Below are 57671 nucleotides of genomic sequence, written 5' to 3' on the forward strand. Positions count from 1 at the left end.
GCCGCGAGGGCGTCGGCCCGGTCGCCGACACCGCCGCGGGACGCTGGTTCGCGCCCGGCTTCACCGGCGCCGGACCGTACCTGGAGATGCTGCGCGGCACCGACCCCGAGGGGTACGCGAAGTGCTGCGACGCGCTCGCGCTGTTCGACGCGACCGCCCGGCTGGGCGGGGTGTCCGCGCCGACCCTGGTCATCGCCGGTTCGGAGGACCTGCCCACCCCGCCCGCCGGCCACGCCGACCGGCTGGCCGACGGCATCCCCGGCGCCGCGCTCACCGTCCTGGACGGCGCGGGCCATCTGGCCGTGGTGGAGCGTCCCGCCGAGGCCGCCCGAGCGATCAACGAGCATCTGGACCGTGCCTGGAAGGGGCCTCGATGAACGACGAGCAGCGGTACGCCGCCGGCATGAAGGTGCGCCGCGAGGTGCTCGGCGACGCCCACGTGGACCGCGCCCACGACCGCACCACCGAGTTCACCGCCGACTTCCAGGACCTGATCACCCGGTACGCCTGGGGCGAGATCTGGACCCGTCCGGGGCTGGACCGCCGGACCCGTAGCTGTATCACCCTCACCGCGCTGGTCGCCCGCGGCCACCTGGAGGAGCTGGCCATGCACGTCCGGGCCGCGCTGCGCAACGGGCTCACCCCGGACGAGATCAAGGAGGTCCTGCTGCAGACGGCCATCTATTGTGGAGTTCCCGCGGCCAACTCGGCCTTCGCCGTGGCGCAGCGGGCGCTCGCCGAGGAGGAGGACGGCCGGGACGCGGGGGAGCCGTAGCGGGACGAGACCGAGGGAACGATGCCTGAGCGCGGGCGTCCGCCGAGCGTGGCGGGCAAGGTGATGGCGATCCTGGACGCGTTCGCGCTCGGCGGGGTCCGTCTCAACCTGAGCGAGATCTGCCGGCGTGCCGGGCTGCCGCTGGCCACCGGGCACCGGCTGGTCGGCGAGCTGGTCGCGGGCGGCTTCCTGGAACGCGTGCCGGACGGCACGTACCGGATCGGCACCCGGCTGTGGCGGATCGGCAGCCAGGCCCCGGCGGTCACCGGGCTGCGCGAGCTGGCGCTGCCGCACATGGAGGACCTGTACGAGGCCACCCACGACAACGTGCAGCTCGCGGTGATGCGCGACGGGGAGGCGCTGTTCGTCGAGCGGCTGCGCGGCACCCGGTCGGTCCCGCTCCTCACCCAGGTCGGCAGCACCCTGCCGCTGCACACCACCGGGGTCGGGAAGGTGCTGCTGGCGTACGCGCCCGAGGAGGTCAGGGAGGCGATCCTGGCCCAGGGGCTGGAGCGGCACGCGCCCCGCACCATCACCGATCCCGGCGAGCTGCGCCGGTGCCTGGAGCGGGTGCGGAGCAACGGGTTCGCCCTCACCCGCGACGAGATGTCGATGGGGGCCGCGTCGGTCGGGGTGCCCGTGCGGGACGGCCGCGGCGTGGTGGTGGCCGCGCTGTCCCTGGTGACCCATACGCGCAGTGCCGACATCCGGCGGCTGCTGCCTCCGCTGACCACCGCGGCCCGCGCGCTGTCGCGGGATGTGGCCGCGCACTGGCGCAGCGGCCCGGTCGCGATCGCGGACGAGGCCGGCCCGGTACCCGAACCGCCTTCCACCGTGCGGAAGCTCAGCTCCTGAGCCCGCGGTGGAGCCCTCGAAGATCGCAGGAAGACGGGCCGAGGAGGAGGAACCATGCGGACCCAGGTCGCCATCGTGGGCGCCGGACCGGCCGGACTGCTGCTGTCGCATCTCCTGCACAGGCAGGGCATCGCCTCGGTGGTGCTGGAGAGCCGCGACCGGGAGTACGTGGAGCACCGGCAGCGCGCCGGGATGCTGGAGCAGGGCACCACCGACGTCCTGCGCGACAGCGGCGTGGGGGACCGGCTCGACCGCGAGGGCCTGGTGCATCACGGCCTTGAGCTGCGGTTCGGCGGCGCCGGGCACCGCATCCCGCTGTACGAGCTGACCGGCCGCACCGTGACGATCTACGCCCAGACCGAGATCGTCAAGGATCTGGTGGCGCGGCGGCTGGCCGACGGCGGCGACGTCCGCTTCGAGGCGCCGGTGCTGGAGGTGGATCCGTCCGGGCCTGGCGTCACCTTCCGGCAGGACGGCCGCACGCACGTGCTGGAGTGCGACTACATCGCCGGATGCGACGGATTCCACGGCGTGAGCAGGCCGGCGGTGCCGGGGCTGCGCACGTACTCGCGCGAGTACCCGTTCGCGTGGCTGGGCGTGCTGGCCGACGTCCCGCCGTCCACCGACGAGCTGATCTACGCCAACCACGACCGCGGCTTCGCCCTGCACAGCCTGCGCTCGCCCAAGGTCAGCCGGCTCTACCTCCAGGTCTCCCCGGACGAGGACCTCGCCGCCTGGCCGGACGAGCGGATCTGGTCCGAGCTGGCGGCGCGGTTCGCCACCGACGACGGCTGGACGCTGCGGGAGGGCCCGATCACCGACAAGGCGATCACCCCGATGCGCAGCTTCGTGGCCGAGCCGATGCGGCACGACCGGCTGTTCCTGGCCGGGGACGCCGCGCACATCGTCCCGCCGACCGGCGCCAAGGGCCTCAACCTCGCGGTCTCGGACGTGACGTTGCTGGCACGGGCGTTCGCCGAGCGGTACGCCTCGGGCTCGGAGTCGCTGCTGGACGACTACTCCCGGGCGTGCCTGAAGCGGGTCTGGCGGGCCGAGCACTTCTCGTACTGGATGACCACCCTGCTGCATGTCGACCCGCAGGCCGACGACTTCGCCCGCAGGTTGCAACGCTCGCACCTGGAGTACGTGACCTCGTCCCGGGCGGCCGCGGCGAGCCTGGCCGAGAACTACGTGGGCCTGCCGTTGACCGGCGCGAACGACCCCGCCGGCACCTGAGCGCGCCCGGACGGAACCCTGGCGATGTGATCGTCGTTTCCCGGGAAGAGGGATCAAACCAGGGCAAACCGTACAGCGGCGCCGGAGGTGACGAGTCATGGGCGGCCCGTCGCGCGGACGGCTGCGGGGCGGGGCGTGGAGCCGCCGGGGCAGGGGCCTGCGGCTGCTGGCCGGATTCATGATCACCGGTGTGACGATGGCCCTGGCGGTGGTGGCCCTGGTGTCCTGGCGGACCGGCACCTACGACCGCAACATCCAGCGCCTCCCCGACGCGCTGCCGACCGGCTCGCGGGAGCGTCCCGCCGAGGACCCCGGGCAGAACTGGCTGCTGGTCGGGTCGGACCTGCGCGGCGCCCCGGCCGCGGACAAGTGGCGCCCCGGCGGCGGCGCCCGCGCCGACACGATCATGCTGCTGCACATGCCGGAGGAGGGCGGCCGGGCCTACCTCATCTCCTTCCCGCGCGACCTGTGGGTGGACATCCCCGGCGGCGACGAGGGCAAGATCAACTCGGCGTTCGCGAAGGGCGGGGCGCGGCTGCTGACCGAGACGGTGGAGTCCATCAGCGGGGTGCGCGTCGACCATGTCGCCGCCCTCGACTTCACCGGCTTCAAGACCATGACCGACGCGCTCGGCGGCGTCGACATCCACCTCGACCAGCCGATCCACGATCCCAGCAACGGCTGGTCGTGGTCCGCGGGCCGCAACCACCTCGACGGCGAGGAGGCGCTGCGGTTCGTCCGCGAGCGCAAGGGCCTGTCGGGCAGCGACCTGGACCGGGTACGGCGCCAGCACGCGTTCCTGAAGGCGCTGGCGGACAAGGCCGTGGACTCGGGCCTGATGGCCAACCCGTGGCGGCTGGACGCGTTCCTGCGGGCCGCCAGCGGCTCCCTGGCCGTGGACTCGGAGACCGAGTTCGGGACGCTGCGGTCGCTCGCGCTGCGGCTGGCCCGGATCGGTCCCGACCGCGTCACGTTCGTGACGCTCCCGACCGGGTCGAGCGCCTGGATCGAGGACCAGAACGTGCTGCTGCCCGACGAGGAGGGCACCGGCGACCTCTTCGACGCGCTCCTCGACGGCGATCTGGAGGACCACCTGGACGAACACGACCTGGAGACCGACCTCGACCTGGACGGATGAAGGACGCGGCCCGGCGGCGTGGTCTATGCGATCCTTGGTAGGTGAGTCGGGTTCAGAGAGCCACGGCCGAGGACCCGGACGGCCGCGCGTTGGGGCCGGAGCAGGCGATCGTGGTGGCGACCGCGCACTACCTGGACGGCGACCCGATCGACATGTCCGCGCTGGCCGCCGAGCTGGGCGTGGGCCGCGCCACCCTCTACCGCTGGGTCGGCAGCCGTGAACAGCTGCTGGCCACCATCCTGGCGGAGATGACCGAACGCACCTTCCGGGTCGCGCTGCGCGGGGCGCGCGGCACCGGCGCGGACAGGCTGCTGGACGTCCTGGAACGGTTCATGCGGGCCGTCGTGGACGCCGCGCCGCTCAAGGCGTTCACCGAGCGCGAGCCGCGGCTGTTCGTACGGCTGGCCACCACGCCCGGCCCGATAGAGGAACGCGCCACGGCGCTGCTCGGCAGGGAGATCCAGCGTGAGATCGACCGCGGCGCGCTGGACGTGCCGCTGCCCACCCGCACGCTCGCCCAGGCGATCGTGCGGATCTCCGACTCGTTCCTGTACGCGCACCACCTCGGCGGCAGCCGGCCGGAGATCGACACGGCGCTGGAGGTCATCGAGCTGCTGCTGCGCCCCGCCGGAAGGGACGGCGGCGGGGACGCCTGAGTCCCCTCCCCGGTGGGGGAATCTTCCTTCACCGCGGATCGCTGTGCATGAAAGGCTGCGATCACCGGATCCGGTGACCCACCCCCACCGAGCGGTCTGTCGATAACAAGGGACGGTCGGCCGTGAGTGACATCCCCCGCCGCGCGGTCACGCGAAGCGCCAAACTGGCGAGCCTCCCCCTGGGCTTCGCCGGGAGGACGGCGCTGGGCCTCGGCAAGCGCACCTTCGGCCGCCCCGCCGAGGCGGTGGCGCTGGAAGTGCAGCGGCGCACCGCCGACCAGCTCTTCCGGGTGCTGGGCGAGCTCAAGGGCGGCGCGATGAAGGTCGGCCAGCTCCTGTCGGTCTTCGAGGCCGGCCTGCCCGAGGAGGTCGCCGGCCCGTTCCGCGCCAGCCTCACCCGGCTGCAGGAGGCCGCGCCGCCGATGCCGGTCGCCACGACGCACCGGGTCCTGGCGGAGAACCTGGGCGAGGACTGGCGCGACCGCTTCCTGGAGTTCGACGACGACCCCGCCGCGGCCGCGTCCATCGGACAGGTGCACAAGGCGGTCTGGCACGACGGCCGCGCCGTCGCCGTCAAGGTGCAGTACCCCGGCGCCGGGAAGGCGCTGATGAGCGACTTCAACCAGATCTCCAGGCTCAGCCGCCTGATCACCCCGCTGTTCCCCGGTGTCGAGGTCAGGCCGGTCGTGGCCGACCTGAAGCGGCGGCTGGAGAAGGAGCTGGACTACGACGACGAGGCCCGTGCCCAGTCGGCGTTCCACGCCGCCTACGACGGCGACCCCGACTTCGTCGTCCCCGCCGTGGTCGCTCAGTCCGGCCACGTGCTGGTCACCGAGTGGCTGGACGGCACCCCGATGTCCAAGGTGATCGCCGAGGGGCCGCAGGAGCTGCGCGACCGGGCCGGCCTCCTGCTGTTCCGGTTCCTGCTGTCGGGCCCCGCCCGCTGCGAGCTGATCCACATCGACCCGCATCCCGGCAACTTCCGGATGCTGGACGACGGCCGCCTGGGCGTCCTGGACTTCGGCGGCGCCGCCCGCGTCCCGGCCGAGCTGCAATGGTCGATCGGCCGGCTGCTGCGGATCGGCACGCTGGGCAGCCCCGAGGAGATGGTGCAGGCCGCCCGTGAGGAGGGCTTCCTGGCCCCGGACGGGGAGGTGAACGCCGAAGAGTGGGCGGCGGTGGTGTCCGCGCACTCCTACCCGTTCACCACCGAGACGTTCCGCTACACCCGCGAGTGGATGCGCCAGGAGACCACCCGCGGCTTCACCATCGCCACCGACATGCGCCCCGGCGGCCTGGCCAGGCAACTGCGGCTGCCCCCGCAGTACATGGCCGTCGCCCGAGCCTTGACAAGCTGCGGCGGCGTCCTGTGCCAACTGGAAGCCGAAGGCCCCTTCCAAGCCGAAGCCGACCGCTGGCTGTGACATATGTGGGGGGCGACCCCCCACACCCCCCGGTGCGGGGCCAGCGATCCCCGCCGCTCGCCTTGGCGGCTCGCGGCGGTGACCGCTGACCCCGGGTAGGGGCTCCGCCCCTACGACCCCGGCAGGGGGCTCCGCCCCCTGCACCCCCGTTGGGGCTGTGACACATGTGGGGGGTCCCCCCCACATGTGTCACTAATTCCAGACTTCTTGGGCTGTTTCTACGATCAGTTCCAGCTTCCGCATCTGGTCGTCGCGGGTGAGTTCGTTGCCCTCCTCCGTGGAGGAGAACCCGCACTGCGGCGACAGGCACAGCTGGTCGACGTCGACGTACTGGGCGGCCTCGTCGATGCGGCGCTTGAGGTCGTCCTTGCTCTCCAGTTCGCCGGTCTTGGTGGTGACGAGGCCGAGCACGACGTGCTTGCCCTTGGGGACGAACCGCAGGGGCTCGAAGCCTCCGGAGCGTTCGTCATCCCACTCGCAGAAGAACCCGTCCACTTCGAGTTCGCCGAACAGCGCCTCGGCCACGAAGTCGTAGCCGCCCGCCGCGGTCCAGGCGGATTGGAAGTTGCCGCGGCACATGTGGGTGGTGACCGACATTCCGGCCGGGCGGTTCTTGAGCGCGCCGTTGATCTGCTTGATGTAGCGCAGGTGGAGGTGGTCGGGGTCGTCGCCGCGCTCCTTGAGCATGGCGCGCTGGTCGGGGTCGTTGAGGTAGGCCAGGCTGGTGTCGTCGAACTGGAGGTACGTGCAGCCGAGTTCGCCCAGCCGGGCGACCTCGTCGGCGTACACGGCGGCCAGGTCGGACCAGAACTCCTCGATGTCGGGGTAGACGTCGGGGGAGATCGAGGCGGGCCCGCCGCGGTAGTGGACCATGTTCGGCGACGGGATGGTCAGCTTGGGGGTCATGCCCGTCCCGGCGGCCTTCTCCTTGAGGAAGGTGAAGTGGTCCCCGAAGATCGTCTCCTTGAGGTGGAGCTTCTCGGTGACCTTGAGCGCGGCCACGTTGAACTCGATGTCGCCGTTGGCGCGGTGGAACTTCACCTGGAGCCGCTCGTCGGCGTTCGAGCCGATGCCGCCGATCTGGTAGATGAAGTCCATGTGCCAGAAGGCGCGGCGGAACTCGCCGTCGGTGACGGTGCGCAGCCCGGCGGTGCGCTGCATCTCGATGGCCTCGGTGATCGCCGCGTCCTCGATCTCACGCAGCCGCTCGTCCGTGATCCGCCCCGCCTTGTGGTCTTCGCGCGCGCTGCGCAGCTCCGGGGGCCGCAGCAGGCTGCCGACGTGGTCGGCGCGGAAGGGCGGTGTGTCTCGGAGGGCCATGGGACTCCCTTTCACCTGGTTATCTCGCCTCCCGTTTCCCGGGAGGGCGCTTTCACGTGCGCGCCGTCCGCCGGCGCCGGTGCGTTCCGGCGGCGGACGAGGCGTTCCCGCGCGGCCGGTACGAGGCCGCCGGGGAGGAACAGCACGGCCGCGATCAGGAGGACCGAGTAGACCGCGTAGGACAGCACGCTCGGCGCGTAGCTGGGCATGCCTTCCATCGTTCCGATGTTGTTGAGCAGCTGGATCAGCAGGGTGATCGCGGTGGCGCCGACGAGCGCGCCCCAGATGGTGCCGAGGCCGCCGACGACCGCCATCACCACGTACTCGATGGACAGCAGGATGGGGAACGAGCCGGGCGCGATGTAGCCGAAGTAGAAGGCGTATATTCCGCCCGCCAGCCCGGCGAACGCCGCCGACAGGGCGAACACCACCAGCTTGGACCGTCCCACCGCGACGCCCGCCGACTCGGCGGCGACCTCGCTGGTGGCCAGGGCGCGCAGCGCCCGGCCCTGCCGGGACTCGATCACGTTGCGGGCCACGAGGACCACCACGGCCACGGCGGCCCACACCAGGAACGCGTAGCCGCGGTCGTCCTCCAGCTCGAACCCGCCGAAGTTGAAGCGCGGGATGCCCTGGAGGCCGATGCTGCCGCCGAGGAACGCCAGCTCGCCGGCGAGCGACAGCAGAATCAGCTGGGTCGCCAGTGTCGCGAACGCCAGGTGGTGCCCGCGCAGCCGCAGCAGCGGGATCCCGATGACCACGGCGAACACGGCGGCGGTGACCGGGGCGAGGGCCAGCCCCAGCAGGGGCGGCAGCCCGTGCACGCTCAGCAGCCCGGCCGTGTACCCGCCGACCGCGTAGAAGGCGGCCTGGCCGAGCGACACCTGCCCGGCGTACCCCATGAGCAGGGACACGCCGACGGTGACCATCGCCGCCAGGCCGAGCAGGATGAACACCGAGAGCTGTGCCTCGCCGAGCACCGCGGCCAGCACCATCGTGACCACCAGCAGCCCGGCCAGGTGCGGCAGCCGGATCCCGGCCTCTTCGCCGCGCCCGCGCAGCCGCGCCAGCAGCGAGGCGACGCTCGTCCCCTGGGCCTGCGCGGTCATGCCGTCTCCTCGTGCAGTGCGGGGGTGCGGGCGGCCTGCCAGATCATCAGGGCGAGCATCAGGCCCAGCGCCACCTCGATCTGGTACGAGCCCAGCCCGTACCCGGCGATCATGGCCTCGGCGACGCCCAGCACCAGCCCGCCGGCCAGCGCGGCGCCGGGTCGTTGCAGGCCGCCGAAGATGGCCGCCGCGAAGCCGTTGACGATCAGCGTGACGTCGGAGTCGAACGAGATCGGCTGCAGCGGTGTCACGAGCACCCCGGCGATGCCGCCGAGGGCGCCGCCGAGCCCGAAGGCCAGCAGCCCCATCCGCCGTACGTCGATGCCGACGACGCGGGCCGCGTACGGGTTGGACGCGCACGCGGTCAGGCCCTTGCCCGCGTAGGTGCGGCCGAAGAACAGCGCGAGCGCCGTGAACGTGAGGGCGGTGACCGCGACGATCAGCAGGTACTGCTTCTGGACGGTGACGCCCGCGACCGTGAACGACCCGCGCAGCCCGGCGAACGAGCGGGGCTGGTCGCCCCAGACCACGATCTCCACCGCGTACGCGAAGATGCCGATGCCCAGCGTGACGATCAGCGCCGACAGCGGCGAGGTGCCGGGCCTGCCGATCGCCAGCACGCCGACCACCAGCCCGGCGGCGGCCGCGACCAGCACCGCCGCGATCTCCGCCGCCCCGTGGGGGAGCCCGGCGGACAGGAAGGAGGCGGCGCTGAGCCCGGCGACGACGGCGAACATCGCCTGCGCGAAGTTGACGACCCGGGTGACCCGGTGGATGGCGACGAGGCCGCTGCCGATCAGCGCGAACCCGCAGCCCACCGCCAGCCCGTTGATCAGGTAGCTCAGAAAATCACTCATGTGCTCTCCCTGGGGCGTTCCCCCGGACCCCCTGAACGGCTCCGCCGCTTGTCATGAGCTCTCCTGGATGGGCCCGCCCAGGTAGGCCCCCTCGACCTCGGTGCTGCCGGCCAGCTCGGCGGACGGGCCCTCGGCGACGATCCGCCCGGCCTCCAGCACGTACGCGCGCGAGCACAGCTCGAACGCCAGCCGGGCGTTCTGCTCGATCAGCAGCACCGCGGTGCCGCGCTCGGCGTTCAGCTCGCGCAGGTGCCGGGCCAGGTCGTCGATCACCATGGGCGCCAGGCCGAGCGACAGCTCGTCCACGGCGATGACCTGCGGTTCGGCCATCAGCGCCCGGCCGACGGCGACCATCTGCTGCTCGCCGCCCGACAGCGTCCCGGCGCGGCGTCCGCGCAGCCGGTCCAGCCCGGGGAGCAGGTCGTACACGGGGGTGGTGTCGCGGTTCCTGACGCGCCAGGCGCCCAGCCGCAGGTTGTCCTCGACGGTCATGTCGGGGAACAGCTGGCGGCCCTCGGGGACGTGCGCGAACCTGCCGGTGACGCGGACCGTTCCCGACGCCGCCGGGACGATCCCCGACAGCGTGTTCACCAGCGTGGACTTCCCGGCGCCGTTGGGTCCCACCAGCGCCACCATCTCGCCTTCGCCGACCGTCAGCGACACCCGGTCCAGGGCGGTGGCGGACCCGTACCGGACGGTGAGCTCCGCGACCTCGATCATGACCGGACCTCTTCGCCGAGGTAGGCGGCGATGACCCGGGGGTCGGAGCGGACCTCGTCGGGCGTGCCGTCGGCGATCACCCGGCCCAGGTCCAGCACCGTGATCCGGTCGGCCAGCCGGGTCACCATCGCCACGTCGTGCTCCACCAGCATGATCGTCAGCCCGGTGGCGCGCAGCTCGCCGATCAGGTCGGCCAGCGCGGCGCGCTCGGCCGCGCGCAGCCCGGACGCGGGCTCGTCCAGGAGCAGCAGCTCGGGGTCCGCGCACAGCGCCCGCGCGAGCTGCAGCGAGCGCTGCTGGCCGAGCGGCAGCGCCTCGGCGGGCCGGTCGGCCCAGTCGGCGAGGCCGACCCGGGCCAGCGCCGCGTCGGCCTTGGTCCGGATCAGCCGTTCCTCGCGGGCGTGCGCGGGCAGCCGCAGCGCGGCCGTCAGGAAGCCCGCCCGCGTGCCGGCGTGCGCGCCGACCATGACGTTCTCCCGGACGGACATGCCGCGGAACACCCGCGCCGCCTGGAACACGATCGCGATGCCCAGCGCGGCGCGGCGGTGCGCGGCCAGCCGGCCCAGGGGGCGCCCGCGGAACGCGATCGTCCCCTCGTCCGGCCTCAGATGCCCGGCGATCAGGTTGAACAGCGTCGACTTGCCCGCGCCGTTGGGCCCGATGACGCCGCGCAGCTCGCGCTCTTCGACGGTCAGGTCCACGTCGCGCACCGCGTAGACGCCGCCGAAGTGCTTGGACACCCCTTCGATGCGGAGCAAGCCCGTCACCCTCCGGAGACCGTCTTGGTGAGCTGGTCCTTGGCCCACGGGGTCGGGACGAACTGCCCGTTCTTGACGGTGTTGACCGAGATGTAGTCGGGGCTGAGCCCGGAGTGGTCGGTCGGGGAGTAGCGGAACCGGCCGTTGGGCGTGATCAGGTCCATCCTCTCCAGCGCCTGCTGGATCTTCTCGCCGTCGGTGCTGTTCGCCTTCCTGATCGCCTCGAACAGCAGCAGCGCCGCGCTGTAGCCGTCCTGGGCGAACTGCGGCGGGTAGTAGCCGTACTTCTGCTGGTACGGCTTGGCGAGCTGGTCGATGACCTGCTTCTGCGGGCCGGGCGGCAGGTGGTCGCCGACCACGCCGATGGCGCTCTGCACGGTGACGCCCTCGGCGGCCTGGCCGACGGGCCTGGTCCACAGGGTGCTGGCCTGGGAGCCGGTCAGCATCAGCGGGATGTCGATGCCGGACGCGACGTACTGCTTGGTCATCGTGACGCCGGGCGCGCCGCTGCCCCAGAACAGGAACGCCTGCGCGCCGGAGTCCTTGATCCTGGTGAAGATCGGGCTGAAGTCGCTGGCGGTGGTCTCGTACGTCTCGTCCCTGACGATCTGCACCCCGTACTTGCCGGCCAGCTCGACCACCGTCCTGCGGCCCGCGACGGAGTAGCTGGCGGTGCGGTCGTGCGCCACCGCCACCTTGGTGATCTTCTGGCTCTGGAAGTACTGGAGGTAGCGCTCCGCGTACATGGCCGACAGCGCGGGGGTCACGAAGATGTACTTCTTGATCGGCTGGACCTGCTCCGTCACGGGCGCCAGCGACAGGTAGGGGATCTTCTCCCGTTCGGCGATCGGCTCGACCGCCAGTGCGCAGTTGGAGAACACCGGCCCGATCATCGCGTCGATATCGCGCTTGATCGCGTTGAAGCCGAGCACGGCCTGGTCGGGCTGGGTCTTGTCGTCGCGGAAGACGATCTCGACCTTGCGGCCCAGCAGCCCGCCCTTGGCGTTGACCTGCTCGACGGCCAGCTCGACCGCCTTCTTGTCCTCGCTGCCCAGCGGGGTGTAGTTGCCGGTGACGGAGACGATCAGGCCGACCTTGATGGGGTCGCCGGAGCCGCCACCCTCCGAGTCGCCGCACGCGGTGGTGAGGGGGGCCAGCAGGGTGAGCGCGGCCAGCGCGGCCGTCCTTGCTCTGGTGAGGGTTCTGCCCACGGTGCTCTGCACCTTCTCTCGGTCGCTCCGGACGGGGGGTCGTCGTGGAATCCGGTAGTCGCCTCTGGCCGGGGGATCAGGGGCCGCCGCCATGGCCGGCACACGGTGGGGGTCTCAGCGGTGTCCCGGCGATGCCGTGGGGCCTCAGGCTCGGAGCGTCGAGTGCGGACGCCGCGCCCGGCGACCCGGGTCCCTCGTCGTGCATCGGCGCTCCTCGATCGCTGGGGCGGGCGGTCGATCGCTGGGGTGGGGCCGGCTGGAGCCGTGTGTGCCGGAGGCGGGTGCGGGCCGGGCGGCCAGCGGGTAACGCGAACATAGGCGTATATGTTGTGGCAGTCAATATTCTGCCCAACATAGGAGCGGAGCGATCGGAGCACGACCCTTGGACCGTCCATACCCGTCTCTGCGGCCCCAGTCCCTCATGTTGACCTTCCTCGGCAACTACGTGCTGAGGCGCGAGATCGCCGTGTTCTCCGGCAGCTTCATCGAGGTGTTCGGACGGCTCGGGGTGGGCGAGCACGCGATCCGCTCCACCCTCACCCGGATGGCGCGCCACGGCATGCTGGCCCGGCACCGCAGGGGCCGCCGGATGCATTTCGGCCTCACCGCGCGGTCGGAGCGGATCCTGCTGGACGGCGAGGCGCGGGTGCTGCGGCGCGGCGCGGTCAACGCCCACTGGGACGGCGGCTGGACCGTGCTGTCCTTCTCGATGCCCGAGTCGTGGCAGCGCCAGCGGCACGACCTGCGCTCCCGCCTGGTGTGGGCCGGGTTCGGCCCGCTGGGCAACGGCACCTGGATCGCCCCCGCCCGGGTGGACGTCACCGAAGTGATCGCCCCCGGCGGGGCGGACCTGGGCCTGGCCGGACGGGTCAAGGTCTTCCACGGCACGGCCGAGGAGCCGACCGACGTGGGCGCGATGATCCGGGACGCGTTCGACCTGGAGGGCCTGGCCGCCGGGTACCGGTCGTTCCTGGAGCGCTGGGACCGCCCGGAGCCCGTCCCCGGCGCGCCCGACGACCTGGTCAGGTTCCTGTGGCTGATGACCCAGTGGCTCGGCCTGGTCCGGGTGGACCCGGGCCTGCCGGTGCAGCACCTGCCGCCCGACTGGCCCGCGCTGCGCGCCCAGGAGGTCCTGCACGACCTCCGCGGCCGGTACGAGGACAGCGCCCGCGCCATCGCGGACGAGATCATCGAGTACATCCCCGTGGCCTGCCCCGCCACCGCCGGCGCCGGACGAGACGCGGCGGCGGATCGCTGATGGGAGGCCAACGGCCATGGGGGCGCGCTACTCCTGCGGTCGGCTGGGGCGGTGAACCTCGCTGCCCCGACCTTTGCCAATGCCGCGCAGGTCAGGCTATGGGACTTCCGTCCAACGGAAACCCTCTGCGGGACGGTCCCGAGGCGGGCCGCGTGACCGGGCCCGATGACCGCGCCTCCAGACGGTGGCCGTGCACGGCCGACACCGGCTGCCGGGCCGCGCGCGGCGATCCCAGCGCCCGCGAGATCCCGCGCGCCGCGGCCCGCACCGCGGGTGCCAGCACCCGCCAGTCGTAGCCCTCCGACGGCACCACGATCGACACCGCGGCCTCCACCCTGTCGTCCCGTCCGAAGATCGGGGCCGCCACCGACAACGCGATCAGCTCCACCTGCCCGTCGCTGACCGCCAGCCCGGTCCTGCGCACCTCCGCCAGAGCGCGGCGCAACTCGGCGCCCGTGGAGATCGTCTTCTCGGTGAAGCGGGGCAGCGGGCCCTCGATCGCGCGTTCCTGCACCTCCGGGTCGGAGTGGGCGAGGATCGCCAAGCCCACACCGGTCGCGTGCGCCGGGAAACGCCCCCCGACCCGGGTGAACACGTGCACCGCGTCCCGTCCGGCGATCCGCTCCAGGTACAGCACCTCCAGGCCGTCCAGCACGGCGAGCTGCACGTTCTGGTGCGTGGCCTCGTACAGGTCCTCCAGGAACGGCATCGCGATCTCGCGCAGCCCCAGCCCGCGCGGCGCCAGGGCCGCGACCTCCCACAGGCGCAGGCCGATCCGGTAGATGCCCTGCTCGTCGCGTTCCAGCGCACCCCACCTGGTCAGCTCGCCCACCAGCCGGTGGGCGGTCGCGGGCGGCAGGCCGGTGCGCCGGCTGATGTCCGACAGCGACAGCGCGGGGCTGGACGGGGTGAACGCCTCCAGGATCCCGAGCACCCGCGCGGTCACGGACGGACGCGATGTGCCGGACGCCATCAGCGCAGCGTGTCGAAGCGGTGACCGGCCCAGAGCCGGCGGGACGCGGCCTCGGCGCCGGGAACGTCCGCCGTCTCCACGTCGAAGACGCGGGTGAGATCGCGGCCGTCGGGCTCGTGCGCCGGCCAGCCGGGATCGCCGGTGGAGGCGAACGCGGTCCACGCCGTGCGGAACCGCCGCGACAGCGCCTCCGCCTCCGGCGGCGCCCCGTCGCCGAAGACGATCATGGCGATCCAGCCGTCCAGCGTCCCGAAGGTCAGCGGGACGTCCAGCCCGTGGCAGGACTTGAGCAGCCCGCCCATGGCGGGGCTCGGCCAGGTCAGCTCGTAGGCGTGGACGGTGCCTCCCGCCCTGGCGTGCGCGGCGGCCAGGTGCGCCGTGGGCATCCGGAACAGCCAGTCGGAGACGACCAGGGAGTACAGCTCGTCCAGGTCGGCGTCCGGATGGCCGGAGCGGTAGACGCTCTCGGCGCCGGCCGGGGCCAGCGTCTCCATCGTCCACGCCAGCCGTTCCTCGGTGATCGTCCCGAACTGCTCGCGCAAGGCCATGAACAGGCGGTACTCGTCGCGGTTGTACCCGGCGATCAGCGGCACCCCGCGGGTCGCGCCGCGCTCGGCCGCCGCCCACGGGGACTCGGGCAGCACCTCCCCGTCGACGACCGGGCCGAACGGGATGGCCGACGGGGCCGGTGATCCCCAGGGCGCGCGGTCGTTCAGCGCCCGCGCCATGGCCGCGTCGGTGGCGCGCAGGAGGTCCTCTGGCGCGACCCCGGCCAGGTCGTCCAGGGTGGGGCGCCTGCCGAGCCCGCCGACGATGGTCTCGGCGGCGCGCCGCGCGAAGGAGGGGGTGAAGAACGGCCCCGGAAGGCTCTGGATGATCGCGCGGCCGAACAGGCCCCGGGCGGACGGCATCGCCAGCAGCGCGGCGACCGAGCCCGCGCCCGCGGACTCCCCGAACACCGTCACGGCCGCCGGGTCGCCGCCGAACGCGGCGATGTTGTCGCGCACCCAGCGCAGGGCGGCGACCTGGTCGAGCAGGGCGCGGTTGGGGGGCGCGCCCTCCACCAGCCCGAATCCCTCCATGCCGAGGCGGTAGTTGAAGGTCACCACCACGACGCCCTCGGCGGCCAGCAGGGCGCCGTCGTAGTCGGGCTGGTCGGACGACCCGATCATGTAGGCGCCGCCGTACAGGTACACCATCACCGGCAGGCCGGAGCCGCCCGCGTCGGGCGTCCACACGTTGACGGTCAGGCAGTCCAGCCCGTCGGCGGACGACCAGGAGGAGGGGACCATGCCCAGGCTGCCCTGCGGCGGGCGGGGCCCGAACGCGGTGGCGTCGCGCGTCCCGTCCCAGGGGTCGGGCGGCCGGGGAGCCAGGAACCGGTCGGCTCCGAACGGCGCGGCCGCGAACGGGATGCCCTTGAAGGCCGTCACCGAACCGCCGGCGGGGCCGGCCGCGTGGCCCCTCACCCTGCCCGTGGCGATCTTTACGGTCGGCTCGGTGACGCTCACGACTCGGCCTCCTCGCGGCCCGGGGGTGCGGGCTCTCGTCAGGACACGCGCATCCTGGCCACGGTCTGCCCGGCCAGGCCGCTCGCCATGTAATCACCGTTCGTCCCGGGCCACCAGTGCAGGCCGTGGCCCTGGTCGAACGGCGTCGCCTGTAGCAGGTCACACGACCGGACCGGTACGTTCGGTTCACCGCGGCGAGGCGCCGACGGCCCGTTCAGTCGCGCATCTGGGGAAGGAAAACGACGCTATGCCCGTGCTCAACGACCTGCTCGCCGCGCTCGCCGACGGCTCGGTCGAGGTGGTGGACCTGACCGCGCCGCTGTCGGAGTCCACGCCGATCCTGCACCTGCCCGAGCCGTTCGCCAACACCGTGCCGTTCTCGCTGACCGAGATCAGCCGGTACGACGACCGCGGGCCCGCCTGGTACTGGAACGACATCCGCACCGGCGAGCACGTCGGGACGCACTTCGACGCGCCCGTGCACTGGGTGACCGGGCGGGAGCGCGAGGACGTGGCGCAGGTCCCGCCGCGCCGCCTGGTCGCGCCCGCCGTGGTGCTGGACGCCTCCGCGCACGCGGCGGCCGACCCCGACTTCCTGCTGGAGATCGACCACGTCCGGGACTGGGAGAAGAGCAACGGGCCGCTGCCCGAGGGCGGCTGGCTCCTGTACCGCACCGGCTGGGACGCCCGCTCAGGGGATAGCGACGCCTTCCTCAACGCCGACGAGACCGGGTCGCACACCCCCGGCATCTCCGCCGAATGCGCGCGGTGGCTGGCCGAGGAGACCTCGCTCCAGGGGCTCGGGGTGGAGACCGTGGGCACCGACGCGGGCGCGGCGCACTCGTTCGACCCGCCCTTCCCCTGCCACTCCTACTTCCTGGGCGCCGGCAAGTACGGCCTCACCCAGTTGCAGAACGTGGAGCGGCTGCCCGTCCGCGGCGCGGTGCTGGTCGCGACGCCGCTGCCCATCGTCGGCGGCTCCGGCAGCCCGGCGCGCGTGCTGGCCCTGGTCGAGCGATGACCCAGCCGGGCATCACGGTCGCCGAGGCGGTGGGCGGCGCGATCGCGCGCCTGGGCGCCCGCACCGTCTTCGGCGTGGTCGGCAGCGGCAACTTCCACGTCACCAACGCGCTGGTCGCCGGGGGCGCCCGGTTCGTGGCGGCACGGCACGAGGGCGGCGCCGCCACGATGGCCGACGCGTACGCGCGGGTGTCCGGCGGCCTCGGCGTCCTGTCGGTGCACCAGGGCCCGGGGCTGACCAACGCGCTCACCGGCATCACCGAGGCCGCCAAGAGCCGCACCCCGCTGCTGGTGCTGACCGGGGAGGTGGCCTCCGGCGCGGTGCGCTCCAACTTCCGCATCGACCAGGCCGCCCTGGCCGCCGCGGTCGGCGCCGTCCCCGAGCGGGTGCACTCGCCGCGGACCGCGCTGGCCGACGCGGCCCGCGCCTGCCGCACGGCGGTGGCCGAGCGCCGCACGGTGATCCTCGGCCTGCCGCTGGACGTCCAGGCCGCCGAGTACACCGGGCCCGAGCTGATGAGCCGTCCCGTGGCGCCGCCCGGCCAGGCCGCGGCGGCGTTCGCCGGGCCGGGCCAGGTGCCGTTCCTGCCCGTGCCGCCGCCCGCGGCCATCGCCCGGCTCGCCTCGGCGCTGGAGTCCGCCGAGCGGCCGGTGTTCATCGCCGGGCGCGGCGCCCGGCTCAGCGGGGCGCGCGGCCCGCTGCGGGAGCTGGCCGCACGCTGCGGCGCGCTGCTGGCGACCTCGGCGGTGGCGCGCGGCCTGTTCAAGGGCGACCCCTACGACCTGGACGTCAGCGGCGGGTTCGCCACCCCCACCGCCGCCGAGCTGATCGCCGGCGCCGACCTGCTGGTGGGCTGGGGCGCCTCGCTGAACATGTGGACGATGCGGCACGGAACGCTGGTCGGGAAGAACGCCACCCTGATCCAGGTCGATCTGGACCCCGCGTCGCTGGGCGCGCATCAGCCCGCCGACCTGAGCCTGACCGGCGACGTGGCCGAGACCGCGCGGGCCGTCCTGGCGGAGCTGGACGCGCGCGGCCGGACGGGCGGCGGGCCGGGGCCGGGCTACCGGTTACCGGAGGTGGCCGAACGGCTGGCGCGCGAGCGGCGCTGGCGCGACCACCCCTATGACGACGAGTCCGACGGGTCCCGCATCGACCCGCGGACCCTGTCGATCGCCCTGGACGACCTGCTGCCCGCCGAGCGCACCCTCGCCGTCGACTCCGGCAACTTCATGGGCTACCCCGCGATGTACCTGGACGTCCCGGACGGCGACGGCCTGGTGTTCACCCAGGCGTTCCAGTCGGTGGGGCTGGGCCTGGCCACCGCCGTCGGCGCGGCGCTGGCACGCCCCGACCGGCTCACCGTCGCGGCGCTGGGCGACGGCGGCGCGCTGATGTCGATCTCCGAGCTGGAGACCGCGGTGCGGCTCGGGCTCGGCCTGCTGGTGGTGGTGTACGACGACGAGGCGTACGGCGCCGAGGTGCACCACTTCGGCCCGGACGGGCATCCGCTGGACACGGTGACCTTCCCGCCCGCCGACCTGGCGGCCATCGGGCGGGGCTTCGGCTGCGACGCGGTCACCGTCACCCGGCGCGAGGACCTGGCCGACGTGGCGGACTGGCTGGCCGGGCCGCGCGACCGTCCGATGGTCGTCCACGCCAAGGTGACGAGGAACGCCCCGTCCTGGTGGCTGGAGGACGCCTTCCGCGGCCACTAGGCGCGCTCGCCGCGCGAGCGTGTCCCGGCGGGCTCCCGGCGGCCGGGCGGGCGCCGGCCCGGCGCGGCCGCTCCGGCCAGCGCCGCCGCCAGCGCCGCCACGGCCAGGATCAGCAGCCCGATGAGGTAGGAGTCGGTGAGGACCCGGGTGGCGCCCATCAGCACCGCCATGACCAGTCCGGTCAGCACGGCCGCCGCGGTGGCCAAGCCGATGGTCACGCCCAGGTCCCGCGGCTCGACCAACTGGGTCGTCAGCGTGAACGCCGCCCCCGCCGCCAGCCCGAGCGCGAACGCCAGCAGGACGAACGTCACGACCGCGGCGGCGCCCCCGTCCGTGTCCAGCGCCGCGACCAGCGTGAGGCCGGCCGCCGCCCCGAACCCGGCGATCAGCACCGGGCGAGGGCCGAACCGGTCGCCCAGGTACCCGCCGAGCGGGCGCGCGGCCACCGCGGCGACCGCGAAGGCCCCGGCCTGCACGACGGCGTCCCGCGGCGCGGTGCCGTGGACGTTGCGCAGATAGGCGGGCAGGTAGATCACCATGGCCAGGAAGCCGCCGAACGCCAGCGCGTACGGGGGCCACACGCGGCGGGTCGCCTCCCGCTCGCGGGCATGACGCACCCGTTCCCACACCACCTCGTCGGTGGTGTCCAGACCCGGGGCGTCCCGGCTGTACAGCAGCGTCACCACCCCGGTGACCAGCAGGAGGGCCGCCAGGAACAGGAAGGTGGCGGTGCGGCCGATCGCGCCCACCAGCGGCGGCGTCGCCAGCGCCGACAGCGCGACCCCGCCCGTGGCCGCGCCCACGATCCCGGTGACCAGCCCGCGGCGGGCCGGCTCGAACCAGGCGGCCACGGCCGGGACCGCCACCGCGAGCGCCGTGCCCGCCGCGCCCAGCACCAGCGCGCCCGCCACCATGAACGTGAACGAGTCGTCCATGAACGCCAGATACAGGGTGGGGAAGAACGCCAGGAAGCTGACCACGGGGAACATCGTCTGGCCGCCGTGCCTGTCGGTCATGGCGCCGATCGGCACCGCCCCGAACGCCCCGGTCAGCAGCGGCACCGCCACCAGGACGGTCCGCTCGGCCCCGGTCAGTTCGATGTCGGAGATCTCCGCCGGTCCCAGCGGGGCGATCATGGTCCACGCCCAGGAGTTGATCAGGACGGCCCAGCAGGCGAGAAGCAGGCGCCCCCACCGGCCACGCGCCGAAATCCCGGCCTCCGTGGCCCCGTGTGCGGTCGTCGCCGCCATGACCCACCCCCAAAGATTCCATACCCGCAGCAGCGGTTCTCTCGGCCATGAATCGCCCGTGGCTGGGCAGACTGTCGATCGTGGCTCGGCGCCACGGGGGACGTGCCCGCCACGCACGCCCAAGTACCCGGATCGGCGTCCGTGATGCGCACGGACCGTGACAGCGCCGTGACGGGAGATTGTCGCGACTCGCTGATTGACCGGATTTGTCCCATCTACTTACGTTCGCGGCAGTTGTGTCTCATGTCACACCGCCCCGAGGAGGAGAGATGGCGGAACGACTGAGATTTCCTCCGCTGGCCAAGGAGATGGCCGCGGAGTTCGCCGGCACCATGATCCTGATCCTCTTCGGGGTGGGGGTGGTGGCGCAGGTCATCGCGGGCTCCGGCCTGACCGACGGCGCGCTCGGCGACCACGACAGCATCACCTGGGGCTGGGGCATCGGCGTGACGCTCGGCGTGTACGTCGCCGCGCGGATGACCGGCGGCCACATCAACCCCGCCGTCACCGTCGCCCTGGCGTTGTTCAAACGGTTCTCCTGGAACAAGGTGGCGCCGTACGTCCTGGCGCAGACGGCCGGCGCCTTCGTGGCGGCCCTGATCGTCCGGTGGAACTACACCGAAGTGCTGGACGCGTTCGACCCCGGCCACACGATCAAGAGCCAGCTCGTCTTCAGCACCCTGCCGGGCAACGGCACGCTGCCGGTCGGCATGTGGGGCGGCTTCCGCGACCAGGTCATCGGCACCGCGATCCTGCTCTTCCTGGTCATGGCGCTGACCGACCTGCGCAACAACCCGCCGCTCGCCAACCTCACCCCGTTCGTCATCGGGCTGCTGGTGGTGGGCATCGGCATGGCGTGGGGCACCGACGCCGGGTACGCGATCAACCCCGCCCGTGACCTCGGGCCGAGGCTGGCGCAGTACCTCACCGGATACGGCGGGGCGTGGCGCGACCAGCACGGCGACCTGTACTTCTGGGTGCCGATCGCCGGACCGCTGATCGGCGGTGCCATCGGCGCCGGGTTGTACCTGTTCCTGATCGGCCGCAACCTGCCGCCGCCGGAGGAGACGCCGGAGGAGGAAGAGGAGACCAAGCCCGAGTACAAGCCGTGACCCGCCCCGCGGCGTGAACCGTCCCGGCCGGCGCCCGGCCCGGCGCCGGCCGACCACGGCAGGAAGGGAGTGCCGCATGGCCGACTTCGTCGGAGCGATCGATCAGGGCACCACCAGCACCCGGTTCATGATCTTCGATCATGGCGGTAACGAGGTGGCCCGCCACCAGCTGGAACACGAGCAGATCCTGCCCCAGGCCGGCTGGGTGGAGCACAACCCCACCGAGATCTGGGAGCGCACCCGCGCGGTGACCGAGACCGCGATGAACAGGGCGGGACTGCACCATACCGACCTGGCCGCCCTCGGCATCACCAACCAGCGGGAGACCGCGGTCGTGTGGAACCGCCGCACCGGCCGCCCGTACTACAACGCGATCGTGTGGCAGGACACCCGCACCGACCGCATCGCCTCGGCGCTGGAGCGCGACGGCCGCGGCGACACCATCCGGCGGCGCGCCGGGCTGCCCCCGGCGACCTACTTCTCCGCCGGGAAGGTCCAGTGGATCCTGGAGAACGTCGACGGCGTCCGCGAGGACGCCGAGCGCGGCGAGGCGCTCTTCGGCAACATCGACACCTGGCTGCTGTGGAACCTCACCGGAGGCCGTGAGGGCGGCGTGCACGTCACCGACGTCACCAACGCCAGCCGCACGATGCTGATGGACCTGGAGACCCTGGACTGGGACGACGAGCTGCTGTCGTTCTTCGGCATCCCGCGCGCCATGCTGCCGGAGATCAGGCCGTCGTCCGCGCCCGACCCGTACGGCGTGACCCTGGCCACCGGGCCGCTGCACGGCGAGGTGCCGCTGACCGGGGCCCTCGGAGACCAGCAGGCCGCCACCGTCGGCCAGGTGTGCTTCGCCGTCGGGGAGGCGAAGAACACCTACGGGACGGGCAACTTCCTGCTGCTCAACACCGGCAACGAGCTGGTCAGGTCCAAGGCCGGGATGCTCACCACCGTCTGCTACCGCTTCGGCGACGCCGCGCCGGTGTACGCGCTGGAAGGATCGATCGCGGTGACCGGGTCGGCGGTGCAGTGGCTGCGCGACCAGCTCGGCATCATCTCCACGGCGGCGCAGAGCGAAGCGCTGGCCTCGCAGGTGGAGGACAACGGCGGGGTGTACTTCGTGCCCGCGTTCTCGGGGCTGTTCGCCCCGTACTGGCGTTCGGACGCGCGCGGCGCCATCGTCGGGCTGTCCCGCTTCAACACCAACGCCCATCTCGCCAGGGCCACCTTAGAGGCGATCGCCTACCAGTCCCGCGACGTCGCGGAGGCGATGCGGGAGGACTCGGGCGTCTCGCTGCCCGTCCTCAAGGTCGACGGCGGTGTCACCGCCAACGACCTGGCCATGCAGATCCAGGCGGACGTGCTGGGCGTCCCGGTGTCCAAGCCGGTCGTCGCCGAGACCACGGCGCTCGGCTCCGCCTACGCCGCGGGCCTGGCGGTCGGGTTCTGGTCCAACACCGACGAGCTCCGCCAGAACTGGAACGAGGACCGCCGCTGGGAACCCCAGTGGTCGGAGGAACAGAGGGAGGAGGCATACGCCGGCTGGAAGAAGGCCGTCGAGCGCACCTTCCGCTGGCTGGAGGTGGACTGAACGGGCCGTGTCATGTGAACGGGCCGCGTGTCATGTGAACGAGGCGGCGACCTTGTCGATCACTTCGAGGACGGCGACCGACTCGGCGAGCGGCAGCCGCGGCGACTCGGTGAGGCCCTGGCGCAGGCAGCGTGCCACCTCCTCGGCCTGGTAGGTGAAGCCGTTCCCCTCCAGCTCGACGGTGAAGGTCTCGGGGTCGCGTCCCTCGCGGGTGAGCGTCATGGCGGAGGGCTTGTAGAACGGCGACGCCAGCTCGATGCGGCCCTTGGTGCCGACCACGGCGGCGGTGTGCGGTGAGAACCCCATCAGCCCGCAGTGCAGCAGCGCCACGGCGCCCGACTCGTAGCCCAGCAGCATCCCGGTGTTGGCGTCGACGCCGGTGGGCGCGGGCGCGGACACCGCCTGCACCGTGCTGGGCGGGCCCAGTAGCGGCCAGGTGATCGACAGGACGTAGCAGCCCAGGTCGAGCAGCGCGCCCCCGGCCAGCTCCGGCGCCCACATGCGGTGGGCCGGGTCGTACGGCGGCGCGATGGAGAAGTCGGCGTAGATGGCCGAGACCTCACCGATCGCGCCGTCGGCGACCAGCCCGTTCATGCGCCGCACCAGCGGGCTGAACCGCGTCCACATGCCCTCCATCATGAACAGGCCGCGGGCGCGCGCCACCTCCGCCAGCCGCCGCGCCTCGTCCGCGGAGACCGTGAGCGGCTTCTCCACCAGGACGGCCCGTCCCGCCTCCAAGCACAGTTGTGCCGCGTCGGCGTGCGCCGGATGCGGGGTGGCGATGTAGACGACGTCCACGTCCCGGTCGGCGGCCAGCTCGGCGTAGGAGCCGTGCGCCCGCCCGATGCCGTGCCGCCGGGCGAACGCGGCCGCGGTCTCCGGCGCGCGGGACCCCACGGCGGCGACCTCGTGGCCGTCCAGGCGCAGCAGGTCGGCGGTGAAGACCTCGGCGATCGCGCCCGTGCCCAGGATTCCCCAGCGAATCGGCCCATCGGTCATAGCGGACATCGTAGGACCGCTTGCCGAACGGGGTGGTGTGGTTGCGTCTCATGCCATGTGACGGCATGATGACGCTGCGGATTGGATCGGCTCCGCAGCGTAGCCGACGCCTTGTGCTTCACGCCGGGGAGGACACTCATGGCCGGACGCTTGGCCGCCGCGACGCTCGCCTGCACCGTGGGCGCCGTCCCGCTCATGACGTCCGGTACGGCTACGGCCGCCGTGCCGGTGGTGAGCGGTCCCTTCGCCGGGACGGTCGCGCTCAGCAACTGCTCGGGCTCCCTGGTGCGCGGCCCGTGGACACGGGACGCCGACAGGGCGCTGGTGCTGACCAACGGGCACTGCCTGGAGACCGGGATGCCCGCGGCCGGAGAGGTGATCGTCGACCGCCCCTCGTCCCGGGCCTTCCGGCTGCTGGCCCCCGGCGGCGACCACGACCTGGGCACGCTCACCGCCACCAGGATCGAGTACGCCACCATGACCGACACCGACGTGACCGTCTACCGCGTCCGCTCCACCTACGCCCAGATCCGCCGCAAGTACGGGATCTCCGCGCTGCGGCTCTCCGACACCCGCCCCCGGGCCGGGACGCGGATCCGGGTGGTGTCCGGCTACTGGAGGAAGATCTACTCCTGCGGGCTCGACGGTTTCGTGTACCGCATGCGTGAGGCGGGCTGGACCTGGAAGGACTCCCTGCGCTACACGCCCGAGTGCGCCACCATCGCGGGCACCTCGGGATCGCCCGTCCTGGACGCCCGCACCCGCCAGGTCATCGGCGTCAACAACACCGGCAACGAGGACGGCGAGCGCTGCACCCTCAACAACCCGTGCGAGGTCGCCCGGGACGGCACCGTCACCATCCGGAAGGGCATCGGCTACGGCCAGCAGACGTACCTGCTGGCCCGCTGCCTGGGACGTGGCGGCGACGTCGTCCTCGGCGGCTCGTGCCGCCTGCCCCGTCCCGCGTCCCGGTAGCCGGGCCGTTCGGTGTTATTGGTCGCATTCCTTCCCCTATGTCGGGTAGGGGCCGGGCATGGACCAACATGAGCTGCGCGAACTCGGGCAGAGGCTGCGCGTGGACGCCGTCCGCGCGTCCGGCGCCGCCGGGTCGGGGCACCCCACCTCGTCGATGTCGGCGGCGGACCTGATGGCGGTCCTGCTCGCCCACCACCTGCGCTCGGACTTCGCGGCCCCGTCCAACCCCGCCAACGACCGGCTGATCTTCTCCAAGGGGCACGCCTCGCCCCTGCTGTACGCCCTGCACGCGGCGGCCGGGGCGATCAGCGACGAGGAACTGCTGACGTTCCGGAGGCTGGGCAGCCGCCTGGAGGGCCATCCCACGCCGCGGCTGCCGGGAGTGGACGTGGCCACCGGGTCGCTGGGCCAGGGACTACCCGTCGGCGTGGGCATGGCTCTGACGGGCAAGCACCTCGACCAGCTCCCGTACAGGGTGTACGTGCTGTGCGGTGACAGCGAGATGGCCGAGGGATCGGTCTGGGAGGCCGCCGAGCACGCCGGGTTCGAGAACCTGGACAACCTCTGCGCGATCATCGACGTGAACCGGCTGGGGCAGCGCGGCCCCACCCGGCACGGCTGGGACACCGGCGCCTACGCCGCCCGCTTCGGCGCGTTCGGCTGGCACACGATCGAGATCGACGGCCATGACGTGGACACGATCGACGCCGCGTACGCGGAGGCCGCGGCGACCGGGGGACGCCCCACCGCGATCATCGCCCGTACCGAGAAGGGGCACGGCGTGGCCGCGGTCGCCGACCAGGAAGGCCAGCACGGCAAGCCGCTGCCGGACACCGAGGACGCGGTCGCCGAGCTCGGCGGGCGCCGCCACATCACGGCCGAACCGCGGCACCCCGAGTCCGCGCCCTGCTCCCGTCCGCTGGACCACGGCACCTTCCACCCTCCCCTGTACGAGAAGGGCGAAGAGGTCGCCACGCGCAACGCCTACGGCGAGGCGCTGGCCGCCCTGGGCGACGCGCGCGGGGACGTGGTCGCGCTGGACGGCGAGGTCAGCGACTCCACCCGGTCCGCGATGTTCGCCAAGGCGCACCCGGAACGGTTCTTCGAGATCTATATCGCCGAGCAGCTGATGGTCGCGACGGCCGTGGGGATGCAGGCACGCGGCTGGATGCCGTACGTGTCCACCTTCGCCGCGTTCCTGACCCGGGCCTACGACTTCATCCGGATGGCGGCGGTCAGCCGCGCCGACCTCAACCTGTCCGGCTCCCACGCGGGCGTCGCGATCGGGCAGGACGGCCCGTCCCAGATGGGCCTGGAGGACCTGGCGGCGCTCCGCGCGGTGCACGGCAGCACCGTCCTGTACCCGTGCGACGCCAACCAGACCGCACGGCTGGTCGGCGAGATGGCCGGGGCGTCCGGCATCCGGTACATACGCACCACCCGGGGCAAGACCCCGGTGATCTACGGACCGGACGAGAGCTTCCACATCGGTGGCAGCAAGGTCCTGTGCGCCACCGAGAACGACGAGGTCACCCTGGTCGGGGCCGGGGTGACCGTGCACGAGGCGCTGAAGGCCGCCGCCCGCCTGGACGTGGCCGGCATCGCCGCCCGGGTGATCGACCTGTACTCGGTCAAGCCGGTGGACGTGGACACGCTGCGGGAGGCCGCCGAGGTCACCGGCCACATGGTGGTCGTCGAGGACCACTGGCCCGAGGGCGGCCTGGGCGACGCCGTGATGAGCGCGTTCGCCGACGGCTGGGCCCCGCCCCGGGTGATCCGCCTGGGCGTACGGGACATGCCCGGTTCGGCCACCCCGGAGGAGCAGATGGCGGTGGCGGGCATCGACGCCGACGCGATCGTCGCGGCGGCGCACGACATGGTCGACCTGGCCGCCCTTCCCTGATCGGCGGTGCCCGGCCAGGGCGGCGATGCTCGGTCAGGGCGGCGGGCGGTGCACGGTCGGGGCGGCGCCGGTCCTGGGAGCGGGCAGGGTCGGTCCTCGGGCAGGGCGGCGCCGGGCTCAGACGCGGAAGCGCCGGGCGATCACGATCAGGTCGGTCAGCGCGATCAGGGCGAGCACGGCGCAGATCCCCGCGGCGACCGCGGCGCCCGTGCTGTCGTCCCGGGCCGACACCAGGGCGAACAGGACCGCCGCCACCACGCCCGACACCAGGGCGACCGACGACATCACGGCGCGCAGCCGCAGGGGGCTGCGCGCCGTGAGCGGTTCCGTCCCGGGCGGCTGGCGGTGATGCGGCGGCCCCTCCGCCCGTTGCGGCTCCCCATGGGGGCGCGGTCGCTCAGGTGGGCCTGGCCTGGGCTCGGGGTCCTGCGAGGGGCCGGTCATGCGTCACCGTCCGTAGAGGCCGACGAGCGTGCCGGTCGCCACGACGGTGCCGTCCTCGGCGTCCCTGAGGTCCTCGATGGAGAATCCCTCTTCGAGATTCGTCGGCTCCGACAGCCCGTAAAGATGGAAGATGTAACGGTGCGGCTCGTCCCCCTTCGGCGGGTGCGGGCCACCGTACCCGGGCGTCCCGTAGTCGTTGCGTCCGACCACGGCCTCTGTGGGTGTGTCGCCCTCCTCGATCTCGGTGGTGTCCGGCGGGATCCCGGCCAGGAGCCAGTGGACGAAGGTGCCGCTCGGCGCGTCCGGGTCCTCGCACACCAGCGCGAGCTCCACCACGTCCTCGGGCGGTTCGGACCATTCCAGCGGCGGCGAGAGGTCCCCGTTGGCGTGCGAGTACTCGGCCGGGATCACGGCATGGTCGTTGAAGGCCGGACTACGCAGCGTCATGTGCTCCATGGTGTTCCCGTGCCCGCTCAGCCCACGGGAATGCAGCCGCGTCCCGGATGACCGCATCGAGGACGGACCGCAGGTGATCGCGGTCTTCACAAAGAACCCCGCCGGGACCTGTCATCTCTGCGACGCATGATTCGGCGGGATCGGTGAAAGGCTGGACCCTGGACGCCCGGCCGGCGCGACCGGGGCCGGGCGGCGTGCGAGCGAGGCCGGACGAGGAGGTCCCTGTGGTCGTGTTGCGCAGCTTCGTGTCGGGTTCCTGGGAGCTCCCGGTGGGGGAGGGGACGCCGCTGCCGGACGCGGTGACGGGGGAGGAGGTCGCCCGGGTCTCCGCGGCGGGCATCGACCGCGGGGCGGCCCTGGAGTACGGCCGCAAGGTCGGGGGTCCCGCGCTCCGCGAGCTGACCTTCCATCAGCGGGCGGCGTTGCTGAAGGCGCTCGCCTCCCACCTGCGCGAGCATCGGGACGAGTTGTACGCGTTGTCGTCCCGTACGGGCGCGACGCTGGGCGACTCGAAGTTCGACGTGGACGGGGGCATCGCGGTCCTGTCCGCGTACGCGAGCAAAGCGAGGCGCGAACTTCCCAACGACACCGTGTTCGTGGAGGGCGACGTCGAACCGCTCGGTAAGGGCGGCACGTTCGTGGGTCAGCACCTGTGCACGCCGCTGCCGGGGGTGTCCGTCCAGATCAACGCGTTCAACTTCCCTGTCTGGGGACCTTGGAGAAGCTCGCGCCCGCGTTCGTCGCCGGAATGCCGAGCCTGATCAAGCCCGCGAGCCAGACCGCCTACCTGACCGCCCGGCTGGTCGAGCTGATCGTCGAGTCCGAACTGCTCCCCGAGGGGTCGGTGCAACTGCTCTGCGGGGACGCGGGCGACCTGCTCGACCACCTCACCGAGCAGGACGCGGTCTCGTTCACCGGCTCGGCCGACACCGCGCGCAGGCTCCGCGCCCATCCCGCCATCGTGGGCCGTTCCGTCCGGTTCAACGCCGAGGCCGACTCGCTGAACTGCTCCATCCTCGGCCCGGACGCCGCGCCCGGTACGGCCGAGTTCGACCTGTACGTCAAGCAGCTCGTCGCGGAGATGACGGTGAAGGCGGGACAGAAGTGCACCGCCATCCGCCGCGCCTTCGTCCCCGAGTCCCTGGTGGACGAGGTCGCCGAGGCCGTGCGGGCACGGCTGGCCAAGGTCGCCGTCGGGAACCCCGCCAACCCGGACGTGCGGATGGGCGCGCTGGCGAGCCTGGGCCAGCGCGAGGAGGTGCGCCGGTCGCTGAAGCCGCTCCTGGACGCGGGCCGCCTGCTTTTCGGCGACCCCGACCGGGTGGAGGTGGTGGACGCCGACGCCGAGCGCGGCGCGTTCATCTCGCCGATCCTGATCCGTGCCGACGACGCGGAACGGGCCGAACCACACGAGGTGGAGGCGTTCGGCCCGGTGAGCACGCTGCTGCCGTACCGTGACGTGGCCCAGGTGGTGGAGCTGGCGGCGCGCGGCCGTGGCAGCCTTGCCGGTTCGGTGGTCACGGCCGACACCGGCTTCGCCCGCGAGGTCGTCCTGGGCCTGGCCCCCTGGCACGGGCGTGTGCTCGTACTCAACGAGGAGGACGCCAAGGAGTCCACTGGGCACGGATCGCCTCTGCCGCCCCTGATCCACGGTGGCCCTGGGCGCGCCGGTGGCGGGGAGGAGATGGGCGGCATCCGGGGGATCGTCCATCACATGCAGCGCACCGCCGTTCAGGCCGGGCCGGGCATGCTGACCGCCCTGACCGGACGCTGGGTGCCTGGGGCCGAGCGTACGGTCACTGACGTGCACCCGTTCCGTAAGCACCTCGAAGAGCTGCGCGTGGGCGACACCGTCGTCGCCGGTCCCCGTACGGTGACCCTTGAGGACGTGGAGCGGTTCGCCGAATTCACAGGGGACACTTTCTACGCCCACATGGACGACGAGGCGGCCAAGGCCAACCCGTTCTTCGGCGGTCGGGTAGCGCACGGCTACCTTGTGGTGTCCTTCGCCGCAGGACTGTTCGTCTCGCCCGAGCCCGGACCCGTCCTGGCCAACTACGGCTTGGAGAACCTGCGGTTCCTCACCCCCGTCTACCCGGGAGACGAACTGACGGTCACCTTGACCGCCAAGCAGATCTCACCGCGTGATGGCGCGGATTACGGTGAGGTGCGGTGGGACACCGACGTCACCAACCAGGACGGCAAGTCCGTGGCCAAATACGACGTCCTCACCCTTGTGGCCAAGCGCCCCGCAGGATGACGTGTGCGTCGTCTAGCCGTCCTTAGGTTGTACCCTCGTTCGGTATAGCGAACATCACCCGGGCCTGGGATGCCCCAAGGGAACGAGGAGGGACGCATGGTGGACAACGCCGGCCCGGACGCAGGCGGCGAGGACGCCGGTCCGGAGCCGCGCCCCGGGTCGGTGCGCGACATGCTGGCCGCCAACCTGCGGCGCGCCCGTACCGAACGGGGCCTGTCCCTGTCGGAGCTGTCCCGCCGCTCCAGGATCGGGAAGGCGACGCTCTCCCAGTTGGAGTCCGGGTCGGGCAACCCCACCATCGAGACGGTGTTCAGCCTGTCCAGAGCCCTGGAAGTGGCGATCTCCGACCTGCTGGACCATGGCCGCCCGTCCGGCCCGACCGTGGTGCGCGCCGCCGACGTCGAGGTGCTGCGCGGCGCCGGCGTCGACCTGCGCCCGCTGCGCGGCATCGAGGCGGGTGACGCGATCTTCGAGGTGTACGACCAGGTGGTGCGGGCCGGTGCCCGTCAGGACTCGCTCGGCCATGCCGGCACCGAGCACACCATCGTGCAGGCGGGACGGCTCGGCGTTCGGGTGGACGACCGCTATTTGGAGCTGGGGCCCGGGGACTATGTCGGTTTCGACGCCGCGCGGCCGCACTCGTATACCGCTCTGGACGGCCAGGTACGCTCGGTCCTGCTCCTGCAATACCGCTCTGACCAGCGACTTCGCTCCTCGACCTCGGGTGCGGCCTGCCTGGCGGGCACGGCCGGGCGGGAGCGCTGAGCGGGCGCGTTGACAGGACGCGAGCGGGCGCCTACTCTCGAAGCCGTTCGGTAAACCGAACGATCGATGACTGGGAGGGGGCGAGGTGCGGGCGACACGGATCGTGGTGCTGGGGGCCGGGATCATCGGCGCCGCCTGCGCCCGCGAGCTGGCCCTGGCCGGATGCGAGGTCATCGTCGTCGACCGGGGCGGCCCCGCCGCGGCGACCACCGCGCACGGCGAGGGCAACGTCCTGGTCTCCGACAAGGGACCGGGCCCCGAGCTGGAGCTGGCCCGCCTCTCCCGGCGGCTGTGGCCGGAGGTCCTCGCCGAAGGGGGCCGCCCCGCCGAATGGGAACCCAAGGGCGGCATCGTCGTCGCCACCACCGAAGCGGGCGCCGAAGACCTGCGGGGCTTCGCCGCCTCCCAGCGCGAGGCGGGCGTCCGCGCCGAGCCGCTGAGCGCCGCCGAGCTGGCCGCCGCCGAGCCCCACCTGGCCCGCGACGTCACCGCCGCCTTCGCCTACCCCGAGGACGCCCAGGTCCAGCCGTCCGGCGCCGCGAGCGTACTGCTGGGCGCGGCCCTGCGGGCGGGCGCCGTCCTCCGCACCGGATGCGAGGTGCTGGGCCCGGTGAGCCGGGGCGGGCGCATCACCGGTGTGCGCACCACGCTGGGCCTGATCGAGGGCGACGCCTTCGTCAACGCCGCCGGGCCGTGGGCCGGCGAGCTGTCGGCCCGCCTCGGCGCCCCCGTCGACGTCCGTCCCCGCCGCGGCGAGGTGCTGGTGACCGCCCCCATGCCCCCGACCGTGTTCCACAAGGTCTACGACGCCGACTATGTGGGCGCCGTGGGTAGCGGCTCCGGCGACCTCCAGACTTCGGCGGTCGTGGAGTCCACCCGCGCCGGCACGATCCTGCTCGGCTCGTCCCGCCGCCGCGTCGGATTCGACGACCGCCTCCACCCCGGCGTGCTGTCCCGGATCGCGGCGAAGGCCCTCCGGCTGTTCCCCTGCCTGTCCGGCGCCGCCGTGATGCGCGCCTACGGTGGCTTCCGGCCTTACGTGCCCGACCACCTTCCGCTGATCGGCCCCGACCCCCGCCTCTCCGGCCTCTGGCACGCCACCGGCCACGAGGGCGCCGGCATCGGCCTGTCCGTGGGCACCGCCAGGCTCCTGGCCGACGGCCTGCTCTCCCGCGAGCCGGAAATGGACATCACCCCGTTCCGGGTCGACCGCCCCCTCGCCCTGGCAGAGCCCGGCTCACCCCCTGCCGCCGGACGGGCGGTCCCCGGCGGTGAGCAGCCATGACCCCGCGCCCGGCCCCCGGCCCCCGCCCCGGCCCACCGCTGCGCATCACGGTCGACGGCGAGCCCTTCGAAGGCGTCCAGGGCCAGACCATCGCAGGCATCCTGCTGTCCGCCGGCCGCCTCTCATGGCGCCGCGGCCCCTCCGGCGCGCCACGCGGGGTCTTCTGCGGCATCGGAGCCTGCTTCGACTGCCTGCTCACCGTCAACGGCATCCCCGACGTCCGCGCCTGCCGCCGCCGCGCCACCAACGGCGACACCATCACCACCCAATCCCGCCTCCCCAACCAACCCGTCAAGCCCCCCGAACCAAGCCCACCCACTATGCCAATCCCTGCCCCCGAGCCGAGCATTGGTAATGCGCCGGGCACGGCTGGCGAGCCGGGCGGGTGCGCAGATCCAGGGACACCCGTTTCCTCGAGCGTTGGCCGCGAGGCGAGCGTCGGCGGCGCGCTGGACACGCCAGGAAAGCCGGGCGAGTCTGCGGGTCGAGGGACACCCGTTGCCCCGAGCGTCGGCGGCGACTCGAGCGTCGGCGGCGCGCTGGACCCGCCCGGAGAGGGCGGTGCGCGGGGCACGGTTGGCGAGCCGGGCGGGTGCGCAGATCCAGGGACACCCGTTTCCCCGAGCGTTGGCCGCGAGGCGAGCGTCGGCGGCGCGCTGGACACGCCCGGAGAGCCGCGCGGGTCTGCGGGTCGAGGGACACCCGTTGCCCCGAGCGTCGGCGGTGCGCTGGACGGGGTTGGGGAGCCGGGCGGGTCTGTGGGTGTGAACGCTCCCGTTGCGCCGGGCGCTGGCAGTGAGCTGGGGACGTCTGGGCCGGGCGGGGCGGGCGAGTCTGCGGAGTCCATCTCGTCCGGGGAGGACGGGCGGGTCCGCGTCGCGGAGCGTGCTCAGGGAGCGAGCGAGCGCGAAGAGCCGAGCCGATCGGGTAAAGCGGGCGACTCCCGAGAGCCGGGAAAGTCGTTGGAGTCGGCCGGGTCCGGGGAGCCGGACGAAGCGGGGGAGGCGCGATGAGCGGGCTTCGCCGGCGGGTGGCGGTCATCGGGGCGGGTCCGGCCGGGCTGGCGGCCGCGGCGGCGGCGCTGCGCGCCGGGGCCGAGGTCACCCTGATCGAGGCGGCCGACCGGCCTGGAGGCCAGTACCACCGGATGCCCTACGACGCCGATGACCTCGGCGGGGCGGGCGGCGTCCACCGCGACTTCGAGCGGATGCGCCGCCACGTACTGGATCATCCGCGCTGCGCGTGGTGGCCCGAGAGCACGGTCTGGTCCCTGGAACGCGGCGACCCGACCGTCCCGCGTCCGCCCAGGGTGCATGTGCTGCGCGGCCCGGCCGACGGCGCGGGACGGGAAGCTCACGTGCTCGACCCCGACGCGCTCGTCCTGGCGCCCGGAGCGCACGACAGGGTGCTGCCCTTCCCCGGGTGGGACCTGCCCGGTGTCTTCACCGCCGGCGCGGCACAGGCACTGGCCAAGGGCGAACGGCTCGCCGTGGGGGACGAGGTGGTGGTGGCCGGTGCCGGGCCGTTCCTGCTGCCCGTCGCCGCCTCCCTACTGCACGCGGGCTCGCACGTCCGGGAGGTCCTGGAGGCGGGGCGGCCCGCCGCAGTCCTGCGTGGGTGGACGCGCCGCCCCTGGGAACTGGCCGCCCAGCGTGCCAAGGCCGCCGAGCTCGCCTCCTACACGTCCCTGCTGGCCCGGCACCGCGTCCCGTACCGGATGGGACGGGCGGTGATCGAGGCGAGGGGCGACGGCCGGGTCGAAGAGGTCGTCACGGCCGAGCTGCGTCCCGACTGGTCGGTGATCCCGGGCACCGAACGCAGCCGGCCCGTCGACGCCGTCTGCGTCTCCCACGGCTTCACGCCCCACCTGGAGCTGCCCGTCGCCGCGGGCTGCGCCCTGCGGCAGGTCTCCGCGGCCGAGGTCTACGTACGGGTCGACGACGATCAGCTCACCAGCGTCCCCCGGGTGTACGCGGCAGGGGAGATCACCGGAATCGCGGGCGCCCCGGCGGCTCGCGCCGAGGGCCTGCTGGCGGGATGGCTGGCGGCGGGCGGCTCGCCCGCAGCTCCCGAAAGCCATCTCGCGCGTCGCCGGCGCGACCAGGGCCGCGCGTTCGCGGCCCGGCTCGCCGCCGCCCACCCGATCGGCGACGGCTGGCCGGGGTGGCTGCGTCCCGGCACGGTCGTGTGCCGCTGCGAGGGGACCACGTACGGCGCCCTCTGCGAAGCGGCAGGCGACCCGGCGGGCGCCGCGGCCCGCCCGGTCAAGCTGAGCACGCGCGCGGGTCTGGGCCCCTGCCAAGCCCGCGTCTGCGGCCCCACGGTCGCCGAACTCCTCGCCCGCAGGGCCGCCGGTGGCCCCGGCCGCCCGGAGACGGGCCTGCCCCCGGCGACGCCGCACCGCCGGCCCATCGCCCAGCCCATCCGCCTCGGAGAACTGGCGGCGCTCGACCCCGAAGACGCCGGTGCGAACGGCCGTGCCTCCAAGGCGGTCCCGCGGCGGGAAGGGCAGCCGGCGGCGCGCTCCGACACCCGTGATCCGCAATCCGACGATGAGAGGTGGACGCCCGATGAGCGGCGATAAGAAGGTCGAGACGCTGGGCGGAGTCATCGTGGCGACGGCCCTGCCGTACCGCGAGGACCCCTCCGCGCCCGCCGGGCTCGCGGTCGACTACGACCGGTACGCCGAGCACTGCCGGTGGCTGGTCGACAACGGCTGCCGGGGCGTCGGGCCCAACGGCTCGCTGGGGGAGTACTCCTCCCTCACCGACGAGGAACGCCGCCGGGTCGCCCGCACCGCGGTCGAGACCGTGGGCGGCGACGGCGTCGTGGTCATCGGGGTGCACGGCCCCGGCTCCCACCAGGCCAAGCACTGGGCCGAACTGGCCGCCGAGGACGGCGCGGACGGCGTCCTATGCCTGCCGCCCACCATGTACCGCGCCAACCACGGCGAGGTCATCGCCCATTTCGAGGCCGTGGCCTCGGTAGGACTGCCGGTCATGGTCTACAACAACCCGATCGACACCAAGGTGGACCTCACCCCGGGCCTGCTCGCCGAGATCGCCCAGATCGACGGGGTCGTCGCGGTCAAGGAGTTCTCCGGCGACGTCCGCCGCGTACTGGAGATCAAGGAGCGGGCCCCGGGTCTGGAGGTGGTGGCCGGAGCCGACGACGTGACGCTCGAGGCGCTGCTGATGGGCGCCACCGGGTGGTTCGCCGGGTTCCCGAACGTGTTCCCCGCCGAGTCGGCCGAGCTGTTCGAGCTGGCCACGGCGGGCAAGCTGGAGGAGGCGAAGGCGCTCTACGAGCCGCTGGTCGCCGCGTTCCGGTGGGACTCGCGCACCGAGTTCGTCCAGGCCATCAAGCTCGGCATGGACATGGTCGGCCGGTACGGCGGCCCGTGCAGGCCACCGCGCGGCCCCCTCGTCCCGGCGCACCGGGAGGCCGTCACCGCCGACATGACCCGCGCGATCGACGCACTCCAGCGGCGGGCGGGCTGATGCGGTCCGTCCGTACGATCCACGCGGTCGACTCCCACACCGAGGGCATGCCGACCCGGGTGGTGACCGGCGGCGTGGCGCCGATCCCCGGTGCCACCATGGCCGAACGCCGGCGCTACGCGGTCGAGCACCTCGACGGCCTGCGCCGCTTCCTGGTGGACGAGCCGCGCGGGCACCCGGCGATGAGCGGCGCGATCCTGCAGCCGCCCCTCCACCCGGACGCGGACTGGGGCGTGGTCTACATCGAGGTCAGCGGCTTCCTGCCGATGTGCGGGCATGGCACCATCGGCGTCGCCACCGTCCTCGTCGAGACCGGGATGGTCGAGGTCACCGAGCCGGAGACCATCGTCCGCCTGGACACCCCCGCTGGTCTCGTCGAGGCCCGGGTCGCCGTCCGCGACGGCGTCGCCGAGAACGTCACCCTGCGCAACATCCCTTCGTTCTCCCTCACCCTGGACGCCGTCGTCCCCGTCCCCGGGCTGGGAGAGGTCCGCTACGACATGGCGTACGGCGGCAACTTCTACGCCATCACCGAACTGGAACCCCTCGGGCTTCCCTTCGACCGCGCCCGCAAGGACGACATCCTCCGAGCGGGCCTGGACATCATGGCGGCCATCAACGAGCACGCCCCGCCCCACCACCCCGTCGACCCGGCCATCAGCGGCTGCAAGCACGTCCAGTTCTTGGCACTCGGATCGGACGCCAATCACTCCCGCAACGCCATGGCCATCCACCCCGGCTGGTTCGACCGCTCACCCTGCGGCACGGGCACCTCCGCCCGCATGGCGCAGCTTCACGCCCGCGGCGACCTGCCCCTTCACACCGAGTTCGTCAACGAGTCCTTCATCGGCACCCGCTTCACCGGCCGCCTGATCGCCGAAACCACGATCGGCGACCTCCCCGCCGTCATCCCCGAGTTCACCGGCCGGGCCTGGATCACCGGCACCGCCGACTACCTCCTGGACCCCACCGACCCCTTCCCAGAAGGCTTCGTCCTATGAACACCAAGCCACCCCACCCACCAGCCCCGCACCGATGACCCGACCATCACCACCACAGGTCACAGCCCCTTCCCTTCCGTAACCCAGCCACAATCCCACACCCCGAGCCCTTCCCCGATGAGTCCATCGATGCCGCCACCGACCTGCTCACGACGACCAACGAGTACTCCGCCGGTGGGACCCGTGTGCACACCCTCACGCCGACCACACGGTGAGGCTCAGCGTCGCGTGTGCCACCGTCCAGCAGCGTGACGGCCAGTCGCCGTACACCAGAGTCACCGCGCCGGCGGACCGCCCAACGCTGCGCCCCTCTCAATCGCCTGGCGACGTGTACCGCGGTGGGAGCACAGCCTGTGGATCGCCGCCGAGGCGGGTATTGCGGCCCTCGGTATCGTGGCGCCGATGATCAGCGTGGACGTGCGATCACCGGACGGACGGCATCGGACGAAGGGGCAAGGACTTGACGACGTCGCAAGGATCGCGATGAGGCCGTGCCTTCGGACGGCGGTCGTGCCCACCACGGTGCGGTCAGCCCGGGGACCGATCGAGAGGAGCAGCGCATGAGCACGCCGGATCAGGCGGTGTCCGCCGCGATGGCGGCGGCCGAGGAATGGGCGGCGACGCCCCCCGAGGCCAGGGCGCGGGCGTTGAACGCCGTCGCCGAGGCGTTGGAGGCGGCGCGCTCCGAACTGGTGCCCCTGGCCGACGCCGAGTCCCACCTGGGTGAGACGCCCCGGCTGAACGGGGAACTGACCCGGACGGTCTTCCAGCTCAAGCTGTTCGCCGAAGAGGCCGCCTCGGGCCGGTCCTACGATGCGCGGATCGACCGCGCCGACCCGGACTGGCCCACCGGCCCCCGTCCCGACCTGCGCCGCTACCGGACGGCGGTGGGGCCCGTGCTGGTCTTCGCGGCGAGCAACTTCCCGTTCGCGTTCAGCGTCGCGGGCGGTGACACGGCCTCGGCGCTCGCCGCGGGCTGCCCCGTCGTGGTCAAGGCGCACCCGGGCCACCCCGGGCTCTCGCGGCGCACCGCCGAGATCGTCACCGCCGCGCTGTCGGACGCCGGAGTGCCGGAGGGGACGTTCGCCCTGATCGAAGGCGAACGGGAAGGAGTCGAGGCCCTGCGCCACCCGGGGATCGCGGCGGCCGCGTTCACCGGCTCCGAACGTGGCGGGCTGGCCCTGGCGAAGATCGCCGCCGAGCGTCCCGAGCCCATTCCCTTCTACGCCGAGATGGGCAGCATCAACCCGGTCGTGGTCACCGCCGCGGCGGCCAAGAACCGCGGCGAGGAGATCGCCAAGGGCTATGTCGGCTCGGTGACCATGGGCGCGGGCCAGTTCTGCACCAACCCCGGGCTGATGTTCGTCCCCGCCGGGGACGCCATCGTGGATCGCATCGCGGGCCTCCTGTCCGAGGTCGGGGCGGCCCCGATGCTGAACGACCGGATCGAGTCGGGCTTCCTCGACACCGCCCGGCGGCTCGGCGAGCGCCCCGGCGTCCGCCGGGTCCTCTGGCCCGACGACGACACCTCGACGGCGCCCCGCCTGCTCACCATGGACCTGGCCGCGTTCGCCGCCGACAGCGAGGCCGCCTCCCAGGAGTGCTTCGGCCCGCTCGGCCTGGTGGTCACCTACCAGGACCTCCGGGACGTCGCCGTGGTCCTGGCGAAGCTGCCCGGCCAGCTCACCACGTCCCTGCACGCCGAACCCGACGAGACCGCCGAGCTGTCAGGTCTGGCGGGCGTCCTGGCAGACCGCAGCGGCCGCGTCCTCTGGAACCAGTGGCCCACCGGCGTCTCCGTCACCCACGCCATGCAACACGGCGGCCCCTTCCCCGCCACCACCACGCCGTCCACCACATCCGTCGGAACGGCCGCCATCGAGCGTTTCCTCCGTCCCGTCACCTACCAGAACTGGCCGCAGGACCTCCTCCCACCACCCCTCCGCGACAGCAACCCCTGGAACGTCCCCCAGCAAATCCACTGAACCTTCGCACCCGCGACCACACCACCAGAACACACCCCAAATCAACCAGGGCCACGCCGTTCCAACGGCGCCACCTGCGCTCGTCGGCCGATCGCGCCTTCCCTACATCAGCGGCCCAGCTTCGTGTCAGCTTCGCACAGGTGATCGCCAGCGGTCAGGGCTGCCTGGCACGCCAAGGCGGCCGTCACCGATCTACGCGGAGTGGAAGCCCATCACCGCCGCCAGTCGCCGAACAAGGTTCGGAGGCAGCAGGGAACGCAAGGGACGACCCAGCCGCGCCGGGGTGTGCGAGGAACTGGGGATCACCTTCGTCGCGTACAGCCCGCTGGGGCGCGGTTTGCTGGGCGGGCAGGTGCGCAGCGGAGCCGACCTGGCCGAGGACGACTGGCGGCGCGGCCACCCTCGCTTCCAGGGGCCCAATCTGGACCACAACGTCTCGCTGGCGGACCGGGTCGCGACCCTGGCGGCCGAGTACGGCGTGACGGCCGCCCAGCTCGCGCTGGCCTGGGTGATCGAGCGTGGCGCACTGCCCATCCCGGGAACGCGCAAGGCCGCCAACGCCCGGGCCAACGCCGCGGCGGGCGACCTGACGCTGGATCCGTCGGCGTTCCGGCGCCTGGAGGAGATCGTCCCGCCCGGCACGGCGGCCGGGGCGCAGGGCAACGAGTCCTACCTGGCCAACATCGACACCGGTTGAGCCCGTCCGCCTCCCTGGTGGACGTGGGCTTGCGCAGACCGCGTCCGCCGGGGAGGGCGGTCAGGCGGCTGCCCAGATGGTCTTGATGTTGCAGAAGGCGTGCATGCCGAGGTCCGCCAGCTCGCGGCCGTAGCCGGAGTGCTTGGTGCCGCCGAACGGCAGGTCGGGGAAGGACGTGACCATCCCGTTGATGAAGACCTGGCCGGCGTCCAGGTCGTCGGCGAAACGCTCCTGCTCGTCGGCGTCCCGTGTCCAGGCGTTGGCGCCGAGGCCGAAGGTGGTGTCGTTGGCGAGGTCGATGGCCTGGTCGATGCCGTCGACCCGGAACAGCGAGGCGACCGGCCCGAAGACCTCCTCGTGGTACATCCGCATTCCCGGCATGACCCCGGTGATCACGGTGGGCGGGTAGAACCAGCCGGGGCCTTCGACCCGCTGGCCCCCGCACAGGACGGTGGCGCCCGAGCCGACCGCGTCCGCGACCTGCTCCTCGATCGTGGACCGGCCTCGCTCGGACGCCAGCGGCCCGATGTCGGTGGACTCGTCCATGGGGTCACCGACGCGCCGGGCCCGCATGTTCTCGACGAAGCGGCGCTCGAACTCCTGGTACACGTCGGTGTGCACGATGAACCGTTTGGCGGAGATGCAGCTCTGACCGTTGTTGAGGCAGCGGGAGGTGGCGGCGACCTCGGCGGCGCGGGCGATGTCGGCCGAGGGCATGACCACGAAGGCGTCGCTGCCGCCCAGCTCCAGGACGCTCGGCTTGATCTCGGCCCCGGCGGTCGCCCCGATCGAGCGTCCGGCGGGCTCGCTGCCGGTCAGCGTGGCGCCCTTGACGCGCGGATCACGGATGATGCGTTCGACCTGGTCGGAGCCGACGAGCAGGGTCTGGAAGGCGTCCGGGGGAAAGCCGGCGCGGCGGAACAGGTCCTCCAGGAACAGGGCGGTCCTGGGGACGTTGGAGGCGTGCTTGAGCAGGCCCACGTTGCCCGCCATCAGGGCGGGGGCGGCGAACCTGATCACCTGCCAGAGCGGGAAGTTCCACGGCATCACCGCCAGCACCGGGCCGATCGGCCGGTAGCGGATCCAGGCGCGTTCGGCCCCGACCGCCTCGGGGTCGGCGGGACGGTCGGCCAGGAAGCGCGCGGCGTTGCGGGCGTAGAAGCGGCACGCGTTGGCGCATTTGTGCGCCTCGGCCCGCGCTGCCTTGATCGTCTTGCCCATCTCGGTGGTCAGCATGGCCGCGATCTGGTCGGTCTCGCCGTCCAGGATGCCGGCGGCGGCCTCCATCCAGCCGGCGCGCTCCTCGATCGTGGTGGAGCCCTGCCGGGCGAACGCCTCGCGGGCGCGTTCGAGGCGGGCGTCGATCTCGGTGCCGCTCAGCGCCTCGAAGGTCGCCTCCACCGCCCCGGTCGCGGGATTGGTCGTCGCGATGCTCATGCCCGATTCCCCCAGAAGCTGCGGTTTTGTGGGGGTCGTGCCCGATGGGTTTCAAGGGAAACCGCATCCCGCGCCCGCCGCTTCGGGCCTACGTGACCTGCCTCATATTCCGGCCTGACCGGAAGCCGGGAAAGGGGCATGACGTTCAACAGGTCGTTCTGCCCCCGATGGAAGAAGCCCAAACCTTGGCTCTCCCCGCCATGCTGCGCTCCCTCCGCCACCACAACTACCGGCTGTGGGCGGCGGCCGACCTGATCTCGGTCACCGGGACCTGGATGCAGGTCCTGGCCCTCAACTGGCTGGTCCTGTCCATCACCCATTCGGCGACGAGCGTGGGCCTGGGCCTGCTCCTGCAGGCGGTGCCCACGCTCGCGCTCGCCCCGCTGGGCGGCGCCATCGCCGACCGGCTGCCCGCCCGCCGGGTGGTGATGGCCGGCCAGTCGGTCCAGATGGCCCTGTCCGCCCTCCTGGCCCTGCTGGCGGCCGGTGACCCCTCGGGCCCCATGGGCCTGTACGCGATCTCGTTCGTGTCCGGCGCCGTCACCGCGCTGACCAGCCCGTCGCTGGCGCGGTTCGGGATGGAGATCGTCGGCCCCGAGGACCTGTCGAACGCCCTGTCCCTGGGCTCGGTGCTCAGCTCCGGCGGGCGGATCCTCGGGATGAGCCTGGCCGGCGTGGTGATCGCCGTGGTCGGGGTGCCGGGAGCGTTCGCGGCCAACGCCGCCAGCTTCGCCGCCGTGCTCGCCGCCCTCATCCTGATGCGGCACCGTGAGCTGCACGAAGTGCCCAAGGCGGCGCCGGGGGAGCGCGGGGTCGTCGCGGGGCTGCGCCACGTCCTGCGGACGCCCTGGCTGCTGGTCACGCTGGGCCTGGCGTTCGTCCTGGGCAGCCTGGGCCGCAACTACCAGGTGACCATGGCCGCGATGAGCGACGGCCCGCTGCACGGCGGCGCCGGAGGGTACGGCGCGCTGTCGGTGCTCTTCGCGGTCGGCACGGTGCTGGGCGGGCTGTTCGCCGCCTCCCGCTCACGGCTCTCCCTGGCACTGCTGCCGGTCATGGCGGTGGCCTGCTCGGTCGGCCAGATGGCCAGCGGCGTCGCGCCGAACCTGCCGGTGTTCGGCGCGCTGATGCTGCCGATCGCCGCCGCCGCGGTGGTGATCGACACCACCGTGAGCACCCGGGTGCAGCTCGACAGCCCCGGCGGGCTGCGCGGCCGGGTGATCGCCGCACAGGGCATGGTGGGCGCCGCGTCCGGCGCCGCCGGGGGTCCCGCGCTGGGCGCCATGTGCGACCTGCTGGGCCCCCGCGCCGCGCTGGTGCTGGCCGGCGCGGTCAGCGTGACGGCCGCGCTCGCCGCCGGTGCCGCGCTGCTGCGCCTGCGCCGGAAGGGCGCCCTGGCCCGTACGGGTCCCGACCAGGTTCCCGCCGGGCTTCCCCACGGGCCGGCCCCGCGGCGTATGGCCGTGCGGTAGAGCGGATCGCCGGACCGGCGGCGTGACCGTGGGCGCCCCTCCTATGATCACGTGTGGTGTGCGGCCGGTGGCCCGGGCAAGGACAGGGGAGCGGCCCGGGCACGGACGCCGGCACGTCGATGAGATGAGGGGACATGGACATCACCGAGAGCTCCGAGTGGTCCGCGCTGGCCGAGCACCATCCGCTGCTGGCCGGGCTGCATCTGCGGGAGCTGTTCGCCGAGGACCCGGGACGCGCCGAGCGGATGACCGCGACCGCCGGGGACCTGCTGCTGGACTACTCCAAGCACCGCGTGACCGACGAGACCCTGCGCCTGCTGGTGGCGCTGGCCGAGCGGGCGGGCCTGCGCGAGCGCATCGGCGCGATGTTCTCCGGCGAGCACATCAACGTCAGCGAGGACCGCGCCGTCCTGCACACGGCGCTGCGCCTGCCCAGGGACGCGCGGCTGACGGTGGACGGCCAGGACGTGGTCGGCGACGTGCACGCCGTCCTCGACAAGATGTCCGACTTCGCGGGACGGGTCCGCTCGGGCGAGTGGACGGGCTTCACCGGCAAGCCCATCCGCAGCGTCGTCAACATCGGCATCGGCGGCTCCGACCTGGGGCCCGCCATGGCCTACGAGGCGCTGCGCGACTACGCCGACGCGGGGATCTCATGCTCCTTCGTCTCCAACATCGACCCGGCGGACGTGACCGGCGTCCTGGACGGGCTCGACCCGGAGCAGACCCTGGTGATCGTCAGCTCCAAGACGTTCGGCACCCTGGAGACGCTGACCAACGCCCGCGCGGCGCGCGCCTGGCTGGTCGACCGGCTCGGGGACGAGAAGGCGGTGTCGCGGCATTTCGTCGCGGTGTCCACCAACGCCGAGCGGGTCGCCGCGTTCGGCATCGACACCGCCAACATGTTCGGGTTCTGGGACTGGGTCGGCGGCCGGTACTCGATGGACTCCGCGATCGGGCTGTCACTGATGATCGCCATCGGCGCGGAGCGGTTCCGGGAGATGCTGAACGGGTTCCACACGATCGACGAGCACTTCCGCACCGCCCCGTTCGAGTCCAACCTTCCCGTGATCATGGGTTTGCTGGGGGTCTGGTACACCGACTTCTTCGGCGCCCAGACCCGTGCCGTGCTGCCCTACAGCCAGCGCCTGGCGCGCTTCCCCGCGTACCTGCAGCAGCTCACCATGGAGTCCAACGGCAAGTCGGTGCGGGCGGACGGCGCCCCGGTCGTCGCGCAGACCGGCGCGATCTTCTGGGGCGAGCCGGGCACCAACGGCCAGCACGCCTTCTACCAGCTGCTGCACCAGGGGACGAGGCTGGTCCCCGCCGACTTCATCGGGTTCGCCGAGCCGTTCACCGACGTCCAGGCCGACGGGGGCGGCATGCACGACCTGCTGACCGCGAACCTGTTCGCGCAGACCTCGGCGCTGGCGTTCGGCAGGACCGCCGAGGAGATCGCCGCCGAGGGGACGCCCGCGGACCTCGTCCCGCACAAGGTGATGCCGGGCAACCGCCCGACCAGCACGATCCTGGCGCCCCGGCTGACGCCGTCCACGCTGGGGCAGCTGATCGCCCTGTACGAGCACATCGTGTTCGTGGAGGGGACGATCTGGGGCATCGACTCCTTCGACCAGTGGGGCGTGGAACTCGGCAAGGTCCTGGCTCAGGACCTGACGCCCGCGCTGACCTCGGCGGAGCCGCCGTCCGCCGACGCGGTGCCCGACCCGTCCACCGCCGCGCTGGTGCGCGCCTACCGCAGGATGCGCGGCCGCGCCGTGTGACGCCTGCCCCCGGCCCGGCGGGCGAGCCGCCCCCGGCCGGGGCCGCCGGTCACCCCCGGGCGGAGCGGACGCCGTCCGGGGCCCATCCCTGCGCCTCCAGCAGGACGCGCAGCTCGGCGAACGAGATGAAACCGTCCCGGTTGGTGTCCGCGCGCTCGAACCTGTCCTGGGTCTCCGAACGCGTCCACGACAGCCCCAGGCTGTCGAGGAGCAGTCCGAACTCCATCAGGTCGAGCCTGTCATCACCGCCGAGGTCCGACCGCGCGAAGACGGTGTGGAGGTCGTCCCCGGTCGGCTTGATGGTCATTTCGCTCCTTGCGGTAGGTCGTCGTGGATCGCGCTGGGTCCGGTGTGCCCCGCATCATGTCATACCGGTCGGGACCCGCTCTGCTGAGAAACGACACCGCGCGGGCGGTGGTTCCCGCCGCGCTCACCGGCGCTCCGCGCGCACCACGGAACGCCGCCGAGGGACGGCCCGTCCCGCGAACCGGCGGCGCGAACGCGTCCCATCGCCGAACGACGGCCCAATGGTAAATACCTCTCGGCACCGTGCCACGCTCTGTGTCCCCACAGCACGTCGCCCAGGCCATGTGGTCAATACCAGTCTTGTGGAGGTTTGCCATGGCCGGGGACGGATGGATCGGTCTAACCTCATCTTGATCATGATGTGATCATCGGCATGCCATGGCGTGGCGCGGACGACGAGACGGAGGACGGCGGATGAAGCGGTCGCGACCGGCACGGCGGACGGGGCGGGCCACGGCGGCGCTGGTGCTCCCGGTGGCGCTGGCGCTGTCCGCGGCACCGGCCACGGCGGCGGGCGCCGCCGGGCAAGGGCACGGGACGGGGGACTGGCGGCTGGTCCGCTCGGAGACCTTCGACCGCTCACTGGACGACCGGCGCGCCCCCTGGACCCGCGACGACGACGGACCGGGCAGCCCCTACAACGTCGACATCTACGACAACGACGGCGCGTTCTTCGACGCCGTGGGCGGGCCGGAGTTCCGGCGGCAACTCGGCACGTTCGACACCTACCGCAAGTCGTTCGGTTTCGGGGCCGGGGGCTGGCTCACGGCGGAACTGGCGGCGCGCGACACCGACAAGGACGGCACGCCGGACGCGCCGCCCACGCTCACCACGGCCAAGGGCGTCGCCCGGTTGGACGAGCCCAGCCACCACGGCGGCATCCTCATCCGGTCCACCAAGGCGCTGCCCGCGGAGTACCGGGTCGAGATGACGCTGCGCGGCCTGGACTTCGGCGGCCAGCGCGATGGCTCCTGGGACTACCCGGACGGCCGCATCAACGGCTACTCGCCCGAAGGGTGCAAGACGAACTTCCCTTGGGCGTCGGGCGGTGACTTCTCCAGGCCGGAGTGCTCGTGGGCCGACGTGCGTACCGACTCCAACGGGTTCTACTACCTCGGCATCATGGACTACGACCGGGTCGCGCCCCACAACAACAACTTCATCCACGTCCACCGCAAGGTGGCGATGGACTCCTACAACCGCTACAAGTACACCGGCTCGGGGTTGCGCTACTGCAACCCGGCGACCAAGCAGTACGAGCCGTACGGGGCCGGGACGGGCAACGGCGTGAACGCCATCTTCATGACCGAGGACCGCCGGTACCCGACGCAGCCCGGCACCGAGTACCTGATGCACAGCGAGTGCGGTTTCGCCAAGGGCGGCGCCATCGTGTCCCAAGTGGACCTGCGGCCGGAGCTCCTTCCCAAGGAGAGCTACCGGTTCGCCATCGAACGCCGCGACGGCGCGTACACCATGGAGATGTCCGGGGTCTTCGCGCATGTCGGGCGGGCGACCTTCCGTTACACCCGCGCGTTCGTCCAGGACGACGAGCCCATCTGGCACTACAACCAGAAGCCGGAGGAGTACGACGGGCGGTTCAACGCCGACTGGACGTGGACGGGTGCCGGAGGGACGCTCGTCCACCGCGACACCTGGCCCGCCGGGTCCGCCTACCCCGACCACTTCATGTTCGGCGACCCGCACATGAACTTCTACGAGGGCAGCGCCCAGGTCGACGACGTGCGCCTGTACGTCCCGGCCAGGCGGTAGCCCGGCCGCTCAGGCGGCGAGGGTGGCGAGGCTGCGCGCGGTCAGGCCGAGGCCGAGCAGGATGACCATGGTGGCCGTGCCGGCGGGCAGCAGCGTCGGCACGGCCCGTACCCTGGCCGCCAGCGCGGGGATGCGGCGGGCCAGCAGCCGCCCGGTGCCGGTCACCAGCATCCCGATCGCCACCAGCGTGATCGCCAGGCCCGCCCCGTACGCGAGCACCAGCAGCAGCCCGAACCAGGCGTGCCCGAGGGCGCTCGCACCGAGCAGCACGACGACCGCCGAGGGACTCGGCATCAGCCCGCCCGCGAACCCCATCAACAGCACGTTCCTACGTCCGCGCCCATCCTCCTGACCGTGCGCATGCCCATGCCCATGTCCATGCCCATGTCCATGACCATGCCCGTGCCCATGACCGTGTCCGTGCCCATGACCGTGCGCGTGGTGGTGGGATCTGCGGAGGGCGCGGCGCAGGAGGGTGATCCCGGCGACCGCCACGACCGTCCCGCAGATCGCCCCCAGCCAGGGGAACAGGGCGGGAGTGGCCAGCGCGGAACCGCTCGTGACCAGCAACCCGAGCGCCAGCACCCCGGCGGTGTGGGTCACGGTGACCGTCAGCCCGAGCGTGAGCACGTCCCGTTTGGAACGGCGCCCCTGCCCGGCGGCCTGCGCCGCCATGATCGTCTTGCCGTGGCCGGGCGCCAGCGCGTGCAGGGCGCCGAGGCCCAGCGCGATGAGCAGCGCGAGCAGCGCGAACGCCGGTGTGAGCCGGTGCCGGCTCACCAGCTCGGTGAACGAGGCGTCGTTCGGCAGGATCCGGCGGGTCCCCTCGCGGGTGCCCTGCCCGAGCGCCGGCCCGCCCTCCCGGACGGTGAGCTCGGCGCCGCGCTGGTCGGGCGGCGAGTCCAGCAGACCCTCCGGGTAGGAGGTCAGGCGGGCGCTGCGCGAGGCGCGGGCCACGTTGGACGAGGTCAGCGTCATCCGGTCGCCCGTCGCCGTGACCTCGCGCCAGCCGAGCCGCCCGGCCGCGCCCTCGTCCCGGAAGGAGATCCGGTGGGAGCCCTCCCCGTACGGGACGGCGATGCCGCACTCCAGCCGCAGGGTCGGCAGCCCGGCCTGCCCGGGGAGCTTGCGCGCCGACGCCGTGCGGACGGTCGCCGCCGCCGGGCGCCCGTCCACCGTCACACGGAACGACGCGGCGGCCTTCGAGCACTCCGCCGACGCCCAGCGCGGCAGGTCGGCCGTCGTGCGGAGCACCTGCGACGCGGGGATCTCCGCGTGATCCTGGACGTGGTCGACGCGCAGCTCCCGCGGCGCGGCGATCAGGCCGTCGTACCGGCTCACCGTGAAGTTGCCGAGCGGGTGCGCGACCGGGGCGGCCGCGATCGCTCCCGCCACCGCCAGTGCCGTGATCACTTTCCGCCTCCGCCGAGGTCGGCCAGCGCCGCGCGGGCCAGCGGCGCGTGGTGGACGGAGAACGCCGGGTTGAGCCGCAGCGCCGCCGCCAGGTCGCGGCGCGCGTCGTCGCGGCGGCCCAGCGACTTCTCGATCATGCCGAGGTGGTACAGGAACGTGGCGTCCCGGTACCCGTGGCGCAGGGCCTGGCGCGCGTACCCGAGCGCCTCCTTGTCGCGGCCGTTGACGTGCAGCGCCCAGGCCAGTGCGTCCGCGACGTGCACGCTGCGCCGCCGCTCCCACTCGGCCCGGGCCGCGCGCAGCGCCGCCGCCTTGTCGCCGTGGTCGGCCGCGTACAGGGCCGTCTCCAGGTCGGGCGTGACGCCGTTGGCCTGCGCGAGCGTGGCCCACGTCCCGGCGACGGCGTACTGCTGCCGCGCCTTGTCCGGCTGCTTGCGCGCCTCGTACAGCTCGCCGAGCAGGGTGACGTTGCCGGGCAGCGGGGCGCGGGCGACGACGGACTCCTGCTCCCTGACCGCGCCGGCCAGGTCGCCGGTCGCCGCGAGCACGCGGGCCTGCCCGATGCGCGCTGCCAGGTCCGCGGGGTCGGCCTTGAGGGCGGTGGCGAACTCCCGTCCCGCCGCGGCATGGTCGCCCTGGGCGAAGGCGAGCTCACCGAGCCGGGTACGGACGTAGGCGAGGTCGCCCCGGTCGTTCGCCGCGCGTGCGGCGAGATTGAGGATCCGCCGCGCCTCACCGGTGCGCCCGCGCAGCTCCTCGACGTACGCCAGCCGTGTGAACGCCGGAATCCCCGGTGAGGTCGTGTCGGCCTTGCGCGCGGCCTTCAGCGCCTCGTCGTAGCGTCCCAGCTCGACCAGCGCGTCGACGCGGGACGCGAGCGCACGCGCGTTGTACGGGTTGATGCGCAGGGCCTTGTCGGCGTGCGCGAGCGCCTTGGTGAAGTCGTGCCGTGCAGCGGCGAGCGCGGCGAGGCCCGCGTAGGCGGTGTCGTTGTCGTCGGGCGCCACCTTCAGCGACCGGTCGAGCACCCCTTGGGCCTTGGGGTAGTAGGACGAGTCCGCGGTGGTCCGGGCGCGTTCCACGTACGCCAGCCCGAGCGCCGCCCAGCTACGGGCGTCGTTGGGCTGCTCGCGCAGATGGCGCTGCAAGCGGCCGATGCTCGCGCTGAGCGTCGACGCGGAGACCTGCTCCACGGACCCGGTCACGGCCGTGTTCTGCGACGCGGGACCGTCGTCGCGGGGCTTGATGGCGGCGGCCAGCGTCAGCCCGGCCACCATCGCGAGGATGAGGCCGCCCGTCAGCAGGCGCGCCAGGGCGAGACGAGTCATGGGGGAGGTCCTCCGGACGGCCGGGCCGCGCACGGGGCACGCGGCCCGGCCGCCGTTCTCTCGGATCGGATCGGGAGGGCGTGGACGGCGGTGCGGGGCTGTCAGCCCGCCATGCCGCGGCGGCGCCACCACAGCAGCCCGCCACCGGTGACGAAGGCCGCGCCCGCGCCGATCGCCAGCAGCGGGATCGCCGGCGAGCCGCCGTCCTCATCGGCCGGCGAGTTGTTCGCCACGTTCCCTCCATTGATCATCGTGGCGCCGGCGGGCTTGGCCTTGCCGCCGCCCCCGGAGCCGCTGCCGGCACCGCTCATCGGCTTGCCGCCGCGGACGTCCGACCCGGAGGTGGGCAGCCCGACGTAGGGGAAGCTCTTCTCGAACGGCACGTCGTTGGCGTTGACGGCGTCCCCGAGGTCGTTCTTGTTGCCGACCAGCTCGCCCTCGGCGACCTGCAGCGTGATGTCGATGACGTCGTCCTGCAGGCGCCGCCCGTTCGGGTACCCGGCGTTGTCGCCCTCCAGCACGCCGAGCCGCTTGGGGTTCGGCGACGGCGGGATGGACGTGTTCAGCCGCATCAGCTCGGCGGGACGCACGTTCGGCGGCTTGTTCAGGCCCGGCACGCCGGTGAGGAACACCTGCACCAGGTCGTTGCGCGGGGTCTTGGGCGCCGGGATGTTGTAGATCTGCTGGATCAGCTTGGGCACCTCGGGGTCGGTGACGTACTTGAGGAACTGCGCGTCGTGCCACGGGATGGACGCGTTGAACTTGTCCTTGTCCTTCAGCGGGATGACGACCTCGTTGACCAGCGGGTGGCCCAGGCGGGACACCTGGTGCCACTGCCCGGAGGCGCTCTGCCGCGACACCGAGGAGTAGATCCCCAGGATCGGCTGGCCGGGCTTGGTCAGCGCCCTGGTCGGCACCTGGATGGCGATGGACTGCTCGTTGAAGCCGCGCAGCGAGTCGTTGCCGACCTCCTTGAGGTTGCCGCCGTACAGCAGGTCGAAGACCCGCAGGTCCAGCGAGAACGGCGCGTCCGACTGGCCGGCGAAGGTGCTGGTGCCGCTGGGCAGCGTCTTGACCGCCTGCCGCCGCAGCGCCCGGTAGTCGGGCATCGACGCCTTGCCCACGTTGGACGGCGCCACCGGCACGTTGCTGGCCAGCGTGCGGGTGCTGTGCACCGCGCCGCCGCGCCGCGAGATGAGCGTCAGGTCGTAGAACTGGCGGAAGTTGAGGTTGGGGTCGTCCAGGCTGCGGACGGGTCCCACGTTGTACAGGAAGGTGTTACGGTTCCGGTAGGTGTCCTTGAAGGTGTAACGGTAGGTGAACTCCGGCAGCGAGTCGCCGTCGTTGTCGACGTGGATCTCGTACCGGGCATCGGTGGCGAACTTGAAGAAGTTGGGTCCGCCGGCGGGCTCCTCGAAGGGCCAGAAGTTGGCGATCAGCGTGGTCGTGTCGGGCTTGTCCGGGCTGACGAACGCGTACACGTCCACGTTGTCGTAGGGCGCCATGCCCGAGATCAGCGGGGCCTCGCGGTGGCTGGAGGCCGTGGCCGCCCCCGGTTGCAGCCCGGCGAGCCCGCTCGCGACGAGCGCCGCGCCGGCCGCCAGCATGGCCGCGCCGCGGAGCCGGGCGGGTAGGAGTAGTGACATCGCAGTGTCCTTTGCGCGGGTCGGCGGTGCCCTCGTCCGGCACCGCATCCGTCCCGCTTTCGGACCCGCCGCCCGTTACGGATGGGCGAGTGGCCGGATAGGGCCACTTCCGAACTCGCCTCATCCAAACGCCGTCTCAGGACGGCTCAGTCGCAGCCCAGGGTCGCGGCGGCGTGCAGGAGGTCGGCCGCCAGCGCCGGGTCGCCGTCGGTGACGTGCGCGAACGTCTCGGGCCTGCGCCGGTTGGCCACCAGCCGGCAGAACTCCTCCGCGTCGGCCGTGACCGTGACGTCGGGACGTGCCGGACCCGGACCCGCGCCGACGGGACCGGGCGCCATCGGGACGAGCCACTCGCCTTCGCCGGGTCCGGTCAGCCTGAGCCGTGCCGTGCGCCCGGGACGGGCACGGCCGATGCCCCGCAGCGCCTGCGGCAGCATCGGGACGGCCATCTCGACGATGAGCCGCAGGTGCTCGCCCGGCGGCGGCTCGGTGGGACGGCCCATGGCCGCACGGATGTCGTCGGCGTGCGTCCAGGTCTCGAACGTCCGCTGCACCAGGCCGGTGCGCGCCGGGGCGCGGACGACGCGGGGCCCGGGACCGGCGAGGGCCGCCGGCCGCTCCAGCAGGGTCGTGTCGGCGGACACGCCGCGCAGCACCGCCTCCGCCTGCGCGTGCCACACGCCGCGCGGGCCGGGGTCGTGCGCGCGGGCGACCAGCCCGAGGTCGCCGGCGAACGCGGCGTCGTTGCGGTTGAGGTGGTCCACCAGTTGCCGCACGGAGTCGTACTTGGCGACGGGCGCACGCCAGTCGTCGGTGGTGAGCGAGGCCAGCAGCTCGTCCATCCGGGCCACCTGGCGGGCGTAGGCGTCGGCGAGGCCGGGGGACAGGCCCATGGCGACGCCGGGCCTGCGCCTGCGGCGCGCGGCCGACAGCACATCGGCGCGCAGCGAAGGGGGCGGGGCCGTCTCGGTGACCGCCGCGAGCAGCGCGGAGGTGCGGCGCATCCGGTCCGCCTCGGCGGCGCAGCCGGGGCAGGACGCGAGATGCTCGTCGATCCGGGCGGCCTCGTCGGGAGGGCACGCGTGCAGTGCCCAGGCGGCGAGAGCCCTGTCCACGTCAGGATGTCCTTCCTCGCTCAAGCCCGGCCCTCCTTCCGAAGGTACGCTTCCGCCGCCCGATTCACCAGTGGGTACGGCGACCCGGGGACGCCGTGACCGATGGCGCGGGCGGTCACGTGCTCAGTCCTTCGCGTTCGAGGTCCGAGGCGAGCTTGGCCAGGGCGCTGCGGATCCGGGACTTGGCCGTCCCCTCCGGGATGCCGAGCGTCACCGCCACCTCCCGGTAGGTCAGGCCGCGGTAGTAGGCCAGCTCCAGCACCTCGCGTAAGGGGCCGGGCAGCGCGTGCAGGCCGCGGCGGACCCCTTGGGCCAGCTCGCCCTCGACGACCACCTCCTCGACCGTGGGATGCCCGTTGCCCTCGCGTTCCAGGTACGGCGGCGGCCGCCGGTGCCGGCTTTCCCGGCGCACCCAGTCGACCGCCCGGCGGTGCGCCAGCGTCGCCAGCCAGGTGCGCAGCGAGCCCTTCGCCGGGTCGAACGACAGCGGCCGTTCCCAGAGCCCGACGAACACCTCCTGCGTCACGTCGCCGGCCGCCTCGGCGTCCGCCGTCACCCGCCGCGCCAGCCCGTACACCAGGGGTGCGAACAGGTCGTAGATCTCGGCCAGCGCCTCCTCGTCGCCCGTGGCGAGCCGGGCCCGCAGCTCCTCGTCGCGGGCGACCGCGGGTCCTGGCGAGTCCACCGGTACCACCACCCGTCCTGACCGAAGGTTCGCGCGCCGCGTCGAACGGCGTCGTTTCATACTCTCCCGGATTCCGGGCGTTCGCGTAGCCGTCCCGGGCAGAAGAGATCGGCATGGGGGACGATCGTCACGATGCGTCGTTCCGGCAGGACGATGGGTGGCGGTACGGGCGCCGCAGGCCGGACCCGGCCACGTTCCCGGGCCGCCGCCACGTCCCCTCGCGGAGGCGTGGCGGCGGCCTCCCTACCGGGGTCAGCGGTCACCGCCGCGAGCCGTCAAGGCGAGCGGCGGGCGCCGTTGGCCCCGCACCGGGGGGTGTGGGGGGTCGCCCCCCACCGTGTCACGGACGGCTCAGGAGTCCGCGGACGTCACCGGCAGGTAGATCCGCCCGCCGGACGCGGTGAACTCGGCGGCCTTCGCCCGCATCCCTTCTTCGAGCGCCTCGCGCTCGTCCAGGTCGCGCGCCGCCGCGTACGCGCGCACATCCTGCGTGATCTTCATGGCGCAGAAGTGCGGGCCGCACATCGAGCAGAAGTGCGCGGTCTTGGCGGGCTCGGCCGGCAGCGTCTCGTCATGGAACGAGCGGGCCGTCTCCGGGTCCAGCGCCAGGTTGAACTGGTCCTCCCAGCGGAACTCGAACCGGGCGTCCGACAGCGCGTCGTCCCACGCCTGGGCGCCCGGATGCCCCTTGGCCACGTCGGCGGCATGCGCGGCGATCCTGTACGCGATCATGCCGGCCTTGACGTCCTCCCGGTCCGGCAGCCCCAGATGCTCCTTGGGCGTGACGTAGCAGAGCATCGCGGTGCCGTGCCAGCCGATCATCGCGGCGCCGATCGCCGAGGTGATGTGGTCGTACCCGGGCGCGATGTCGGTGGTGAGCGGGCCGAGGGTGTAGAACGGCGCGCCGCCGCACAGCTCCTGCTGCAGGTCCACGTTCTCCTTGATCTTGTGCATCGGGACGTGGCCCGGGCCCTCGTTCATGACCTGGGTGCCGTACTCGGCCGCGATCGCGGTGAGCTCGCCCTGCGTGCGCAGCTCGGCGAACTGCGCCTCGTCGTTGGCGTCGGCGATGGAGCCGGGGCGCAGCCCGTCGCCCAGCGACCAGGTGATGTCGTAGGCGGCGAAGATCTCGCACAGCTCCCGGAAATGGGTGTAGAGGAAGTTCTCCCGGTGGTGGGCCAGGCACCAGGCCGCCATGATCGAACCGCCCCGGGACACGATCCCGGTCCTGCGCCGCGCGGTCAGCGGGATGTACCGCAGCAGCACGCCCGCGTGCACGGTCATGTAGTCCACGCCCTGCTCGGCCTGCTCGATCACGGTGTCCCTGAACACCTCGTAGGTCAGCTCGGCCGGGTCGCCGCCGACCTTCTCCACCGCCTGGTACAGCGGGACGGTGCCGACCGGGACCGGCGAGTTGCGCAGGATCCACTCGCGGGTGGTGTGGATGTCACGGCCGGTGGACAGGTCCATGACCGTGTCGGCGCCCCACCGTATCGCCCAGGTCAGCTTCTCCACCTCGTCCTCGATGGAGGACGCCACCGCCGAGTTGCCGATGTTGGCGTTCACCTTCACCAGGAAGTTCCGGCCGATCACCATCGGCTCGATCTCGGGGTGGTTGACGTTGGCGGGCAGCACCGCCCGCCCCGCGGCCAGCTCGGACCGCACGAACTCCGGCTCGACGCCCTCGCGCAGCGCCGCGAACTCCATCTCCGGGGTGATCTCGCCGCGCATCGCGTAGGCGCGCTGCGTCACCGCGCCGCCGGTCGCCTTGCGCGGTCTGCGGTCACGGAACCTCGCCTCGTTCCGCAACGGGTCCCCCGATCGCCTGCCGTCGTCCTCGGGACGGACGGCGCGGCCCTCGTACTCGGCGGTGTCGCCGCGCTCGGCGATCCACGCCTCGCGCAGCGGCGGCAGCCCGCGCCGCACATCGGCCTCGTACGAGGGGTCGGTGTACGGGCCGGAGGTGTCGTACAGCACCACCGTGCCCCCGTCGCTCAGCGGCACCTCCCGCATGGGCACCCGCAGGTCGTCCCGCGAGCCGGGAAGGTACGTCTTACGGGCGTGCTGAACAGAGCCGTGCTCGGTCATCACCGGATCTCTCCCTACGCCGGCATTACCCGGTCAGGTTCCAGCGGTCAGCGGCCGTCCCAGCCGCTATCTCAGCCCGGTTCGCCGGGCCCCCGCGATCTTCGTCTCGACCGTAACCCGGCGGCCGCCCCGCCGTCCACACCCGATCATGGGCGCGGCCGCGGCCTACCGCCCGTTCTCGCCCAGCAGGTAGAGCAGCGCGGCGAGGCTGGAGGAGGAGCCGATCTCGCCACGCGCCGCCAGCGCGGGCACGGAGGCGAGCGGCACCCACTCGATCCGTTCCGCCTCCACGTCGGTCGGATCCCCGGCGCGCTCCGCGCCGTCGGCCGCGTACAGGTGGTGCACGCCGTCGTGCAGGCCGGGCGAGGCCGGGACGTCGAACAGGTGCCGCAGCGGGCCGGGACGCCAGCCCGTCTCCTCCAGCAGCTCGCGCGCCGCCGCGCGCTCGGGCTCCTCGCCCTCCTCGACCCGGCCGCCGGGGATCTCCCAGCCCCACCGGCCGGTGATGAAGCGATGCCGCCAGATGAGCAGCGCCCTCCCCTCGCCGTTCAGCGCGACCACCCCGGCGGCGTTGCGCACCCGCACCAGATGGTGGTCGAGCCGGCGCCCGTCGGGCAGCTCCACGTCGGCCAGGCAGAGGTTCATCCAGGGACTGCGATAGACGTAGGTCTCTCCGTGCACCGTCCATCGCATGCACCGCAGGCTACCCCGGGCATCACCGGACCCTGACGGTAGGGTCAAGGGCATTGGGGGACAGGGGAGGCGAACGCGTCAGTGAGTCCTGATGTCGGAGGGCCGCCGGAACCGGGCCGCGAGCAGCGGACCGCGCCGTTGGCCGAGTACGTGTCGGGCCGGATCTGGACGGTTCCGAACGTCCTGAGCTTCGCGCGGCTGTTCGGCGTCCCGCTGTTCCTCTGGCTGGTGCTGATCGAGGCCGACTGGTGGGCGCTGGGCGTGCTGGTGTTCGCCGGCCTCTCCGACTGGCTCGACGGCAAGCTCGCCCGGATGCTGGACCAGACCAGCAGGCTCGGCGTGGTGCTGGACCCGGCCGCCGACCGGCTCTACATCCTGGCCACGCTGATCGGGCTCACCGTCCGCGACATCATCCCCCTCTGGCTGGTGATCCTGCTGGTGGGACGGGAGGTGGCGATCGTCCCGATCGCCCCGATCATCCGCCGGCTCGGCTACTCGGGGACGCTGCCGGTGCACTTCGCCGGCAAGGCCGCCACGCTGTGCCTGCTGTACGCGTTCCCGCTGCTGCTGCTGGGCGACCACGACGGCGGTGTGGCCACGGCCGCCAAGGTGATCGGCTGGTCCTTCGCGATCTGGGGGACGGTCCTGTACTGGTGGGCGGCCCTCCTCTACTGGGAGCAGACCAGGCGGCTGTGGACGGCCGCCCGCGCCGCGTCCCCGTCCCCCGGGCCGCCGGGCCCGGCGGAGGCCGGCCCGGCAGGCGATCAGAAGGGAGCGGAGACCCCCAGATGAAGGCCGTCGTGATGGCGGGCGGGGAGGGGACGCGGCTGCGTCCGATGACCGCCAACCAGCCCAAGCCCCTGCTCCCGCTCGTCAACCGGCCGATCATGGAACATGTGCTGCGGCTGCTCAAGCGGCACGGGTTCACCGAGACGGTGGTGACCGTCCAGTTCCTCGCGGCGCTGATCCGCAACTACTTCGCCGACGGAGAGGAGCTCGGCATGGCGCTCAGCTACGCCACCGAGGAGGTTCCGCTGGGCACGGCGGGCAGCGTGCGCAACGCGGCGGAGGCGCTGCGCGACGACCGCTTCCTGGTGATCTCGGGGGACGCGCTCACCGACATCGACCTCACCGACATGGTGCGGTTCCACGAGGAGAACGGCGCGCTGGTCACGATCGGGCTCAAGCGGGTGCCCAACCCCCTGGAGTTCGGGATCATCATCGTCGACGAGCGGGGCCGCATCCGGCGCTTCCTGGAGAAGCCCACCTGGGGGCAGGTGTTCTCGGACACCGTCAACACCGGCATCTACGTCATGGAGCCGGAGGTGCTCGGCCGCGTCGCCGAGGGCACGCCGGTGGACTGGTCCGGCGACGTGTTCCCCGGCCTGCTGGCCGAGGGCGCCCCGCTGTACGGGTACGTCGCCGACTGCTACTGGGAGGACGTCGGCACCCACGCCAGCTACATGAAGGCGCAGGCCGACCTGCTCTCCGGCCTCGTCGACGTCGACCTGCAAGGCTTCGAGCTGTCGCCGGGCGTGTGGGTCGGGGAGGGCGCCGAGGTCGACGCCGAGGCCGTCCTCAAGGGCCCCCTGTACGTGGGGGACTACGCCAAGGTCGAGCCGGGGGTGGAGCTGCGCGAGTTCACCGTGCTGGGCAGCAACGTGGTGGTGAAGGAGGGCGCGTTCCTGCACCGCGCCGTCGTCCACGACAACGTGTTCATCGCGCCGTCCACCAACCTGCGCGGCTGCGTGATCGGCAAGAACACCGACATCATGACCGGCGCGCGGGTCGAGGAGGGCGCGGTCGTCGGCGACGAGTGCGTGATCGAGGCCGAGGCGTACGTGTCCAGCCAGGTCAAGGTGTACCCGTTCAAGACCATCGAGGCCGGCGCGGTGGTCAACACCAGCGTGATCTGGGAGTCGCGGGGGCAGCGCACCCTGTTCGGGCCGCGCGGGGTGTCCGGGCTGATCAACGTGGAGATCACCCCGGAGCTGGCGGTCCGGCTGGCCAGCGCGTACGCCACCACGCTGCGCAAGGGCGCCGCCGTGGTGACCGGCTGCGACGCCTCGCGCGCCGCCCGCACCCTCAAGCGCGCGATGATCAGCGCGCTGACCTCCACCGCGATCGACGTTCAGGACCTGGAGGCGTGCGCGCTGCCGATGGCCAGGTTCGAGACGGCGCGGGAGGACTGCGTCGGCGGCGTCTACATCCGTACCACGCCCGGCGACTCGCAGAGCGTCGACATCATGTTCCTGGACGCCGGCGGCGCCGACCTGTCCCTGGCGGCGCAGCGCAAGCTGGAGCGGGTGTTCGGGCGGCAGGAGTACCGGCGGGCGTTCCCCGGCGAGATCGCCGAGCTGACCTATCCGGCCAGGACCATCGAGACCTACACCCGCGACCTGCTGCGCCGGGTCGACATGAGCGGGGTCCGCGAGGCCGGGCTGAAGATCGTGCTGGACTGCGCGGGCGGGACGGCCTCGCTGGTGCTGCCGACGCTGCTGGGCAAGGTCGGGGTGGAGGTGCTCACCCGCAACAACCGGCTGGACGAGGCCAACCCGACCGAGACGCTGGCCGAGCGGATGCGCGACCTCCAGCGGCTGGGGGAGCTGGTGTCGTCCTCGCGGGCCGCGTTCGGGGTCAGGTTCGACCCGGTCGGGGAGCGGATCTCGCTGGTGAACGAGAACGGCGAGCTGATCGGCGACGACCGGGCGCTGCTGGTGATGCTGGACCTGGTCGCGGCCGAGCGGCGCGGCGGCCGGGTCGCGCTGCCGGTGACCACGACCCGGGTCGCCGAGCAGGTCTGCCGGTTCCACGGGGTGCAGGTGGAGTGGACCTCCACGTCCCAGAGCGTGCTCACCAAGGCGGCCGCCCGCCCGGACGTCGTGTTCGCGGGCGACGGCCGGGGCGGCTTCCTGATGCCGGAGTTCGGCGCGACCGTGGACGGGATCGCCGCGTTCGTCCGCCTGGTCGGCCTGGTCGCCAGGACCCGGCTGACGCTCTCGCAGATCGACCGCCGCATCCCCGAGGCGCACCTGCTGCGGCGCTCGGTCCCGACGGCGTGGGCGGCCAAGGGCGGCGTGATGCGCCACGTGGTGGAGGCGGCGGGCGGCCGGGCCATCGACACCACCGACGGCGTGCGGGTGACGGAGGGCGACGGGCGCTGGGTGCTCG

General features: G+C 72.8%; 48 protein-coding genes, 1 pseudogene and 1 riboswitch (2 of these 50 cut by a window edge). Of the genes and pseudogenes, 28 read left to right on the forward strand and 21 right to left on the reverse strand.

The genetic code is table 11. The features are described from left to right. The 7 genes from QSK21_RS03230 to QSK21_RS03260 form a co-directional block, all read left to right on the forward strand. Window positions 1–377: the 3' portion of an alpha/beta fold hydrolase gene (locus QSK21_RS03230; RefSeq protein WP_285693637.1), read on the forward strand. The gene continues 388 nt to the left of window position 1, outside the view; 377 of the gene's 765 nt are visible here — the last part of the coding sequence; its start codon lies off the left edge, out of view; its stop codon occupies window positions 375–377. Next, window positions 374–775 carry a 4-carboxymuconolactone decarboxylase gene (gene pcaC, locus QSK21_RS03235; protein WP_285693639.1) on the forward strand — a complete coding sequence of 134 codons (402 nt, stop codon included), beginning with the start codon at window positions 374–376 and terminating at the stop codon, window positions 773–775. The genes QSK21_RS03230 and pcaC overlap by 4 nt, the downstream gene beginning before the upstream one ends. 21 nt (window positions 776–796) lie before the next feature. Continuing rightward, window positions 797–1630 (forward strand): IclR family transcriptional regulator, encoded by an 834-nt coding sequence (locus tag QSK21_RS03240; RefSeq protein WP_285693640.1) that lies wholly within the window; start codon window positions 797–799, stop codon window positions 1628–1630. 54 nt (window positions 1631–1684) lie between these two features. Next, window positions 1685–2866, forward strand: a complete 1182-nt coding sequence (locus tag QSK21_RS03245; protein WP_285693641.1) for a 4-hydroxybenzoate 3-monooxygenase — start codon at window positions 1685–1687, stop codon at window positions 2864–2866. 97 nt (window positions 2867–2963) lie between these two features. Further along, window positions 2964–4004: an LCP family protein gene (locus tag QSK21_RS03250; protein WP_285693642.1), complete on the forward strand. Its 1041-nt coding sequence runs from the start codon at window positions 2964–2966 to the stop codon at window positions 4002–4004. A 41-nt stretch (window positions 4005–4045) separates the two neighbouring features. Continuing rightward, a complete protein-coding gene (locus QSK21_RS03255) occupies window positions 4046–4660 on the forward strand; it encodes a QsdR family transcriptional regulator (RefSeq protein WP_285693643.1) in 615 nt (204 codons plus the stop codon). 122 nt (window positions 4661–4782) lie between these two features. Then, entirely contained in the window at window positions 4783–6084 is a 1302-nt protein-coding gene (locus QSK21_RS03260) for an ABC1 kinase family protein (RefSeq protein WP_285693644.1), read from the forward strand. Window positions 6085–6276: 192 nt separating this feature from the next. On the opposite strand, the gene QSK21_RS03265 is transcribed toward QSK21_RS03260, so the two are convergent. Genes QSK21_RS03265 through QSK21_RS03290 form a run of 6 tightly spaced genes read right to left on the reverse strand, consistent with a single transcriptional unit; the run spans window position 6277 to window position 12059 of the window. Beyond that, window positions 6277–7404 carry a 5-methyltetrahydropteroyltriglutamate--homocysteine S-methyltransferase gene (locus QSK21_RS03265; RefSeq protein ID WP_285693645.1) on the reverse strand — a complete coding sequence of 376 codons (1128 nt, stop codon included), beginning with the start codon at window positions 7402–7404 and terminating at the stop codon, window positions 6277–6279. 11 nt (window positions 7405–7415) lie between these two features. Continuing rightward, window positions 7416–8513 (reverse strand): branched-chain amino acid ABC transporter permease, encoded by a 1098-nt coding sequence (locus QSK21_RS03270; protein ID WP_285693646.1) that lies wholly within the window; start codon window positions 8511–8513, stop codon window positions 7416–7418. Continuing rightward, complete coding sequence (locus QSK21_RS03275; RefSeq protein ID WP_285693647.1) at window positions 8510–9370, reverse strand: branched-chain amino acid ABC transporter permease; 861 nt, start codon at window positions 9368–9370, stop codon at window positions 8510–8512. The genes QSK21_RS03270 and QSK21_RS03275 overlap by 4 nt, the downstream gene beginning before the upstream one ends. A 51-nt stretch (window positions 9371–9421) precedes the next feature. Further along, complete coding sequence (locus QSK21_RS03280) at window positions 9422–10090, reverse strand: ABC transporter ATP-binding protein (protein WP_285693648.1); 669 nt, start codon at window positions 10088–10090, stop codon at window positions 9422–9424. Next, on the reverse strand, window positions 10087–10857 hold the full coding sequence (locus tag QSK21_RS03285; RefSeq protein WP_285693649.1) for an ABC transporter ATP-binding protein: 771 nt from the start codon (window positions 10855–10857) through the stop codon (window positions 10087–10089). Before QSK21_RS03285 ends, QSK21_RS03280 begins: the two co-directional genes overlap by 4 nt. Continuing rightward, window positions 10854–12059: an ABC transporter substrate-binding protein gene (locus QSK21_RS03290; RefSeq protein ID WP_285693650.1), complete on the reverse strand. Its 1206-nt coding sequence runs from the start codon at window positions 12057–12059 to the stop codon at window positions 10854–10856. The genes QSK21_RS03285 and QSK21_RS03290 overlap by 4 nt, the downstream gene beginning before the upstream one ends. Before the next feature lie 382 nt (window positions 12060–12441). On the opposite strand from QSK21_RS03290, the gene QSK21_RS03295 reads away from it, so the two are divergent. Then, window positions 12442–13317 (forward strand): PaaX family transcriptional regulator, encoded by an 876-nt coding sequence (locus QSK21_RS03295; RefSeq protein WP_285693651.1) that lies wholly within the window; start codon window positions 12442–12444, stop codon window positions 13315–13317. A gap of 91 nt (window positions 13318–13408) precedes the next feature. Here QSK21_RS03295 and QSK21_RS03300 read toward each other — a convergent pair whose 3' ends face one another. Both QSK21_RS03300 and QSK21_RS03305 read right to left on the reverse strand, forming a co-directional pair. Continuing rightward, a complete protein-coding gene (locus QSK21_RS03300) occupies window positions 13409–14290 on the reverse strand; it encodes an IclR family transcriptional regulator (RefSeq protein ID WP_285693652.1) in 882 nt (293 codons plus the stop codon). Further along, window positions 14290–15801 (reverse strand): carboxylesterase/lipase family protein, encoded by a 1512-nt coding sequence (locus QSK21_RS03305; protein WP_285693653.1) that lies wholly within the window; start codon window positions 15799–15801, stop codon window positions 14290–14292. The genes QSK21_RS03300 and QSK21_RS03305 overlap by 1 nt, the downstream gene beginning before the upstream one ends. A 247-nt stretch (window positions 15802–16048) precedes the next feature. On the opposite strand from QSK21_RS03305, the gene QSK21_RS03310 reads away from it, so the two are divergent. Then, on the forward strand, window positions 16049–16822 hold the full coding sequence (locus tag QSK21_RS03310) for a cyclase family protein (protein WP_285693654.1): 774 nt from the start codon (window positions 16049–16051) through the stop codon (window positions 16820–16822). Then, window positions 16819–18540: a thiamine pyrophosphate-binding protein gene (locus QSK21_RS03315; RefSeq protein ID WP_285693655.1), complete on the forward strand. Its 1722-nt coding sequence runs from the start codon at window positions 16819–16821 to the stop codon at window positions 18538–18540. Before QSK21_RS03310 ends, QSK21_RS03315 begins: the two co-directional genes overlap by 4 nt. Here QSK21_RS03315 and QSK21_RS03320 read toward each other — a convergent pair. Further along, on the reverse strand, window positions 18537–19790 hold the full coding sequence (locus QSK21_RS03320; RefSeq protein ID WP_285693656.1) for an MFS transporter: 1254 nt from the start codon (window positions 19788–19790) through the stop codon (window positions 18537–18539). The genes QSK21_RS03315 and QSK21_RS03320 overlap by 4 nt on opposite strands. Before the next feature lie 269 nt (window positions 19791–20059). Here QSK21_RS03320 and QSK21_RS03325 point away from each other — a divergent pair, with 269 nt between their 5' ends. Together QSK21_RS03325 and glpK are read left to right on the forward strand one after the other, a co-directional pair. Beyond that, the gene (locus tag QSK21_RS03325; RefSeq protein ID WP_285693657.1) at window positions 20060–20902 is read left to right on the forward strand and encodes an MIP/aquaporin family protein; all 843 of its coding nucleotides are present in this window, start codon (window positions 20060–20062) and stop codon (window positions 20900–20902) included. 76 nt (window positions 20903–20978) lie between these two features. Beyond that, on the forward strand, window positions 20979–22496 hold the full coding sequence (gene glpK, locus QSK21_RS03330; protein WP_285693658.1) for a glycerol kinase GlpK: 1518 nt from the start codon (window positions 20979–20981) through the stop codon (window positions 22494–22496). A gap of 30 nt (window positions 22497–22526) precedes the next feature. Here the strand turns inward: glpK and QSK21_RS03335 are convergent, their stop codons facing one another. Continuing rightward, window positions 22527–23495 (reverse strand): Gfo/Idh/MocA family protein, encoded by a 969-nt coding sequence (locus tag QSK21_RS03335; protein WP_285693659.1) that lies wholly within the window; start codon window positions 23493–23495, stop codon window positions 22527–22529. A 138-nt stretch (window positions 23496–23633) separates the two neighbouring features. Between QSK21_RS03335 and QSK21_RS03340 the strand changes: the two genes are divergently transcribed. Continuing rightward, window positions 23634–24470, forward strand: coding sequence for a trypsin-like peptidase domain-containing protein (locus QSK21_RS03340; RefSeq protein WP_285693660.1), 837 nt, complete (start codon window positions 23634–23636; stop codon window positions 24468–24470). Window positions 24471–24528: 58 nt separating this feature from the next. Then, on the forward strand, window positions 24529–26373 hold the full coding sequence (locus QSK21_RS03345) for a transketolase (protein WP_285693661.1): 1845 nt from the start codon (window positions 24529–24531) through the stop codon (window positions 26371–26373). A gap of 117 nt (window positions 26374–26490) precedes the next feature. Here the strand turns inward: QSK21_RS03345 and QSK21_RS03350 are convergent, their stop codons facing one another. Then, window positions 26491–26817 (reverse strand): DUF6343 family protein, encoded by a 327-nt coding sequence (locus QSK21_RS03350; protein ID WP_285693662.1) that lies wholly within the window; start codon window positions 26815–26817, stop codon window positions 26491–26493. A 3-nt stretch (window positions 26818–26820) separates the two neighbouring features. Then, window positions 26821–27264: a YbhB/YbcL family Raf kinase inhibitor-like protein gene (locus tag QSK21_RS03355; RefSeq protein WP_285693663.1), complete on the reverse strand. Its 444-nt coding sequence runs from the start codon at window positions 27262–27264 to the stop codon at window positions 26821–26823. Between the two features lie 233 nt (window positions 27265–27497). Here QSK21_RS03355 and paaZ point away from each other — a divergent pair. The 9 genes and pseudogenes from paaZ (at window position 27498) to QSK21_RS03400 (ending at window position 38766) form a co-directional block, all read left to right on the forward strand. Continuing rightward, window positions 27498–29533: pseudogene (paaZ, locus tag QSK21_RS03360) on the forward strand (phenylacetic acid degradation bifunctional protein PaaZ). Between the two features lie 96 nt (window positions 29534–29629). After that, the gene (locus QSK21_RS03365) at window positions 29630–30298 is read left to right on the forward strand and encodes an XRE family transcriptional regulator (RefSeq protein WP_285693664.1); all 669 of its coding nucleotides are present in this window, start codon (window positions 29630–29632) and stop codon (window positions 30296–30298) included. An 85-nt stretch (window positions 30299–30383) separates the two neighbouring features. Next, the gene (locus QSK21_RS03370; protein ID WP_285693665.1) at window positions 30384–31583 is read left to right on the forward strand and encodes an NAD(P)/FAD-dependent oxidoreductase; all 1200 of its coding nucleotides are present in this window, start codon (window positions 30384–30386) and stop codon (window positions 31581–31583) included. Further along, the gene (locus QSK21_RS03375) at window positions 31580–32596 is read left to right on the forward strand and encodes a 2Fe-2S iron-sulfur cluster-binding protein (RefSeq protein WP_285693666.1); all 1017 of its coding nucleotides are present in this window, start codon (window positions 31580–31582) and stop codon (window positions 32594–32596) included. Before QSK21_RS03370 ends, QSK21_RS03375 begins: the two co-directional genes overlap by 4 nt. Then, on the forward strand, window positions 32593–34167 hold the full coding sequence (locus tag QSK21_RS03380; protein WP_285693667.1) for an FAD-dependent oxidoreductase: 1575 nt from the start codon (window positions 32593–32595) through the stop codon (window positions 34165–34167). Before QSK21_RS03375 ends, QSK21_RS03380 begins: the two co-directional genes overlap by 4 nt. Next, on the forward strand, window positions 34154–35083 hold the full coding sequence (locus QSK21_RS03385) for a dihydrodipicolinate synthase family protein (RefSeq protein WP_285693669.1): 930 nt from the start codon (window positions 34154–34156) through the stop codon (window positions 35081–35083). Before QSK21_RS03380 ends, QSK21_RS03385 begins: the two co-directional genes overlap by 14 nt. Next, window positions 35083–36084, forward strand: a complete 1002-nt coding sequence (locus QSK21_RS03390) for a proline racemase family protein (RefSeq protein WP_285693670.1) — start codon at window positions 35083–35085, stop codon at window positions 36082–36084. Before QSK21_RS03385 ends, QSK21_RS03390 begins: the two co-directional genes overlap by 1 nt. Before the next feature lie 560 nt (window positions 36085–36644). Beyond that, window positions 36645–38069: an aldehyde dehydrogenase (NADP(+)) gene (locus QSK21_RS03395; protein WP_285693671.1), complete on the forward strand. Its 1425-nt coding sequence runs from the start codon at window positions 36645–36647 to the stop codon at window positions 38067–38069. A gap of 283 nt (window positions 38070–38352) precedes the next feature. Then, a complete protein-coding gene (locus tag QSK21_RS03400) occupies window positions 38353–38766 on the forward strand; it encodes an aldo/keto reductase (protein ID WP_285693672.1) in 414 nt (137 codons plus the stop codon). A 60-nt stretch (window positions 38767–38826) separates the two neighbouring features. Here the strand turns inward: QSK21_RS03400 and QSK21_RS03405 are convergent, their stop codons facing one another. Further along, window positions 38827–40203 (reverse strand): NADP-dependent succinic semialdehyde dehydrogenase, encoded by a 1377-nt coding sequence (locus QSK21_RS03405; protein WP_285693673.1) that lies wholly within the window; start codon window positions 40201–40203, stop codon window positions 38827–38829. A 185-nt stretch (window positions 40204–40388) separates the two neighbouring features. On the opposite strand from QSK21_RS03405, the gene QSK21_RS03410 reads away from it, so the two are divergent. Continuing rightward, on the forward strand, window positions 40389–41675 hold the full coding sequence (locus QSK21_RS03410; RefSeq protein WP_285693674.1) for an MFS transporter: 1287 nt from the start codon (window positions 40389–40391) through the stop codon (window positions 41673–41675). Window positions 41676–41809: 134 nt separating this feature from the next. Further along, window positions 41810–43456, forward strand: a complete 1647-nt coding sequence (gene pgi, locus QSK21_RS03415) for a glucose-6-phosphate isomerase (protein WP_285693675.1) — start codon at window positions 41810–41812, stop codon at window positions 43454–43456. Between the two features lie 49 nt (window positions 43457–43505). Here pgi and QSK21_RS03420 read toward each other — a convergent pair whose 3' ends face one another. Continuing rightward, window positions 43506–43763: an EF-hand domain-containing protein gene (locus QSK21_RS03420; protein WP_285693676.1), complete on the reverse strand. Its 258-nt coding sequence runs from the start codon at window positions 43761–43763 to the stop codon at window positions 43506–43508. Between the two features lie 413 nt (window positions 43764–44176). Between QSK21_RS03420 and QSK21_RS03425 the strand changes: the two genes are divergently transcribed. Continuing rightward, the gene (locus tag QSK21_RS03425) at window positions 44177–45532 is read left to right on the forward strand and encodes a hypothetical protein (RefSeq protein WP_285693677.1); all 1356 of its coding nucleotides are present in this window, start codon (window positions 44177–44179) and stop codon (window positions 45530–45532) included. A gap of 9 nt (window positions 45533–45541) precedes the next feature. Here the strand turns inward: QSK21_RS03425 and QSK21_RS03430 are convergent, their stop codons facing one another. The 7 genes from QSK21_RS03430 to QSK21_RS03460 all read right to left on the reverse strand — a co-directional run bounded on the left by QSK21_RS03430 (window position 45542) and on the right by QSK21_RS03460 (window position 54500). Next, the gene (locus QSK21_RS03430; RefSeq protein WP_285693678.1) at window positions 45542–46945 is read right to left on the reverse strand and encodes a nickel/cobalt transporter; all 1404 of its coding nucleotides are present in this window, start codon (window positions 46943–46945) and stop codon (window positions 45542–45544) included. Beyond that, a complete protein-coding gene (locus tag QSK21_RS03435; RefSeq protein WP_285693679.1) occupies window positions 46942–48273 on the reverse strand; it encodes a tetratricopeptide repeat protein in 1332 nt (443 codons plus the stop codon). The genes QSK21_RS03430 and QSK21_RS03435 overlap by 4 nt, the downstream gene beginning before the upstream one ends. A 101-nt stretch (window positions 48274–48374) precedes the next feature. Continuing rightward, window positions 48375–49919: a DUF4331 family protein gene (locus QSK21_RS03440; protein ID WP_285693680.1), complete on the reverse strand. Its 1545-nt coding sequence runs from the start codon at window positions 49917–49919 to the stop codon at window positions 48375–48377. Window positions 49920–50065: 146 nt separating this feature from the next. Then, entirely contained in the window at window positions 50066–51058 is a 993-nt protein-coding gene (locus tag QSK21_RS03445) for a maleylpyruvate isomerase family mycothiol-dependent enzyme (protein ID WP_285693681.1), read from the reverse strand. A gap of 91 nt (window positions 51059–51149) precedes the next feature. Continuing rightward, on the reverse strand, window positions 51150–51719 hold the full coding sequence (locus QSK21_RS03450) for an RNA polymerase sigma factor (protein ID WP_285693682.1): 570 nt from the start codon (window positions 51717–51719) through the stop codon (window positions 51150–51152). Window positions 51720–52070: 351 nt separating this feature from the next. Continuing rightward, window positions 52071–53807, reverse strand: coding sequence for a phosphomethylpyrimidine synthase ThiC (gene thiC, locus QSK21_RS03455; protein WP_285693683.1), 1737 nt, complete (start codon window positions 53805–53807; stop codon window positions 52071–52073). Continuing rightward, a riboswitch (TPP riboswitch) is annotated at window positions 53802–53913 on the reverse strand. Its footprint overlaps the gene before it by 6 nt. Window positions 53914–53972: 59 nt before the next feature. Then, entirely contained in the window at window positions 53973–54500 is a 528-nt protein-coding gene (locus QSK21_RS03460) for an NUDIX hydrolase (protein WP_285693684.1), read from the reverse strand. A gap of 138 nt (window positions 54501–54638) precedes the next feature. Between QSK21_RS03460 and clsA the strand changes: the two genes are divergently transcribed. Both clsA and QSK21_RS03470 read left to right on the forward strand, forming a co-directional pair. Then, window positions 54639–55292, forward strand: a complete 654-nt coding sequence (gene clsA, locus QSK21_RS03465; protein ID WP_285693896.1) for a cardiolipin synthase ClsA — start codon at window positions 54639–54641, stop codon at window positions 55290–55292. Further along, window positions 55289–57671, forward strand: partial view of a mannose-1-phosphate guanyltransferase gene (locus tag QSK21_RS03470; protein ID WP_285693686.1) — the 5' portion only. It continues 116 nt past the right edge of the window; the window shows 2383 of its 2499 coding nt (coding positions 1–2383); it begins with the start codon at window positions 55289–55291; the stop codon falls past the right edge of the window. Before clsA ends, QSK21_RS03470 begins: the two co-directional genes overlap by 4 nt.

Source organism: Actinomadura sp. NBRC 104412, from assembly GCF_030269515.1.
Classification (GTDB): domain Bacteria; phylum Actinomycetota; class Actinomycetes; order Streptosporangiales; family Streptosporangiaceae; genus Spirillospora.

Bases quoted from the DNA above. Each gene is read 5' to 3' on its own strand.
- QSK21_RS03435 (WP_285693679.1), bottom strand. From the start codon at position 48,273: ATGACTCGTCTCGCCCTGGCGCGCCTGCTGACGGGCGGCCTCATCCTC.
- QSK21_RS03270 (WP_285693646.1), bottom strand. From the start codon at position 8,513: ATGACCGCGCAGGCCCAGGGGACGAGCGTCGCCTCGCTGCTGGCGCGG.
- QSK21_RS03315 (WP_285693655.1), top strand. From the start codon at position 16,819: ATGACCCAGCCGGGCATCACGGTCGCCGAGGCGGTGGGCGGCGCGATC.
- QSK21_RS03340 (WP_285693660.1), top strand. From the start codon at position 23,634: ATGGCCGGACGCTTGGCCGCCGCGACGCTCGCCTGCACCGTGGGCGCC.
- QSK21_RS03245 (WP_285693641.1), top strand. From the start codon at position 1,685: ATGCGGACCCAGGTCGCCATCGTGGGCGCCGGACCGGCCGGACTGCTG.
- QSK21_RS03320 (WP_285693656.1), bottom strand. From the start codon at position 19,790: ATGGCGGCGACGACCGCACACGGGGCCACGGAGGCCGGGATTTCGGCG.
- QSK21_RS03275 (WP_285693647.1), bottom strand. From the start codon at position 9,370: ATGAGTGATTTTCTGAGCTACCTGATCAACGGGCTGGCGGTGGGCTGC.
- QSK21_RS03375 (WP_285693666.1), top strand. From the start codon at position 31,580: ATGACCCCGCGCCCGGCCCCCGGCCCCCGCCCCGGCCCACCGCTGCGC.
- QSK21_RS03460 (WP_285693684.1), bottom strand. From the start codon at position 54,500: ATGCGATGGACGGTGCACGGAGAGACCTACGTCTATCGCAGTCCCTGG.
- QSK21_RS03395 (WP_285693671.1), top strand. From the start codon at position 36,645: ATGAGCACGCCGGATCAGGCGGTGTCCGCCGCGATGGCGGCGGCCGAG.
- pgi (WP_285693675.1), top strand. From the start codon at position 41,810: ATGGACATCACCGAGAGCTCCGAGTGGTCCGCGCTGGCCGAGCACCAT.
- QSK21_RS03420 (WP_285693676.1), bottom strand. From the start codon at position 43,763: ATGACCATCAAGCCGACCGGGGACGACCTCCACACCGTCTTCGCGCGG.
- QSK21_RS03405 (WP_285693673.1), bottom strand. From the start codon at position 40,203: ATGAGCATCGCGACGACCAATCCCGCGACCGGGGCGGTGGAGGCGACC.
- QSK21_RS03350 (WP_285693662.1), bottom strand. From the start codon at position 26,817: ATGACCGGCCCCTCGCAGGACCCCGAGCCCAGGCCAGGCCCACCTGAG.
- QSK21_RS03240 (WP_285693640.1), top strand. From the start codon at position 797: ATGCCTGAGCGCGGGCGTCCGCCGAGCGTGGCGGGCAAGGTGATGGCG.
- thiC (WP_285693683.1), bottom strand. From the start codon at position 53,807: ATGACCGAGCACGGCTCTGTTCAGCACGCCCGTAAGACGTACCTTCCC.
- QSK21_RS03310 (WP_285693654.1), top strand. From the start codon at position 16,049: ATGCCCGTGCTCAACGACCTGCTCGCCGCGCTCGCCGACGGCTCGGTC.
- QSK21_RS03380 (WP_285693667.1), top strand. From the start codon at position 32,593: ATGAGCGGGCTTCGCCGGCGGGTGGCGGTCATCGGGGCGGGTCCGGCC.
- QSK21_RS03280 (WP_285693648.1), bottom strand. From the start codon at position 10,090: ATGATCGAGGTCGCGGAGCTCACCGTCCGGTACGGGTCCGCCACCGCC.
- QSK21_RS03325 (WP_285693657.1), top strand. From the start codon at position 20,060: ATGGCGGAACGACTGAGATTTCCTCCGCTGGCCAAGGAGATGGCCGCG.
- QSK21_RS03385 (WP_285693669.1), top strand. From the start codon at position 34,154: ATGAGCGGCGATAAGAAGGTCGAGACGCTGGGCGGAGTCATCGTGGCG.
- QSK21_RS03390 (WP_285693670.1), top strand. From the start codon at position 35,083: ATGCGGTCCGTCCGTACGATCCACGCGGTCGACTCCCACACCGAGGGC.
- QSK21_RS03355 (WP_285693663.1), bottom strand. From the start codon at position 27,264: ATGACGCTGCGTAGTCCGGCCTTCAACGACCATGCCGTGATCCCGGCC.
- QSK21_RS03425 (WP_285693677.1), top strand. From the start codon at position 44,177: ATGAAGCGGTCGCGACCGGCACGGCGGACGGGGCGGGCCACGGCGGCG.
- pcaC (WP_285693639.1), top strand. From the start codon at position 374: ATGAACGACGAGCAGCGGTACGCCGCCGGCATGAAGGTGCGCCGCGAG.
- QSK21_RS03365 (WP_285693664.1), top strand. From the start codon at position 29,630: ATGGTGGACAACGCCGGCCCGGACGCAGGCGGCGAGGACGCCGGTCCG.
- QSK21_RS03440 (WP_285693680.1), bottom strand. From the start codon at position 49,919: ATGTCACTACTCCTACCCGCCCGGCTCCGCGGCGCGGCCATGCTGGCG.
- QSK21_RS03250 (WP_285693642.1), top strand. From the start codon at position 2,964: ATGGGCGGCCCGTCGCGCGGACGGCTGCGGGGCGGGGCGTGGAGCCGC.
- glpK (WP_285693658.1), top strand. From the start codon at position 20,979: ATGGCCGACTTCGTCGGAGCGATCGATCAGGGCACCACCAGCACCCGG.
- QSK21_RS03335 (WP_285693659.1), bottom strand. From the start codon at position 23,495: ATGACCGATGGGCCGATTCGCTGGGGAATCCTGGGCACGGGCGCGATC.
- QSK21_RS03265 (WP_285693645.1), bottom strand. From the start codon at position 7,404: ATGGCCCTCCGAGACACACCGCCCTTCCGCGCCGACCACGTCGGCAGC.
- QSK21_RS03345 (WP_285693661.1), top strand. From the start codon at position 24,529: ATGGACCAACATGAGCTGCGCGAACTCGGGCAGAGGCTGCGCGTGGAC.
- QSK21_RS03300 (WP_285693652.1), bottom strand. From the start codon at position 14,290: ATGGCGTCCGGCACATCGCGTCCGTCCGTGACCGCGCGGGTGCTCGGG.